The sequence below is a fragment of the Staphylococcus pseudoxylosus genome, assembly GCF_003697915.1.
Taxonomy (GTDB): domain Bacteria; phylum Bacillota; class Bacilli; order Staphylococcales; family Staphylococcaceae; genus Staphylococcus; species Staphylococcus pseudoxylosus.
Window position 1 is genome coordinate 173,015 of record NZ_RCVN01000003.1, and the last position, 56,295, is coordinate 229,309.

The following is a 56,295-nucleotide window of genomic DNA, read 5'->3' on the forward strand; positions in this document are numbered from 1 at the left end:
GTTTAGACTACATTGAAACAGTTTTAACTTAATTTCAATTAATATTTAATAATTAATTTTATCTTTTACATTTATTTTATAACTTTTTGCGTCTGCTAAACTCAAAATACGAAAATAACCAATCCTTAGACTATTTATAAATTAACTGTAAAAATACACTAACTTAAGATTAATTCTTTCTAATTGGGATATAGAAAAGTAAGGGAGGAGGCTGGTTGTGATGAGAAAATTATTTTTAGTTGATTTGTTAAACCTATTTCTTATTGCAGTAGGTTACATGTTACTAATCACATTAGTTTTATTTTCATTTGATTTATTTGAAATCGAAACAACCGGTTCACTATTTTTAAATACACTAAGTAGTGCCACAGTTGTTAGCCTGTTTAACAACGAGATATTTAACGGTTTATTTACCTTGTTTTTCGTTATCTCTGTATTAATATTTCTCTATAAAGCTATAGATCTTTATAAACAAAACAGATAGCTTACTTTGACTAGTACGTCTCTAAATAATAAATTGGTAGTAGTATCTAATTATGTTTAATTATTTTTAACCACTTCCGTCTAAAAGCTATTTAATTTTATATTGCAAGGTTTTGATTTTGTTTATATAATATTAATATAGAATGTCGAATATATATCATAAGGTAGTAACGTGCCATTTATCATCATAGTTATATTCCATTCCCAGAATTAGACTTTATGCACCCATTTTAAGACATGATATATCACAACATTCTAAATCAAGTAGATTATTGCTACTTGAAAAAATAAGATCTAAAGTTACTTTCAGGCAGTAGCTTTAGATCTTATTCATATATAAATATTTTATTCTGGTTTACCATTTGGGTACACTAACACTTTTAGTGATCCACTTTTATTAGTTCTCGCTTGTTCCATAGCAGCTTTAGCTTCTTTTAAATCGTAAGTATCTGTAAACATTGAATTTAAATCTGCCATTGTAGATGATAACATCTCAAGACCCATTTTATAAGTATTGGCATATCTAAAGATACCTACAATATTAATTTCATGATTAGCGATGAAAGGAATATTCAATTCATTATTTTCTTGTTGTGGAAGGCCTACTATCGCTAATGTTCCTCCATTATTTAGAGAGGATAATGCATTTTGAAGTGCAATAGGGTTGCCAGCCGTTTCAAATGCATAGTCTGCCCCTTTTTCTTGAGTGATTTCATTAATCCGCATTGTGACATCTTCATTTTTTATATTAATGGCGTGTGTTGCACCTAATTTTAAGGCTTCATCTAAACGTATTTGTTCAAGATCCGAAACTATAATCTTTGTAGCACCAAATGCTTTTGCTGCTACAACTGCCATTAATCCAACTGGCCCCATACCCATTATTACCACGGTTGATCCTGGTTGAACGTTGGCTCTTTTACAAGCTTGGACGCCCACTGAAAATGGTTCATTTAAAGTGGCTTCTTCATAAGATAAATCTTCTGGTATATGGAATAAGAATCCTTCTGGATGCTTAATATATTGACTAAAAGCACCATCAATAGGAGGTGTTGCTAAAAATTCAACATCTGGACATAAATTATATTTACCAGATTTACAGTATTCACACTCACCACAAGGTACACCAGGCTCAATTGCTACTCTATCACCGACTTTAAATTTAGTTACATCTGAGCCTACATCCGCTACAATTCCAGAACATTCGTGTCCTAAAATCAACGGTTTTTCTACTATAAATTCACCGACTCTACCATGTTCATAATAATGAACATCTGAACCACATACACCGACTGCCATAACTTTCACTAAAACGTCATTTTCTCCTAACTGAGGTACCGTAACTTCTTTAAGTTCCATATCAAATGGTTTATTCAATATTGATATATTCATTGTTTCTGGAATGTTCTTTGTCATATTAAAACTCCTTTACTTTCTATTTTATATTTAACAACTGCTGTGTTAACGTTTCCGTTTGTTGATAGATTTGTTGATAGATTTTAAAATACTGTTCATACTTTTTATGGTTTTCTAGATTAGGTTTGTATGTTTCACCATATGAAATAAATAAGTCAGCACAATCTTTCATCGTGTTAAACCATTTCATACCATATGCAGCTAACATTGCCGCCCCCATTCCCGGACCTTCCTCATATTTTAATGTCATAATATTTGCATTAAAAACATCTGCTTGAAGTTGTAACCAAAATCTACTTTTTGCTCCACCTCCTATAGAGACTATTTGTCTTTCATGACAACCATCTTGTATCATAAATTTATAGGATTCGTAGAGTGAATACGTAATACCTTCAATGACAGCACGTACAAAATCATATTTTTGCGTATTATTATTAATACCTATAAAGCTTCCTCTAATAAAAGCATCACCGTGTGGCGTGCGTTCTCCTTGTAAATATGGTGCAAACAGCAAACCATTAGCACCTATTTGTGATTGATCAGCTTGCTCAACTACATTTTCAAAAGTCTCATCTTTAAAGAAGGTATGCTTTAACCAATTTAAACTAGCACCAGCACTTAATGTTACTCCCATCTCATAGGACATATTGGGTTGCGCATGATTAAAGAAATGAATATTATGACCTGACGACGCACTATCATTATGATTTGTACATGTCAATATCACTCCCGATGTTCCAATACTACATAGTGTTTCGGCATCATTGATAACGCCTGCTCCTAATGCACCACAAGCATTATCAGCTCCTCCTGCAAATATCGCAATATCACTATTCAAATTTAGTTCTTTTTTGATTTCTGATTTAAGATAACCAACAAATTCGTGTGACGCCACGAGACGAGGAAATATGTTTCCCAATTCTAATGTTTCTCCCACTGATTTATCCCAGTCCTGAGTATCAGGATTTAACAATAAGGTACCTGCAGCATCACTGTATTCCATTGCTACATCACCAGTGAGTTCATATCTCACATAATCCTTTGGTAATAAAAACACTTCTAATCGACGCCAATTTTCTGGTTCATTCTCTTTCATCCATAATAATTTAGGTAACGTAAATCCTTCCAGTATAGGATTACCTAATAGTATTCCTCCATATTTTTCTTTGATTTCTCGACATTGTTTAGTTGTTCTAGTGTCATTCCAAAGGATAGCATTTCTTAGTGGTTTCAACTCTTTATCTAAAGCTACCAGACCATGCATTTGACCTGAAAATGACAACCCCTTTATTTCTTTATCATACATAGCTTCCTGTTTAATCAGTATTTTTATACTTTCTTTTACCGACTCAACCCAATTTCTAGGGTCTTGTTCATTAAAGCCTGATTGTAGTTGTATTAATGGTAATGTAACACTTGTTTGACTAATAACTTGTCCTTGTTTATTTACTGCTAGTGTCTTAATTGCGCTTGTACCTAAATCTACACCTAATACAACTTCCTCCATTACAATCATTCCTTTCTTATAATTTTTGAAGTTGACTATTTAATTCAGTTGTTTTTTCTTCATCAATACCGGGTTGATATACTTTTATGAAATAAGTTATTATAGCACCTATGAAATAGCAAATAGCAAATGCCCAAACAACACCTACTTCATTAAATATAGGTAAGAATAAGGTTGCTAAAGCTGGAGCTACAAAGTTACTTAAACCAGCTGCTAAATTATGTGATGAGAGTGTTGCACCAATATGTTCTGGTTCTAAAGCAGTAAAAATAGCGAAAATTGGAACAAAGGCCGATTGAGTTATTCCAAATAATATTGCACATAAAATCGCTATTGCAAATACATCTCCGCTTAATATAGGTAAATAATAGAAAAGGAGTGTCGTTATGCCACATCCAATACAACCAAATAACATGACTTGACGTTTCCAGCCAATTTTATCTGCGATAATACCCCAAACCACATCACCAATAATACAAGTTACATGCATTGCTCCCCATGTCCATAACCATTGTTGCATTGTAAAACCAATCTTATCTGTGAACATAACAGGAAATATAACTACTAAACCAAATAATGACAATTGATTTATTACCCTCACAATGAACACTTTTATAATTTCAGGATTTTTATAAACGATTGCAACTTCCTTTAATACTTTTATATATCTTTCTTTAACTGCTTTTTCAGCATTAGGTTTAACATTTCTCTTACCTACAATATAAAATGCTAATAACCCACCAATAAATATCCATATAACAGATAACCACAATGTTCCCATAAATCCAATCTGTGGAATTGTAAAACTAGGTAAATATGTACCTATAACCCCCATACCTACAGAAAACATTGCCCAGAACCAACCAATAGCTGTTGCTAAACGAGATTTATCAGTAATATATGTTACCCATACTAAAAATCCATATAGGAATAAGGGATAACCTAAACCTCTAATACCATACATTACTAACATCATATTGTAGTTTTCCATTCCCATACCAAAAACTAAAAATAATATATGAAAAACTAACCATATTACAGTCCCTAATAGCATTACTTTTCTTGGTCCATAAACATCAGATAATACAGCAGCTAACCATGATCCTACTACTACCATAACGCCATAAACAGTAAATACCATGGATGCTTGTCCACCAGAAAATCCTAAATCAACGATATTTTTCGATAAAAAAGCTTGTTCAATACCATCTCCAGTCATAAATATAAAAATGGCAATCAACGCTCCAAATATAATTTTAGGTATTCCCATCCATGTCTTTTGATTATTGATATTACTTATTGCAGTATTCAATTTATTTCCCCCTTTAGTTAATAAATTCATAACTTAAACGTTTAAGTTATAGAAAAAACAACTCAAATTGCAGACTTTAAAATTACCTGAACTCGCATGACTCACGAATGACTAATTTCGTAGAAAGTTTTATTGATTCATTTTTTTCTCCTCTAATCATTCTATATATCATCTTACCTGCTTCCTTCCCCATTGTTTTAACTGGTTGAGATACAACTGTTAATTTAGGAGCATAAATCTCATTCCAATAACTATCATCAAAACCAACAATAATCACATCTTTTGTTATTACTTTTCCACCTTCTTTAATAGCTTGTAAAGCTCCAAGTAATAACAAATGATTTGTTGCAACAATTGCCTTTATATTTTCACCTATTAAAGTTTTCGTAGCTTCATAACCACTTTTGATTTGAGCATCTGTCCCTAACTGTTGGTCACTATAGAAAATGAGATTGTGATTAACCTCGATGTGATTGTCCGATAACGCGCGTGCATATCCCTGCCTTCTCTCTGTTGTTGTGCTAATGTTTGGATTGGCAAGTAATAAACCGATGTCTGTAGACTTACTACTTATTAATCTTTGAGTTGCTGTATAAGCCGCTTCTTCATTATTAACTGTTATAGAAGACAATTGCATTGATTCTAACTCTCTGTCTAGTGTCATGATTGGGGTATTCAACCATTCTTTTTTCAATTTGAACTTGGAGTTAACAGGAACTAAAATAATAGCGCTTACATTTTGAGCTATAAAACTTTCAATCAACGCTTTCTGCTTATCCTCATTTTCTTCAGATGAAACCACTGCCACATGTAACTGATGTTTTTGACATTCATCACTTATCTCAGTAAGTAATTCTGTAAAAAAAGGATTTTGATCGGGTACTATAAAAGCAATCATATTAGATTGTCCTGTTTTTAAACTTCTCGCAAATTGATTTGGTTCGTAATTTAGATCATCTATAGCTCCCAATACTTTTTCTTTTGTTTTATCGCTTAACTCAGTACTTTTATAATTTAAAACATTCGATACAGTTGCTATTGACACCCCTGCCCTTTTTGCCACATCATGAAGGGTTGGTTTATTTCTCACCATCTCCACCACCTTAAACGTTTAAGTTTTAACTGAAATAATCCAAGTCAATAAATACATTATAGATTCTCTTTGCATTTTTTGCAAACGCTATCATAACTTCAATTAACTATCTCTATTTTGGGAATTTAGTAAATAAAAAAACAGCTTCATTTATATTTTAATGATCTACATCCAGTTAATTCTATACTTCAACTGCATTTTATTACTTTAACCTATCATTTTATTAATACCTTTTAATCCATGCCCTTTTTATAGCGCAGAGTTGTACAATAGGCATACTACTACAAGGTAAAAGACTCATATCTAGATAAAGGTGATATTTTTGATTAGTACGCTATCTATTAGGAATCATTATACATCTGAATTAACAAGATGCATCAATGAAATTGTTATACTGCTCCCATTAAATAAACCCTGCAAGATCAATTTAAATGGAACAACTATTTCAGTCACTGATGGCATAATTGTTAATAATGCAGATTTATATCAAATGTTAGATGTTCAAGAGCTATTAGAGTTAAAAATCCCTTTACCACTTTTTATTGAAAAAGATACTAATATTTCAAAATCATATTTCGATTTTAACCGTATTCAATTTGTAGAACAATTTAGGAACTTAGTTGTAGAAAGTATACACCAGCCCATCCAAGATGAGTTCAGTATGAATATGTATATATCTAGTATTATTGAATTCTTATTAAGAGAAGCGCGGGTAATGTTAAATAACATCTACATACCTTATTTAAATACTAAACACCCATTAGTAGGTCGTATTACGAAATACATTCACGAAAATATATGCGAGACATTAAACACAAAGCATTTATCTCAAACGTTTTATATTTCACAGTCGTATATATCCATACTATTTTCTAGCAATATCAACATAAATTTTAAACATTATACGACTTCATTAAGAATTGCTTTATCCCTATATGACCTTATTCAAGATAATAAAAGTATCTATGAAGTCGCTATTAAATATCGATTTTTGAATGTAACAACTTATTCTAAACATTTTAAGTATTACATCCATATGCCACCTAAAAAGTATATTTTTTTATTTAAAAAGGGTCATTATAAATCGCCATATAAATTAGTTTCGAATAACGTAACTTCAAAGACTTATTTGAATAAAATCCAACAACCAACTATGCACACAAATAACTCTGATTATTCATTAAACCTTTCAAAACTGTCGTTTAATAATTGCTTCAAACCCATGACTACGCTTATTCAATTAGATGATATATATACCTTGAATCATTTTTATGAATCTCATATAGTGGGCAATGATCCTACGACGATGTTTTCAAAAATAAACTTTTGTGTATTAGATACTCATTTGAAGCAATTAAATGCATTAAGTGCTCAACAAATCATACATACAATTAAACAGTTAATGCTAAAGGGTCATCAGTTGACTATTAAAATAACTAACCTATCTTTACGTCAAACCCAAAAATTTTCAGTGGCTAAATTACTAGCTGAATTAGCCACTGATTCAGCTCAAATAACATTACAATTCGAGTTTTCTTATAATGCCTTTAATGAGCTTTCAAATTTTATTGAAAAAGTCCATCTCAAGTACCCACTTATTAAAATTGGTACGACGATTGATTGCATAATTAAAAGTAAAAATACTTTACCTCAAATGCTACATCATATCACTTCAATTAAATCGGATTTTTACTATATTGATTTAGATTTGAATAGATTTTATAGATTAATGGCACCTAAGGTAGTAAAGTCACAAAAAAACTATAATTTAAAACAAGTACTTTTAATATTTATTAGCCAATTAGGTATTGAGCATGCAAACAAATTAATTTTAACTCATTTGACTCATAAATCCTTACAAGATTACTACAACACATCTAGCCAACAGACACACATTTTATTAACGCGTTTTTTAGTTGAATTAAATCAAAGTATCTGTGGTTTGGGTTACCCTTACTATACCGACGATAATGATAGAATTATGCTGTTTAATAAATTTCATTGTCCGATGCCTATTGTTCATATTTATAGCTTTTTAAAGGTTTTTTTCAAACAACAAGTCGCCTTACTTCCTAGCGCAATTATATGTAAAACAAATTGCCATTATCATATTTTATTATTTAGTAACTTAGAAAAAACATCTTGTATCGTTAAAGTAAATCATCATTTCATCAAATCATTTCCAGTGTTCTCAAGACTTTTAAATAAAGATCATGGAATGATTACAAATTTGATACCTTCAAATATAGATCAGAAACTTTTTGATTTAAGCTGTATAGAACAAATCAATAGCGCTAATTATCCATTATCGAAATTGACTTTACATTACTATAAAGAACCTTTGATTTATAAACTATCTCAATCATCTATTCAATATATTATGATCGCCATGAGTTAATAAATAAAATAAGGCCAAAAACAAATTCACCATTTGTTTTTAGCCTTATTTTTAATTTGAACAATTACTGTAGTATTTAAATTTCAAAAAAGTTCTGTAACTTGTTTAAATATTCATTATCCATTTGATATTGATCTTTAATACATCCCTTTTCAAGATGTAATACTTCATCAGCACATGCCATCAATAATTCATAATCATGTGTAATAACTAATACTGTGTGCCCTTGATTAGCTAAACGATTGAGGATTCCACTTATTTCACGCATACGTTGACCATCTAATCCACTAGAGGGTTCATCAAAAATAAGAACCTCTCGTTTAGTTTCTACAGCACTAGCAATAGCTAAGCGCTGCTTTTCTCCGCCTGAAAGTGACAACGGGTGCCGGTCAACATGGTCTGATATGCCATACTGTTGTAAGCGTGATTGAACTGATGCATCATTTAATTTATTATTACTTAAACGTAGTTCCTCAGCAACACTTTCAGCAAATAATTGATTATTCACATCTTGAAAAACCATATATACATGATCTAACCTTTGATTGCGTTTTAATATCTTATTATTTATATCGATATGTCCTTTAAATTTACGTTCTACACCGGTTAGACATCGAGCAAACGTCGATTTCCCGGAACCGTTAGAGCCTATAATAGCTGTTACTTTGCCTTGTGGTAGTTCGACTTTAGGAATATTAAGTGCATATGGTTCCTTGGCTTTATAATTAAAAATAAAATTATGCAATGTTAATTTTTCTTCACTATTGTTGTAATTTAAATCTTTAGGTTTCATATCATCTAAATGTATCGATCTTAATCCTAAAAGCGTTAAATTGTCATGCGTTAATGCATTGAATGAGCCATTGTCGTAAATTTCGCTAATCTCACCATATTTCATCACTACAAAACGGTCGACGACATCTATCAAGTAATGCAAACGATGTTCAGCAATGATAATTGTTTTACCTTCACTTTTCCACTGCTCCAACAACTGACGTAATTTAGTAATTGTAGTAAAGTCCAAGTTAGATGAAGGCTCATCTAAAATGATAATTTCGTGTCCACTTACTTGTATTGCAGTACAAGCGATAAGTTGTTTCTCTCCACCGGACAGGTTAAATATATCTCTATCTAATAAATGGTTCATCTTCAGTACTTCGGAACTATGGTTAATATTAGCTACGATACGTTGTGGATTAACACCGTAGTTTTCCGGTTCAAATGCTAACTCACTCGTTGTATTTAAGCAAAAAAATTGTGAACGAGGATTTTGAAAAACTGAGCCACTTATCTTGGAAATCTCATAAATCGATTGCTGACGTATATCCTTTCCATTGACTTGAACAGTCCCCTCAATATTACCATGATATAGATGCGGTACAGTACCATTTAGAATGCGTGTCACTGTAGTTTTTCCACATCCTGATGCCCCTGTTAAACAAATAACCTCACCCCTATTAATAGTAAGATTAATATTATTTAGCACCTTTTCTCCGTTTTCATAATTAAACGACATATCCTCAATTCGAATCATATTTTAACCTCACACTATATAATAAGTTACACATAAAATCAGTAACATGCTGATAAATAACCAATCTATCCAACGCATTTTTAGCATTATAATAGATGTTCTTTTATGTGTTAAATTCAAACCACGTGTAATCGATGCAATAGTCAATTCATTCCCAATTTTTACGACGCTATTTAACAACGGAACAACACGGTATTCGAAATACTGCAGTGGTTTTTTAAACGCAAAACGCAATGAAATACCTCTCATCTTCATTGCATCTTTAATCGACGCTGATTCTGACTGAATCGTTGGTAAAAATCTAAACATTACAGCCAGAGGAATCGTAATTTTTCTTGGTATTTTAAGACTTTCTAAACCCTCAATAAGCTCTTCAACTTGAGTTGTCTTAAAAAGGTAATAACCCATTACGAGTGAAGGTAAAAAACGTGTAATCACGCCTGAAGGAACAAAGATGAGTAAAGTAGCTAACTGACTTTGATTAAATGTAACAAACGCTTCGCCATACCATGCGCTAATTGTAACAATGATGCATAGCCATCCAAGCAGATGTTTACCAATGAGTAGAATCAATAAAGATGGTATTAACATTACAAGTAGTCTTAAGAAAATTTCATTTCCCGTTACACCACCAGTTAATGAAATAAGTGAAACAATTATCATGACTCCTAGCTTCACTCTAGGATCTAAATTAAATATATGACTTTGATTTTTTATTTTGTTATTCATACTAAATCATACCTGCACGCTTAAAATGTTTCTTCAATATACCTTTAGCGATATAAGCACCTATCAGCGCTCCAATAATTGTTGTAACAATTATGACAGGAATCATCTCGATTGAAAATAATGCAGCTACCGTAGCTTCGTACCCTGAACCGTATTTCTCTTGTATAAAGGCTAGATATGACTGTCTCATAAAATAAAATGGTAATAAATTGCCTATTGGCCAAAACGAGAAGATAATATAACCCATACCATTTAATTTCCAACTTTTATAATGACCTATCGCCATAATAGCGTCTGCTAATATAACAATGGGTACACTTAAAATTAATGCCATCCAAGGATGACCCATAATTGCTAATATCAAACTTACTACAATGCCACAAATCGATAGTGCGCCAAACTTTTGCGTTTTCGTAATAAGTAACATAATCGGTATGCCACCTATCAAGCCTATCATAGCAGGAAGTAATAACATAAATATTGGGATAATGCCTAAAATACCTGGTGGTGCTATAAATATAAAATATATCGCCGTAAAGATACCTATATTTATTAAATCTTTAATATCTATTTTACTTTTTTTCATCAGTAACTCCCTCTTCACATAAAACTAAAATTGGGATGACTCAGAAAATTATATTTAAATAACCTCTTTTATCATCCCATGCCGTGACTAGAAAAAGAATACAAGAGCTAACTCATTTGCCATATTTCATTATGAAACTAAAATGTTAATATACAACTTAACTTATGCTTTATATCCCTATTAAAAATACATTTATTTCAAAGATACTATAATTGAAAATTATTATCAATGACATCGGTTTATAGGTCTCTAATTGTTTATAAAGTATACAATAGATTATTGAACTTTCTATAACATCACACTTATATGTACAGCAAAATATAGCTCTGACTCTAAGTCATCACTGCTATATTAAAATTAAAGGGCAGGACAGAAACCAAATTTGAAAATTGATTTCGTATTCCCACCCACAAGGTAGCTTACTATAACGATAAACACTTACGATCTTAGCATTTATCGTTATATCGCTTTTTATTAAATTATACTGATTAATATCTTAAATTAAAATATGGTGATTCCAAAGTGACATGCTTTTTAAGATTTTTAGCTTTAATTTTATCGCTGAGTGCTATATTATAAGTCATTTTCTCTTTAGATTCATGAGCAGTCAGATAGCCATACGTAAATGTATCTGACAGTAATACAGTTGTTAAACCTTCAGACAAAATATAGTTAAATTCTAAACTACTAAGTTGAATCGTTTTACTATCTTTTATCGTAACTTCAATCATATCGTCTAATTTATTTTGAGTTACATAAAATGATAGATTGTCAAAATCTTTTGTGAAGTATGGTGTAAAACGATAATAATTGTCATTCAGTGAAGCAATCGTACTCGTCTCTTTTCCATATAGATACTTTAAGCGTTTACCGCCAATGCGTTTTTCAACACTCATATTATCTACGCGCATTTCTAAAAATGCATCCCAAACTTTTTCTTTAATTAAATATGGTATCATGTCCTTCATAGAAGCATTAAATTTAAAACGTGTTTGATCATTGATAGCTAAAGGTATATAAATCAATTCTTTTTTATTACGTGATACTAACTTCAGTTGTATCATAGAAGCTACATGATTTGGGTTGATAATGGAACTTAAAAATTCTAATTCCAATTCAAAGCCTTGTTCATTAAATTTAAACTGTGTCATTCTTATATCCGGTTTCATTAATTTATTGAATATAAAGTATGGTTCTTCACGATCAAACTGAATTTTCAATACACCTTGTTCCGCACTAAAATTATAAAATTGGCCATTATTAAAGCTTTCTTCAACAATTTGATAATGTTTCATATCTTTTTTGCGTGCGTAATATAATAATGGTTTCAACGAATCTCTGACGATATCATCTACTTCGCTTGGTACTTTTTGTATAAAGTCTCCTAATGCATCCATCCAAGCTTCTTTTTTGTCATCTGCTATTTTAAGTGAAAAATTATTTGTTCTTGAAAATGAAAAATGGCGATCTAAAAAACACCCTAATATATCATGTCTATTGTCTAAAGGGCTATTCAGAATTTCTTCTGTAATTAATCCCATAACTTTATAAAAATCTTTAGGCGACACATATGCCGAGCTCATATGTTCCCCTTCTCGCTTAGTCGCGTAATAATATGGTTTATCTGCCAATACGGCGATTTTCTTTGCATTAACGTATGCTTTCATTGTAAACAGTTGATCCTCTGCACTACGTAAATCTTCTGGGAACTCAATATGATTATCACGTAGTAATGACGTACGATAAAACTTAGTGGGACTTAATGTATAAATAATACGTGAATTAGCTAATGTGACATCATCATTAGTTTCTTTAAACATAGATTTAGGAACACCACGACCATTTACACCTTCCATTTTAACAAGCACCACATCAGCCTGATTACCTTCAACAAATTTTGATACATCTTTCAACGTATCTGGATGAATGTAATCATCTGAATCTACAAAGAAGACATACTCCCCTTGAGCTAAGTTCAGAGCTGTATTCCTAGGTTTTCCAGGACCGCCCGAATTGGCTTCAAGTTGTTTTACAGTTAAATTCACTTTGTTTTTATAAGTCGCTACTACTTCCAAAGTATTATCTGTAGAACAATCATCTATCAGTATCACTTCAAAATCTTTCTTATCGTATTTTTGATTCTGCAAACTGTTCAATAGTTCCCCTATATACTTTTCAGAATTGTAACTTGGTACTATAATTGAAAATTTCATTGATATATCCACCTTATAAAAATGAGCTGAAATACTAATAACACATAGTTAGTTTAATGATACCTAATCTATGAATATATTCGTTATCTTACCTTCAATTTATAAGTTATTGTTTCAGCTCATCATAATTTTTTATTTTCAGTTTTTCTTAGCTTCCAAATACGTTTCTTACTAAACGTTCACTCGAACGACCATCTTGATATTTAAAGTGCTTATCTAAGAATGGCTCTACTTTCTCTACTTCAAAGTCTTCGTTATCTAGCGCTGCTATTAAATCATTAAATGACTCTACAATTTTCCCTGGAACAAAGGTTTCATATGGCTCATAAAAATCACGCGATGTAATATAATCTTCAAGGTCAAACGCATAAAAAATCATTGGTCGTTTAAATACTGCAAATTCATAAACAAGTGATGAATAATCACTAATTAGAATATCCGTAACAAATAAAATATCATTAACTTCTCTAAAATCAGAAACATCCACAAAGTATTGCTCATATTCTCTAGGAATATTTAATCTATTCTTCACAAATGGATGCATTTTAAATAAAACTACTGCATTATTTTCACGACAATATCGTGCAAATCTAGCAAAATCAATTTTAAAGAATGGATAATGTGCCGTATGATGTCCATTACCTCTAAATGTAGGCGCAAATAAAATCACTTTCTTATCTTTAATAATCGGTAGTGCCGTCTCCATTTCTGCTGTAACTTGTTGTTCATACGCCTCATCAAATAAGATATCTGTTCTAGGGACACCGGTTGGGATTATATTTTGTTCTTTAATACCAAAGGCTTCACCGTAGAATGGTATATCTGTTTCTGAAGAAACAAAGGCCTTGGTATAATTTCTATGATTTACAGAATTAAAGAATGGTCCGCCTTTTTTTCCAGCTCGACTGTAACCAACCGTTTTGAAAGCACCAACCGCATGCCATACTTGAATGATTTCCTGGCTTTTTCTGAATTTTACTGTGTAGAGTAATGGGTGAAAATCATCCACAAATATATAATCTGCTTTACCTAATAAATACGGGAATTTAAATTTGTCGATAAAGTTACGACGTGCCGAAATATTAGATTTAAACAATGCATGTATCTTATATTTGTCGTCTAAATTTTGGCGTAACATTTCATTATAAACATATTCAAAGTTCCCTGACATTTCTGCTCTTGAATCAGATGTGAACAATACCGTATTACCCTTTTTCAAATGGAAAAATTTTGTCGTATTAAATATCATTTGGAAGACAAAATTACGCACATTATACGAATAACGATTATACTTTAACTTCAAATCTGCAATCTTTTGTTTAAGAGGATTTGACTTAGGTGTTGGAGCTTTAAACAAGATATCTAGTACAAACTCATTAACTTCACTGGATATCATTGGTCTCACAATATACTCTGTTTTATTAGAGTTGCCACCCTTTTTAAATGTATACATAAAATGTTCTAATAGAAAATTATTCTTACCATTTTGAGTAGCTATCTCATGATACTGTTCTAACTCATCTTCCTCTAACGTATATTGATTAGGTTCTAATAATGATGAATTAATATTAGCTATATAATCAAAATCACCTTTATATACAATTAAATATTCACCTGAAGGTAGATAATTTCCGTCATCTAATATAGCCACATTAAAGCGTGCTACGAATTGATTTCCGTTAATTTTTACATCATTTGCTTTCAATTCTTTGGTCTCAGTTAAATTACGTAGAACAAAACGTTTCTTGTCCAATTCGATATCCTCAACATGACCTGAAATAAATAATTGAATACGTTCCCAATAAATATTATCAATTATTATTTTAGATTTACTCAATTTAAAAAACCTCTCTCTATCCTATTCATAATATGCTTTCAAAATATTATGACTGATTGCTTATTTTTAAAAGTTTACATCGTCCATTTAATGACAGTCTTGCCCCACGAAGTGGATAAATCTGTTTCAAATGCATTGACTGCATCATTAATAGTTTTAACATCAAATTCGTTACCTTTAAGTAGCGCTAATTTTTCCACAACATCTGGATGATCTTTATAGAATTTCGCAATATCTTTAAAGTCTTGCGCACCACTTCTACTACTGCCAAACATTGTTAATCCTTTCTCTAACACTAATCTTGTGTTAACTTCAACAGGATATTCGCTTACACCTAATAAACTAACTGTGCCTTCAGGTGAAATTAAATCAATGATTTGATTCACTGCAGACTGGCTACCTTTCCCACCTACACACTCAAATGCATGATCAAAAGTAACTCCTTCAGGTACTTCATGTATGTGGTATATTTCATCTGCGAAAGAGAAATGACTTAATTTATAATCAGTTTTTCCAAAGATATAAATTGCTGCATTAGGATATAGTTTATTTAATAAAATTGCAGTAATATACCCTAAATTGCCATCTCCCCAAATACCAAAACTATTTTTATTGGCATTAGATTTACGTTCAAACCTTTGAAGCGCATGCCAACTCACACTTACCAATTCAGAATATGCAATTGTACTTAAATCTTCGATACTATCGTCAATTTCTACGACACGGTCATGATCCATAAAAACATAATCTTGCATAAAACCATCATAACCACTAGATCTAAATTTACTACTAGGTAAATAGTTTTCTGCTATGACTTCATCTGACTCAACAGGTGTATTAGGTACCATAATAACTCTTGTACCCGTATTAAATATGCCTTTGTTATCATAAACAACTTCACCGACACCTTCATGAACTAAAGACATCGGTAATTTTTTCTCCAATACTTGTTCATTTCTACTACCAGTATAATATCTTTGGTCTGCTGCACAAATTGATAAATATAATGGTCTTACAACAACTTTATCACTTTTAATATTTTCATTATTGTATGTTACTTCGAATTGTCTAGGTGCTACCAGTTGATAAACTTGGTTAATCACTCAACACCCCACCTTTGATGATGGAATTCGCCACTTTTAAATCATAAGGCGTCGTAATTTTAATGTTATATAGTTCTCCCATCACTAATTTTACTTTTTTATTAGCTACCACAAGAATTTTACAGGCATCTGTCATTATTTCTTTCTCTTCTTGTGATAATGCATTATAGCTATTTCTCAATAAATTCACATTAAATGATTGTGGTGTTTGGCCTTGATACATTTCACTTCTAACTGGGATAGACTGTATTTGCTCTCCATCACTTGAAGTGATAATAGTGTCAGTTGCAGGTATTACAGTATCGACAGCACCATGTGCTAATACACTTTCAATATTTTCTTTGATGATTCGGTGCGTTAAAAATGGTCTAACCGCATCATGTGTAACGATTACATCCTCATCAGTAATTGAGTGTGCTTTTTCAGCTTCATTTATAATATTCATAATCGTTTCATTGCGATCTGAACCACCTTGTACCACTTCAATTCTATCATCATTAATTTGATGTTTACGCAACGTATCCTTCGTATGCGAAATCCACTTTTGTGGTGTCGCAATAAATATTTTGTCAAATTCATTTGTAAGCAAGAATTTTTCAACCGTATGAACTAATATAGGTTTACCATCTAAATCTAAAAATTGTTTTGGCAGTGGCACGTTTCCCATTCTAGAACCGATGCCCCCTGCTAATATACCAGCATATATCATGTGTTTTTCCTCCTGTATACCTTTAAATCTTATAATTTACTTTTTAATTTTAACTTTTAATATTTTTAGCTTTTCACCATTCGATAAATATTTTAAAGGTTAACCTTTTTATGTTATAGATATAAACATTATTTCTTAAGCACAATATACCAATTTTTATCGTTCATTTCTACTTATAACTGTTTTTATATTTTTAATAGCATCATATTACCTAGTTTAATATATATTATTATAAAATTTAACTTACAATTAATTAAAATTGAGTACCTCCATATAATATAATAGTTATTTTACACTAAAAAGGCGTTATTCAACTTTAATTTTTCAGAATATATTTACAATTCTAAATTTTCTTAGTATATTCGACTTATTAGCTATTGCTTAACGTGATTTTTCACCATGAATATAAACACTACTTTTACAATTTTTAGGGTGTGTATACACAGACGATACATAGCTCACATTGACTTTATACATATCGACACATCCTACGCAAAATTAAGGGAGGCGCATCAATTATGAACAAATCAGAACAGCTTATTAACGAAGATAGTAAATACTTTGCTAAGCCAGGAAGAATTAAATATTATCCATTAGCTATCTCACATGGCTATGGCGCAACGCTAGTAGACGTTGAAGGTAAAACATATATTGACCTGCTATCTAGTGCAAGTTCTCAAAATGTTGGTCATGCACCTAAACAGGTTACGGATGCTATCAAAGCACAAGTTGATCAATTCATACATTACACGCCTGCATACATGTATCATGAGCCTTTAGTCAAATTAGCTAAAAAAATATGTGAAATTGCACCAGGTTCATATGAGAAACGTGCACTTTTCGGACTTTCAGGATCAGATGCAAATGACGGTATCGTTAAATTAGCTCGCGCATATACTGGAAGACCTTATATTATTAGTTTTATCAATGCTTATCATGGATCTACATATGGATCACTTTCTATGTCTGCAATTAGTTTAAATATGCGGAAACATTACGGTCCAATGCTCCCAGGTTTCTATCACATTCCTTTTCCAGATAATTATCGAGGTATGTTTGAGCATCAAAGTCCAAATACAGTTGAAGAATATCTTGCTCCTCTTAAAGAAATGTTCGAAAAGTACGTACCAGCCGACGAAGTAGCTTGTATCATGATTGAAACTATCCAAGGTGATGGCGGCTTACTTGAACCCGTAGACGGTTACTTTGAAGCCTTACAAGACTTATGCCAAACACACGGTATATTATTAGCTGTGGACGATATCCAACAAGGCTTAGGACGAACAGGTTGTTGGAGCTCCGTATCACATTATAATATCGAACCTGACCTTATTACATTTGGTAAATCATTGGCAGGCGGTCTACCAATGTCTGCCATTGTTGGGCGGTCAGAAATCATGGACTATTTAGACGCCCCTGCTCATTTATTTACTACGGGGGCTAATCCAGTAAGTTGTGAAGCTGCATTAGCTACAATTGCTATGATTAAAGATCAAGGACTATTACAGGCTAGTACTGATAAAGGAAATTACGTTCGTGAACGTCTAAATCAATGGCCTGAAAAATATAAATCTGTCGGAAATGTCAGAGGTAAAGGTCTCTCTATTGGTATCGATATCGTGTCAGATAAAATTAAAAAAATACGCGATCCCGAAGCAGCTTTAAAGATTTGTAATCGTTGTTTTGACAATGGTGTCGTTATCATTGCTGTTGCTGGAAATGTACTGCGTTTCCAACCACCATTAGTCATAACTTATGATCAGTTAGACACTGCTTTAAATGTGTTAGAAGCTGCAATTCAAGACTTTGAAACAGGACAATTAGCAAACTATGATATAGCAGGCCAAGGTTGGTAATACAACTTACCTAAGCATTTAGTAAAAAAACGGGTAGATATCTCAAACTGATATCTATCCGTTTTCTTTTGTTGTTGATGGTATATAAGCTTTCTACCTTACCCCTTTATTTACTATCTATTACCGACGTCGTGTCCAATTTCAACAGTTTTATTATTTTTGTTGTAAAGTGCAGCTTGGACACTACCAAAGTTAGGATCGTTACGTTTTTCTTCAATCTGAAAACCTAAACTTTTGAATATATCTATATCTTGTTTACTTGTAGCATTTTCATAAAAAATTTGTCCCCCATCATTATAAAAACGTGGCTTATCTATAGATTCTTGTAGGGTGCCATCACCTCTTAAATAATCTACCAACACTTCATTCAATGTGGTTGGTATCTTGTTACCACCTGGTGTTCCTATACCCATGTAATAATCAGGTCCTACTACAATACTTGGTGCTGTAAATGATCTTGGCTCTTTATGCTTACCTCCATAGTTCGGACTTGCCGGATTTGATGAAAAGTTGTTTAGTGAGTTATTCATATAGAATCCCTCTTTCATAAATTTACCGGAACCAAAGAAACTTGCTAAAGTATTGGTAGTGCTTGTTAACTTACCGTCTTTATCTATAACTACAAAATGTGTAGTACTCGTATTGTCCACATTATTTGTATTGAAATTACTATTAAAATTAACCTCGTTTAGTTTTCCTAATATATAATCTTGAGATAAGTATTCATCGTAGTCTTCATCTTGGCCATTAATAATATCTCTATTTCTATACATCAATGCCCTAGACTTTAACATACCCGTAATATAATCTAATCGGTTATCAGGAGTTGCATCGTTTCCAGTTGCTTCATCAATTTCTAAACCTTGAAGCATTAACGTTCCACCTAACGGATTAGATGCAGAATATACTTTATTATTTAGGTAATCTGTACTTACCGGTTCTTTTTTCTCTGTTTTGTAACTTGCAAAATCTTTTTCATTAACTTCTTCATCTACTTGCTTAGAAACACTTTTACCTACTTTCTCATAAAAGTATTCCGGACCATGGTCTCTAATACCTTTAATCGTTTTAGCTAAAGCTGGTTGTTTTACAACGTCACCTTCTCTTTTCGTTTGGCCACTATCAAAAAATGGGGAATCCCGGTCAATATCTGAACCATAAAGTTTTAAACTACGTTCCAGTTCTGAATCAACTTCAAAACCATCCTCAGCTAAAGGTATAACGTAGTCTAGTATTTTTCGTTCTTCCATTTTGCCCCCTTCGTTATGTGCATCATGTAAACCACGTACAAAGCCAGGTGTACCTATCTCGTCTTTTTGTTTAAAGTCAAAAGATGAGATGTCTTTGTATTGCCATTGCTTTGGTGCAACATTTTCTTGACCATCATAAGCTAACATTGCGCCACCACCACCTAAACCAGATGAATGAGGCTCTGTTATTGCAAGTGCATAAGAAACACCTACAGATGCATCTATCGCGTTACCGCCGTCTTGCAATATTTTTTCCCCAACCCGTGTTGCGATTGGATTGTTTGAAGCAACACCGTAATTTTTGTCGGAAAGATCCTGGGCATGATCTGCTATTTTATTCTCATATAATTCATCTTTATTATAATTATCTTTTTTAGTTATCATAAAAAAGCCAAAAGATATGATAATTGTAAGGAGTAATATTACGATGAGCGTTTTTTTATTATAAATACTCATACTTAAGCTCCTTTAGAAAGATATTGGTGATGAGAAGTTTTCAATTCATTTAGTTCATATTGATCTAATCCTTCGTTCGCTCTCGCGAAAACAATTAATAGTAAAACAACCAATACAACTGAAACAACTGTTATACTTACCCAATGTTCTTTAATGTTCATAAACGTAACCTCCATTCTCTTTTTTGAAATTGATGTCTTTACCTTCAATATTATTAAGTAACTTGATTTCTTCTACTTTACTTGGGTTAGATTTAGTGATTTGTCCACCTTGTGACTTAATTGGCGTCACCGTAAATTGAGACTGGTCACCGTTCCAATTTTGTTGCACTGCCAAACCTTGTTTGTTTTTAGATAAAAAATCTTCTGATGTTACATTGCCTAAACTGTAAAAGATACTGGTGTCTTTGTATTTTTCTATTTCTTGTACTACCGAGTTATGACCAATTATCACATCAGCACCCGCATCAGCTAATGAATGCGCGTATTCTCTTTGCCTAGTAGTAACTGATCGTTCATCTGTGATACCCCAATCAACGTTAACAACCACATAATCATTGTTTTCTTTCAGTTTTTTGATTAATGGGACATAAATGCTTGGCTCTAAACTAACTGATGTCGTATTTTTTAATGTGTCTGTATAGTCTGATTCAACATCAGTAAAAGATACATTAGCTATTTTTTTATTTTTAACCGTTTGTTGTACAGTTTTACTATTGATAGCATTGGAGCCGTTGCCAGTTAAATAGTTATAGCCTGACTGAGCTTCTACTGATTTCATTAAGTCTCTCGCAGTTACATTGTCTGTAACTTGGTTGATAAGATTTAAGCTTTTTATATTCAAATCTCTTAAAAACATTACATTTTCTAAGTTTTTATTGATATTTGTTTTTCTATCATCTGAGAATTTCGATACTTGTAAACTTGCCGTAGAATAATCACTCCCTTTTAAAATTGGCTTAATAGCACTAAAAGCTTCGCTAATATTATTCTTCCTGATGTGGTTATTTAATTCGACATTTCCTAAATATGTCATTCTTATATCACCTTGACCTTTATCCATAGCTTTAACGGGTTCAATTTTTTGTGATGTCATGACAAATACTAAAAGTACAATAGCGATAATTAAAATAATGCTAGTGTAAATTGTATTTCTTTTCTTATGTCGTTTAGTCCACTTGAGTATGCGTTCTTCTATTGAAAATCTTTTAGAATTCTTCATATATATGCTCCTTACTAGTTGATAAAGCTATAAAAGAATAAAATGACATAAGTGATACATGTTAAAAGCATACAAGTTGATAAAGTAATAATGACACCTTGCTTTTGAATCGTGTTTGCTATAATGCCTGGTATAACGACACCTATGCCCGACATTTCGACCATCTCAAATGGTGTCACTGGATATATTAAGTCAAAAACAAATTTCAAAACCATTCCGGTCAAGATCATGGCTGCAAATTTCCTTCGACCATATAATATAACAATCCGGCTTATACCATGATTTACAATAAAGTATGTAATACAGCTAATGATGAGTACAGATAATAGCATAATCGGTTGATCAAAAATTAAAGCTAAATACCCAGGTACTACTAATCCAGCTGGACTAATACCAAATTTTTCAGCGAAGATTAAACTTAATACAATGCCCACAAATAATGAAAAATATAATTCTGAACCTATCATATTATTTGATCCCTTCTATATACTGCGCTATTTGTTTACCTGGTCCATGGATGTTACCCACACAAAATATCAATGCATTTTGAGACTCTTGGTATAACGCTTGCTCTACTTCTTTTATATCTCTGCCTTCAAAATTCAAATACTTTTTATCAGGTTGCCCTTTCATTACGTCAGTAACCATTTGCGTACTTTTACCAGTACAAATCAATGTGTCAAAATCTACTTCAGTAATAAAATCTTCAGCAAACTGCCTTGTTCTGTCGACTCTATCAGAACGGCAATTCAAGATAATAACAATTTTCTTATATGGATAGTTATAGCTTTCTACCTTATTTAATATAGCCTTAGTTGATTTCGGTTCATTAGCAGCGAATGCATTGACATAAACATTAGTTGATTGATTAGCATCAAAGTATTTAACTTCAACGGCTCCAACATCTGGTGGTGCATTCAGCATACCTTGTAATGCGATTTGTCTATCAATACCAAGTGCTTCTGCAACACCCATTGCAATGGCTACATTATCAGGGAACACAATATAACCAAATTTCCTTAAATACGATTCCGGCACTTCTTCCTTATCTACAACGATAAGCTTAGTCTTACGCCTTTTTGCCACCTTAGCAAAAAAGTCTGTATAATCATCTTTCATAACAACAAGATGTCCTCTATAAGGAATAGTTGCTGTAAAAGCTTCCGCCACTTCATCTAACGTTGGCCCAAGAACATCCATATGATCTTCCATGACGTTAACGATGACGCCTATATTGGCTTTAACAAGATCTTTTTGGAACGTAATTTGATAATCGGGATTCACAGCCATACATTCATTAACTAAAGCATTGGCTTTTTGTTTAACAACTTTCCTGATAATATCGCGTTGTTCTCCAATATTAGCGCCTTGTGGTTTTCTATAAACTGGATATTCTCTAGGAGTAAACCAATACATCATACGCGCATCTGTACCTGTTGTTTTACCAATAACGCGATAGTTATCCTCACGTAAAGTACTGTAAATCAATCTAGTTATAGTAGATTTACCTCTAATACCATTTATATTGATACGTATAGGAATCTTTTCTAATCTGTTAGAATGTCTTTTCTTTTCAACAATACCTAACCAAAGAATAACCCCGATACAAATTATGATTAGTAGCAAATTTTATCCCTCTTTTCAACAACCTATTTAATTTTATGTATTCAAAATAGCGTAGAATTCCAATATTATTAAATGACCTGTCTAATCTACTGCTATCTTTGGATAATGACATGCTATCATGCAGTTATTGATTTAGTTTAAATAGTTTGAATTATCTATTAATAATTTGTAAATCTGAGTTTACAATTCATCTGTAAAAAAATTAAATACACTTAAAAATCCTTGTATGAAAGCGATTTGTTAATTTTTGAAGATGTTTTATTTTTATAAGAAGAATTTTAATAATTTTTATTTAGCTAAGAATTTATAACAAAAACAAATAAATATATTATTTACCTCAATTTTACATAGCATTAAAATTTACATGTTATCTTATATGTGTAAGGGACAACTGATACAAATTTTAGGAGGTAGTTTATGAGTAAATCAGTCAAATTGGTGGTTTCAATATATCTTGCTGTTGTAGCAATTATTTGTTGCGCTTATCTGGTTATGCTTTTGGTAGGAAGTTTTCAAGGTAATGATATGAGAGGCGCTGTATTAGATTCTGATAACACTAAAAATATTGAAAACGTAGACTATATCAACAACAGTTCCCAATCTTCTGAGTTAAAAACTACTGAATCTAGTGATATACCTCAAGGTTCACAATCTAGTAACGATTACAAATTAAATAATGTATCTTCATTAAAAGATAATGAGCATCATACATGGACTTTAGAACAAAGTTGATAAAAAATCATGTATGATTTTTTATATTTAATAAGCTCTATCACTTTATTAATATATGTTACAAACCATTGTCATCTAAATTTTCTTTACATTAAATTCAACCCTTTTAGTTACAATTCTTCAATTTTATTAGCTATACTTAAATTGTCTGAATTTTATATTTATTGAAAAGGGGTTTTTAATTATGAGTAAATTTACAGATAGTGAAAAGGTTCAAATTTTGGAAGATCTAGTGACAATCCAATCCGTAAATGACCATGAAATCCAAGTTTGTGAATACTTAAAAGATTTATTATCACAACACAGCATCGAATCAAAAATAATTAAAATCAGTGATACGAGAGCCAACTTAGTTGCTGATATTGGAAACGAAGGGCCTGTTTTAGGTATTTCTGGTCATATGGATGTCGTATCTGCAGGCGATATTAATAAATGGACATTTGAGCCATTTAAATTGACTGAAGTAGATGGCAAACTATATGGTCGTGGATCAGCCGATATGAAATCTGGATTAGCTGCTTTAGTAATAAGTATGATTGATATCCATGACCAAAACTTATTAGAATATGGTCGGATCAGACTATTAGCCACTGCAGGAGAAGAAATTGTTGGTGAAGGGGCTAAAACTTTCCAACAAGAAGGTTACATGAAAGATGTAGAGGCACTAGTTATTGCAGAGCCTTCGCAGGATAGAATCATCTATGCACATAAGGGTTCTATGGACATTCGCGTGATTTCAAGAGGAAAGGCTGCCCACAGCTCTATGCCACAATTAGGATTTAATGCCATTTCACCTTTAGTTAAATTTGTATATAAAGCAGATGAAGGATTCACGAAATTTGATAAAAATAATGATTTATTAGGCAATCCAATCATGAACGCTACAATTTTCAATGGTGGCAATCAAGTAAACTCTATACCAGAACATGCTGAATCTGAGTTTAACATTCGAACTATTCCAGAACATGACAATGACCAATTCATAACTTATTTCGACGAAATTTTAAAACAAGTTGAAAACGATAATACAGACATAGAAATTGATACGTATATGTCTAGACCTCCTGTTTATACTACTGGTAAAAATAGACTAGCAACACTAGCTCACGATTTAGGGTTAAAACATTTAAATACAGATTTACCTTTCGAAGCATCGCCAGGAGTTACAGATGCTTCTGACTTATTAGTTGATAAAGATGAGGATTTTTCATTTATCATGTACGGTCCTGACTTAGTAAGTCAGGCACATCAAGTAGATGAATATGTTGAGAAAGAGAGTTACTTCAAATTCATTGATTTATACACAGAATTTTTCCCTACTTACTTAAAAAATCTAAAATAAAAATTAATGGTGCTAGTGGTCACGATAGAACATTTTAATATAAAAAATAATTACTCTAATTGTTAGCTGAAATAACCATTTATATAGTCGTCAATTAACTTTAGTAAGGACAACAAGGGTGAGATAGAATTCAATAGTTGAGTTCTATCTCACCCTTGCTTACGTTGTTTTATCCTATGACTGTAGTTGGAACCTTTGATATTGTTTCGGAGTCATACCATATGTAGCCTTAAATAATTTTATAAAATAACTCGTGGTAGAGAATCCACATTGCATGGCAATATCTGTAATTGTATATTTTGCTTTGTTATTTAACTGGTAGATGCTAGCCTCTAGTCTTGTTTTTTGTAAATATTCAAATGGCGTTTGCTTAGTTGCCCTTTTAAATAACTTTATCGTTTCCGCTTCACTCATATGAATAACACCACTAAGTTGTTGTAACGTTATTTTGTTTGAGTAATACTCGTGTATATATTCAATTATTTGTTTAACGCGACTATCAAAATTGTAAGTTAAATCATCTATATAACCTGGCACGTGGTGTAACAACCATTTTATAGCACTATAAAATTGTATCGTGATGTCAAGCTGATACAAGTCTTCATGCTTTTCATATATCATACCGGTATATTCAATTATTTCTAAAAGTGCTCGTTGTTGCTTATGATCAAATGATAAATAAATATATGGCACTTGCTTTGTTAAGTCAATAATATAATTCACATATTTATACTCAATAAAATTTGTAATGCTAGGTTGCTCAATATTCCAGCAATAAAACGTACTACCTTCAACAATATCGTGAATCTCATGCACAATATTAGCATTTATAAATATACCATCTCTTTCTTTTAATATGATGGTATGCTCAGCAATATTGATTTTTATTGTGCCGTTAATTACATAGACGAATTGTAAAGCATGATGCCAATGTAAAGGTATATGACCTAATAGTGTTTCGTTTAAAGTAGTACGTAGAATAACATGCTTCCATTGATAGTCTGGATATTGTATATACTCTTCTTTATTATTTCCTATGACCATTTTATTATCCATGTAACATCACCTCAATATATTGATACTTTTAATACATTTTAATGTATTATATCAAATTATTTTCGTTTATAGTTTAATATATTAATAATTATTAGGTGATAAAATGAAGACAAAAAAACGTATGATAGGTATTATTTTAGCGGTTGTGGGTGCATCCTTTTGGGGGCTTGGCGGAACAGTATCAGATTATTTATTTAGATTTAGGCATATCGATGTTAACTGGTATGTTACCGCTAGACTACTATTTAGTGGTGTAATACTTATGATTATTTTCAAAATATTAAATCCCAAACATTCCATATTTACTATCTTCTCTAACTTTACAAGTACGATACAGGTGTTGATATTCTCTATTTTTGGTATGTTACTCGTGCAATACTCCTATATGGCTTCTATCGATGAAGGTAATGCTGCAATAGCTACGTTACTGCAATATATTGCTCCTGTTTATATTATTTTCTGGTTTATTATACGTGGCCAAACAACCTTAAAGATTTTCGATTTACTAGCTATTACGCTGACACTTACTGGTACATTTCTACTCTTAACAAACGGTTCCCTAAGTCGTCTCGTAGTACCAACTTCAAGCATCACTTGGGGAGTAATTTCTGGTATCGCGCTTGCCTTTTATACTATATATGCAACGAAACTATTAGTTAATTTTTCTTCAATCTTAGTGGTAGGATGGGCGATGCTAATTTCAGGAATATTGATGAATTTCAAAGCACCATTATGGCAACTTGATGTTTCACAAATAACGTTCAGTACATTAAGTTATTTAGGTTTCGGTATTATAGGAGGAACTGCAATTGCTTTCTTTTTCTTTATAAAAAGTTTGCAGTATTTATCAGCAAAGGAAACAACTTTATTCGGTACAATAGAACCTGTAATGGCTATTGTGGCTAGCGCTGTTTGGTTAAAAGTAACATTCCTACCATTCCAACTATTAGGCATCGTATTAATTATGTTATTAATCTTAATGCTTTCTTTAAAAAAGAATCATACAAGTTAAAATTAATACGCTATTAATTAAACGTTTACAACTATATGATTTATTCTAATAAATCATTAAAAAGAAGTGAGTTAACTGGTCTAAATTATATATTAGACTGCTAACTCACTTCTTTATTATATTTTAGTTCAGTTTTATCATTCCGTTATTCAACAACTTTACTTCATACTAAGGCTAATATTTTTTAATAATTTGCTTTAACTTTGTTATTACTTGTGCTCTTTCAGGAATTGGAAATACTGGATAAATATGAAACAAGTTATACCCTGGTAAAAATTCATGACTTATATTCTTTTTATTCAACATATTCGAAAGTTTAAGTGCATCTGGATATAATGTTTCCTTTGTACCAATGATTAACGTAATATGTCCAAGTCCTTCTAAATCTCCAAACATAGGGGAGATACGCCAATCTGTTAATGGTAAATCTCCGGACCATAATTCTAAGAAAAACTTACTTCCTTCTCTAGCTAACATCGGATCAATTTTTTCATAAACCGCTGACTCAGGATTAGATAATGTTGCATCTAATACAGGAGAAATCATGATAATGTTACTTGGCTGAGGTAGTGATTGCATTTTAATATACTGAGCAAACGATAACGCGATTTGCCCACCAGCTGAATCTCCCATCACTATAATTTGATGTGGATCTTCTACCTGTCTCACAATACTTTCATATATTTCTTTTAATAATGTAAATGTCTCTTTATAAGTCGCATGTGGCACTTTTGGATAAATAGGTAAGACAATTTTAGCGTTCAATTCACTTGCAAGTGTATCGATATAATCAAAATGATATTTCAATGGATCTTGAAACCAAGCACCACCGTGTATATATAACACGACTTGTTGTTGTCTATCAGCTTGATCATTGACCGTATAAACCGTAGACTGTTGGACAGTTGTCGCTTGCACCCTATGTTTAAAACGATACGCTGTACCATCGTATAGACCCTTTGTTGCTTCTTTCACAGCATCTAAACTTTTTTGCGCATTTTCAACATTTTCAAATGAACTTTTCGCATTAGTGATTTTTAACATTAATTCATATAAAAAGCTTTTATAACTTCGTTTTTCTCTTACTTTTACGTACAGATATGAAGCAGCAATTGTCACACTGGATAATGCAGCTATTTTCTTTATCACAATTTTTCCTCCCTGCCTATTACATTAATATTGCTATTACATATAGTTTATAACAAACTCAGCAATAATTTTAACAAAAGGAACTATATTATTAATTAACTGTGACATTTTTGAAATTCATGAAGACCCTACCATATATTGTCAGATTCAGTATGATAAACTTCATTCAACATCATAGACATATACAATTCATCAAAAAAATGACCATCCATATAAACAGAACTATGTTTAATCCCTTCAATCTTAAAACCTATCTTTTCATAAAAATTTACAGCGGGTTTATTAGTAGTAATCACTGTTAATTCCAACCTTCTGAGGCCTTTGCGTTTAGCCCATTTAAAAGTTTCATCAAACATTTGCGTTGCTAAACCTTGTTGTTGCAAATCACTGATTAATCCAGTAACAATGTAACCAATATGTCTTACCTTTGCTAACGTACTAATATGTACTGATAAATAACCTAAGATTTGGTTATTTTCCGACTTAACACCAATATAAAAATTGCGTTTTATGTCATCTATAAAACGTGCTTTATCGAAATTTCTTTCTTCTGGTAAATAGAGCATATATTGGGACTCTTCATCAATTTTTCTCATACAATCATAAAGCGCTTCCGCTTCATTTGGACAAATTCTTTCAATTCGCATAAACATCCCCCTTAGCACTATGAATTTTACTTATCATACATTATTTAATATAATTATGACAGTTTTTATAAAATTTCCCACTCTTTTATGACGAACAATTTAATTTCTAGAAAAGCACAAAAAAACTGAGACATAATGAATGTCCCAGCTCTTTTATAATTTTTGCTTAATCGATTTCAAACATAGTAGAAGACTCCATAGTAGTTCATATTTTATGAATATAAGCTTCTATGGAAAAGTGCTTATCAAATTTTAGTTATCTAAACTTTGAAACATTAAGTTCAATTGATGTTCAAATTGTTGCATATCAATGAAACGACCTTGACGATGCATCTCTTTCCCATCTAGATATATCAAATCTACTGGTACAGTAAAGATAGATAATTCACCTGCTATCTCTTCTAACTCGCTTTGATTAACAATCCCCAACGGTACGTTAGGAAAGTCCTTTACTATGTCAGCTATCTGTGGCAATACTGCATGACACACACTACAATTGTCCCTCATAATGTGTATGACAGCCAATGGATGTCGAGCTATAAAGTCATGAAATGACTCTATCGTTGTCAATGTTTGTTGCACGATTGAACACCACCTTTATTTTAATAAATTGAATATCATTATGCCGTGTTTCTCTATAATGTAGCAAACTTTTTGCTTACCTATCGTACCATTCATGTGCTCATTCAAATGTCTCACTAAGCTAATACTATTCTCGCAATATACTTTGAAAAACTTCTGGTACCTTTGTCACCTTTTGCTTTTGTAGATCAAAAAAAGTACCATTTTGATGGCCTAAACAATGTACTTTGTCCTCGGACACAATCTCAAACTCAAATTCCCAACGCAATTTGCTCGCTTTTACAATGTAGCAACGTCCTATTGGTTTATCATGTATCGTTATAGGTGTTTTGTATTCTGCCTCTGTTTTCATTAATATTGGTGAAATATGTTGATTCATCATATCAGAATAAGGCATATATTGATTTATAAAATCCGTACGTAAATCTTCAAACCACCTGATATATACTATGTTACTTACGATACCCATCGCATCTATATCGTAACCATTCACTTCTATCGCTTTTTCTGACACTAATTTTCTAATGGTCATGATTCATTACGCTCCTTATATAATTACGTAGAATGCTACAACTCAATATTATAAATATATTAATACGCAATTTCATCAATATAAACTTCATCTGTAATACATTACTTCAATGCCAATCTAATCATAATGCTTAGGTTATTTCTATTTATCCTGTATCATTTCAGGAAGCAATTGTTGCATACGCGTTCTTGTTGCCTGTGTGTAGCCTTGTAATCCACCTGTATGAATAAATAAAATATTATTTTGATTATCGTAGCTACCAGCTTTAATTTCTTCTACTAAACCTCTAAAAGCTTTTCCTGTGTAGGTTGGATCTAAAATAATCCCTTCTTGTTGGGCAATATCTATATAAAATTGCAATTCTTCATCTGTTGCTTGTCCATAACCAAGACCAATATAATCATCATTGATAGTTATCGTATCAAATGACGCTATACTATCATCTAAATGAGTTAATATATCAATTATTTTTGTTTTAAATTCATGCGCACTTTGAGTGACTGTGTATCCTGTAATGTTTTTATTTAAACCGCGGCTTTTATTACCGTACCAAAGACCAGCATAAGTTCCTCCAGAACCGACGGCTAAATTAATTGAATCGAATTGGACGTCCATATCTGTTTCTTGTTCAACAATCTCATTAAAAGCGTTGATATAACCATGTGATCCTATCCAATCAGAAGCGCCTGACGGTATAGCAAATGCCCGTTCCCCTTGTGTTTCTAATTCAGTTTGTAATGCTTGCATTGCTTCTTCTCTTGAGGCTGATGGCTCAATGATGTGAATATGTGCCCCCAACATAGCATCTAAAAATAGATTTCCTTCAAACTCTGCCAAGTTACCTCGAAGTACTAAATGACATGTTATGTTGAATTGTGCACATAATGCAGCGGTCGCTCTTGCGTGATTTGATGTTATGGCTCCCGTTGTGATTACTGTATCATAGCCATTATCCAAGACATATTGCAAGGTATATTCTAATTTACGCACTTTGTTACCAGAAATCTCAGTTCCAGTATAGTCATCTCTTTTAATATAAATATTTTTACCTAAAGTCTCACTTAACCGTTCTAATTTATGAATAGGTGTTTTCAAATTAGCTACATTTAATTTGTTTTGTAACATTTTTCTTTCCTCCCTTTAGTCATATTTGCTTATGGCTCTGGTATAAAAACAGTTGCTTCGCTATTTTCCGGGTAATAAAAACCATTAGGTACTGTTTGTAACTCAATTAAACTCCCCCATGGTGTTTTAATATATACTGTCTGATTACCTGCTGTATCTTCATATCTTGTATTAGCATGTGGCTCAGATACCGGTATACCTCCAGCTTGCTTAACTTGCGCTAGTGCATGATCAAAGTTATCTACATAAAATGAAATATGTGTAAATCCTATATCCTGTAAAAACGTCGGATTGTTTTGTGTAGCATGTTTAAATTCAAACATCTCTATATTAGGGCCATTATGAAATACCATCATTCTTTTTTTTATAATTACTGCCCCTTCTTCAATATTTAACACTTGTTCAACATGTTTCCCCCCTCGCGGCTCGTCTGCTTTAGTCTGGCTATCATACGCAATTTTACCGTTTAAAGCTTCTTTAAAAAACTGAGTAGCACGTTCAATGTCAGGAACTGTTAATCCGATATGGTTAATGCCTCTAGTAAGTTTCATATACTCCCTCCTGAGAACAAATTATCTTTGTTGTTGTTCAAATTGCTTTTTAAGTAGGACATATCTGTTCATATCTCTATAATTTTCACCATCAAAGATGTCTTCTACATCTGTTGCTAGAAAAGTAAATCCTGCTTTTTCAGCCACTTTATTACTGGCTATATTTCTAACATCAGCTTTAATTATGAGTTTGTTAAGAGATAACGTTTCAAACGCAAAGTGACATAAATGATTAACACAATTTGTTACTATGTTTTTACCCGTATATCCTTCAGCTATCCAATAACCTACTTCAGCTTTATGATTATTATTATCTATTTTATGTAAATCAACAGTACCTATAAGTGTTGTTTCATAGTAAATTAAAAACAATCTCGCTTTATTGTCCGCATGTTGTTGAATCATCATTTTTAAATATGCACGTTCATCTTCAACCGTCACATCGTCTGTTATAAAATCTAAAAATGGCGCCAAGTGTGTAAAGTTATTTTTTATGGTGCTATATAGTGGTTCCGCCATACTTAATTCTGGTGGTACTAATGATACTTTCGGCATTACATTCATCGTTGGTTTATATTTCATTTTTATCACCCGTTTCTTTCTCTTTTCTTAATTCTAATGATATTTACAATTTCAGAATATTTCAACACTTTTATTTTTATGTAAATTCCTGACATGATAAAAAAGCCCAAGACATAATACGATATGTCTCGAGCTCTCCTTGCTTTGATTTTATATTTTATTATTTTTGACTAATTTTCATAATTACTTCATCAATAGATACATTTTTTGCATCGGCTGTTTCAATGGTACGATCTTCTAAATTTGTTACGATTAAAGGTGTTACGATACTTGGCGCATTAGACTTAATATAGTCTAAATCAACCTTCATAAGTGGTTGACCTTTCTTAATCGTATCTCCAGTATTCACAAGACTTTCAAAGCCTTCACCATTTAACTTAACTGTATCGATGCCGATATGAATCAATAATTCTATGCCTTGTTCAGATTCTAAGCCAATAGCATGTTTTGTCGGGAAGATTGTTTTAACGGTTCCATCAAATGGTGCTACAATTTCTCCATCTTCTGGAATAAAACCTACACCATCCCCCATCATTTTTTGAGCAAATACTTGATCAGGCACTTCTGATAAAGGAATAAGTTGCCCTTTACCCGGAGCATAGATCTCTGTATCTGAGACTTTATTTAATTGAACCGTATTTTCCTCATCTTCTTCAGTGATTGTAGTCTCACTAGGTTTTGTGATTTCACCTTTCATAATTAAGGACATATCATGTTTGATTTGATCAGATTTAGGTCCAAAGATTGCTTGCATATTATTACCTACTTCAAGTACACCTGAAGCACCTAATGCTTTTAATTCTGCAGTATCCACTTTACTTTTATCTGCTACTTCAACACGCAATCTCGTAATACATGCATCAAGGTGTTTGATATTTTCTTCTCCACCCATTGCGTTTAAAACATTAAACGGTAATTCGCTTGCAGATGAATTCGAAGCTTGCGCTTGTTTATCTTCACGACCTGGTGTTTTGTATTTAAATTTAAGGATAAAGTATCGGAATACAAAGTAGTAGATCACTGCGTAGACAAGCCCCACAGGAATGACTAACCACCATTGCGTTTTATTAGGTAAGACGCCCAACAAGACATAATCGATAAATCCGCCTGAGAAAGTATAGCCTAAATGTACATCTAGTAAATATAAAGTTAAGAAAGATAGACCATCAAGTATTGCATGAATTAAAAATAGTAATGGTGCTACAAATAAGAATGAAAATTCTAATGGTTCTGTAATACCTGTTAAGAAAGAAGTTAAAGCTGCTGATCCCATTAACCCAGCTACTACTTTTTTATTTTCAGGCTTTGCTGTATGATAAATTGCTAAAGCTGCTGCTGGGAGACCAAACATCATAACTGGAAATTCTCCTTGCATAAATTTACCAGCAGTTAAATTACTACCTTCTTTAATTTGTTCAATAAAGATACGTTGGTCACCGTGAATTATTTCGCCAGCTGCATTTTTCCAAGCGCCAAATTCAAACCAAAACGGTGCATGGAAAATATGATGCAAACCAAATGGAATCAACAAACGTTTAATAAATCCAAATAAGAAAACTGCGACCCCTGTATTTGAATCTAACAAACCTTCACTAAATGCGTTTAAGCCAGATTGAATACTTGGCCATATTAATGCCATTGGGAACGCTAATACAAATGAAGTGGTTGCCATCATAATAGGTACAAAACGTTTACCGGCAAAGAAACCTAAATATGACGGTAGCGAAATGTTATAGAACTTGTTATAACACCATGCTGCTAATGCCCCAATAATAATACCGCCAAACACGCCTGTTTGTAATGTAGGAATTCCTAAGACACTTGCATAACCACTTGCTGCGTCGTTAACGTTGTCTGGCGTCACATGTAAAAACGCCCCCATCGTTTTGTTCATAATAACATAGCCGACAAATGCTGCAATTGCTGCAACACCATCTCCACCAGCTAAACCTATCGCAACACCCAAAGCAAATATCATTGGTAAATTATCAAATATACTACTTCCGGCACCTGCCATCATTTCGGCTACACTTTGCACACCTGCATTTTGAATAAATGGCAGGTAGTGTTGTAGTTCCTCACCCTGTATAGCTGTACCTATTGCCAGTAATAGCCCGGCAGCAGGTAAAATAGCGACTGGTAACATTAAAGCTTTACCTATACGCTGAAGCTGTCCGAATAGCTTTTTAAACATATAAAAACATCCCTTCCAAAAATATAATTTGATCGCTATTAATGCGCAAAAATAGGCATGAGCAAACAGACTATTCCCTATAGTCTTTCTGTTTGCTCATGCCTGCTTAACCAGTAACACGCAAAGTAACGATGTGTTTTTTTACATTATATAACGCTTTCATAAAATATACAATATAAACTTTAAATTTTAATTTATATAAGCATATACAATTGCACTAAATAACTCACGTTAATAGCCAACTATAAGTGCAATGGACATACCAATACAACAGATAATAACCCAAGCTAAAATAATCTTCCAAGCAAACTTCAACCATTGGGTATAAGTTATTTTACCTACGGCTAAGGCTCCCATCAAAATAGCTGAAGTTGGAAATAATACATTACTAATTGCGTCACCGTATTGGAATGCTAACACGGTAATTTGTCTATTAATATCTAACAAATCAGAAATAGGTACCATTAAAGGCATTGTAGTCAAGGCTTGACCAGATCCTGAGGGTATAAAGAAATTAAGCATAAACTGTAATATAAACATAGCAATAATGACTAAAGAAGATGGTACATCTGCAAGTAACGTTGTCATCCCATGCACAATACTATCAATAACTTGACCATTTTCTAGAATAACAATAATGCCTTTTGCAAATCCAACTATCATAGCACCAAACAGTATATCTTTCATTCCATCAATCATTGCATCAAATGTGCCATTTAATCCCAGGCCACCGATGAAACCAGCAAGTAAACCCGCAAGTATAAAGTTAGCACTCATTTCATTAAATGACCAACCATACGTAAATATGCCATATACATTTAATATGATGACCATGACTATTAACCCTAAACCAACTGCTTGTCGTTTTGTAAAACGTTCTGCTTCTATTACACCATTTTCATGACTTTCAACTTGTTCTAATTCGTATACTAAAGATTTAGACATATCGCGTTTTACAGCACGCGCATATAACATAACTGAAGTAATTGCAGCAATTAGAATAAATATATAAATCATAGTACGTAGTCCCCACCCCGAAAACATTGGTAATTCTGCCACTGATTGTGCTACTCCTACAGTAAAAGGGTTTAACATGCCGCCTATAAAACCACTTGCCGCTCCTAAAATAACCATTGCTGCACCGGTCAGCGCATCATAACCTAGTGTGCGGGCGATAATAATACCAATAGGAACAAAGATAATCGTTTCTTCTGCTAACCCTATTGAGAAACCTAATATCGAAAAAATAGTCATAGTTAAAGGGATCATTAGCACTTTGTATGAACCTAGTGTTTGCATCGCTTTATTTACACCATTTTCAAATGCACCAGTTTTATGTACAATCCCAAACGCGCCACCCACAAGAAAAATATAAAACACAATTTCTCCACCACTAATAAGCCCTTCTGGTATAGCTCTAAAAATATCAAAGAATGATACACCTTGTTGCTGAACTTGTTCATATGAACCTGATATAACTAAAGTCTGTCCATCTTTCTTCTCTCTTGCATACTCACCAGCAGGAATTAAATATGTCAGTATACTAGAAAAGATGATAATAAAGAGTAACAGTGCATACGTATGCGGTGTTTTAAATTGATTATTTTTAAATATTTTTTTAATCATTTTTCATCCTCTCCATTTTAACTACACTATGCTATAAAATAATCAATGCACTATAAGTCCCAAGTGTTATTGATGCATAATGCATGCTTTTCTTATTTTGTCTGAAAATTTAGTTAACTCTATTATTCCATAGTCTGGGTTTTTATCAATATCTTAATACATAAAAAAAGAGCGAGACACAAACCAAAAGTTACTTTGATTTCGTGTGCTCGCTCTGTAAAGATACTTATTTCGTTAATCTTTGCCGACTATCTTTTAATAAAATATCTCATCAACTTATATTATTAAGAAATATTTTAAAGCTCTATCTATAGAGACTAACGCCTCATCGTTATTTTAAAAGAAACGTTTTACTGCTGTTGACATTGGTGGCAATTCATCCAAGTCTAATTTTTTATCTTCAGTAATAGATCTAAACGCCCATTTACCATAGTTAATCGCCTCTTCATTTACAATTTTACCTGGTAATGGTGCTGCATTTTCATCTACATAAACATTAACAATCGTTGGTTTATTTTCAGCCATAGCAGCTTCAACGACTTCATCAATTCTGTTTGGATCTTTAAGTGTATAACCAACTCCGCCACAACTTTCGGCAAATTTTTCTAAGTCAATATCAGTGAAGTTAATCGCATATTCTAACTCACCAGCAGCTTGTTGTTCATATTTAATAAATGAAAGTTGTTCATTATTCAATACAAATAATGTCATTGGTAAGTCATACTGCACTGCCGTTGCAAAATCTTGCATGACCATGTCAAACGCACCATCGCCAATAATACCAACTACTTGACGATTTGGATACTCACGTTTGGCAGCTATTGCAGTAGGTAACGCACAACCCATCGTACCTAACCAGCTAGAAATAATAAATTTATTATTCACTGTTAAGTTTAAATAACGCGTAGACCAAACAGTTGCCGTACCGACATCTATAGAGAAGATGGCATCGTCTGTTCTAACTTTATTTATAGCATCCATTAAACGTTCTGGTCTAATAGGTTTACTATCATTAGCCATATCTTCAGCCATCCAAGCATCCCATGTGGCCTTTCTTTCTAACGTTTTATTTAAGAAGTCGCGATCCGTAACATGCTTAGCCATATCAGTTAATTGTAGTAATGCTAGTTTACTATCGCCAAGAATACCCACGTTAACATCAAAACGGTGTCCAATGTTTTCTGGATTTGTATCAATTTGTATTGCTTTGATATTTTTCTTTGGTAAATAATCTACATAAGGATAATTAGTACCAACCATAATTAATAAATCCGCATCTTGCATCGTTTGATATGCTGTTTTAGTACCTATTTTACCAAGGTTACCTATATTATAAGGATGTGCGTCAGGCAGAACTGTTTTTGCTGGTAATGTTACAATCGTTGGTATCTTAAACGCTTCTATAAATTCACGGACTTCATCTTTTGCATGCTGTGCACCTGTACCAAGTAATACTACTGGCTTTTTACTTTTATTAATGAGTTTAGTCGCTTTCTTTATAGTATTTGGTTTTGGTGCTACACGAGCTGGTGGCGCAGTATCTACTTTTTGATTAGTCGTGTCTTTAACTTTGCGCGTCAATAAGTTATTAGGCAAGATTAAGACAGATACACCTTTTTTCTCGTAAGCTGTACGTATTGCTTCATTTACAATTCCAAAGATATCTTTATCATTTTCAGTTACTTGATGTTTGTATACTGCGACATCATCAACCATTTTACTAACATCTGTTTCTTGGAAAGCTTTTGTTCCTAAAGCCGTACTATCTGTTTGACCTGCTAAGATTAATTGTGGCACATTATCCATTTTTGCATCATACATTCCATTTAGTAAGTGAATAACACCTGGGCCACCGATACTTAATGCGACACCAATTTTACCTGTTAATTTTGTATAGCCAGCAGCAGCTAAACTTGCAACTTCTTCATGACGAACATGAACAAACTCAATATTATCTCTTTCCGTTCTTAAACTATCAACTACTGCATCAATTGAATCACCAGGAATACCATATAAGTGATCAATATCCCATGCTTGTAATGCTTTCACTAATGCTTCATTCGCTTTAATTTTTGCCATTATCAAAATAGCTCCTTTCAATATTCAAGTTGATTTCCCATATTTTTAATTAACTTCGCAATCTATTATCACTAAACAGGATTCATTTAGTATAAGAAAAGGATCAGAATAGGCAAGATGATTGAACTTAGAACTGCTGTTAGTATCATTCCTATAGAACTAAATGCACCAGATTCTAAATCAATTTCTAATGCTTGCGCAGTACCAAAAGCATGTGAAGCATTTCCGTAAGTTAAACCTTTCGCAATTGAGGTTTTAAATTTACCTAATCTCAATAAATAAGAACCTAAAATACTACCAATCAATCCAGTAGTTACAATAAACATAACTGTAATAGTATCGATACCACCAAGTTGATGTGACACTTCTATGCCTACCGCAGCCGTCATCGACCTTGGTAACATTGTCACGATCACTTCTTTTGAGTATCCTAAGATTTTTAATACACTATATACGAATATGAAATTTAACATCACTGCTGTCAGTACGCTACTAAAAATAATACTCGCATTTTGTAGTATTTTATGGCGATTTTGATAAAGTGGAAATGCTAAACAAACAACCGTGCAATTCAATAAATAATGAATCCATTTTCCGCCAGTCATATAATCTTGATAATCTTCATTCAATAATAGAAGTACAATAATAATTCCTATAGACGATATTAATGCTGGGTTTAAAAATGGCGTTTTATATTTTACCTGTAATTTTTTGGCACCTATAAACATAGCTAGTGTTAAAACAATCATTAAAAAGCCTTTTAAAAATATCATCTAATTTTGTCCATTCCCGTATCGCGCAGTTTTAACCATTTTCTCAGCTATAAAACCAGAAATTAATGCGACACAACATGTTCCTAAAATAATCATTGAAAAGAATAGGATAAAATTCAAGTTAATATCAGACACGACATCCATGACACCAACTACTGACGGTACAAAGAAAAACACCATTGTCGTAAGGAAAAAGTTAGAGCCTTCACTGACCCATTTTGACGGAATTATTTTAAATTGTAATAACAGGAAAAATACAAGTAATCCTACAATGCTACCTGCAATTGGTATATGCAATACACTCTGAATTACATTGCCAATATAAGTAATCCCCATAATTAATAATACTTGCAGTAAAACTTTTGATACCTTCTTTGATATTTGCAATATTCATCATCCTTTATTGCATTATTATTTTAAACTTTATTGATTACATCTCTTAGTATAAGACCCCTAATCATATAATAAAAATATTGATTTTTAATATTACTTATTACTTTTATGAATGGAAGCGATTTATTTAATTATATTTATCTATGAATATTCCAAATTAATTAATTTTATCAGAAACTGGAAATATGGTTATAAGCACTTATTTTTTTATTTGATAAAGTATTCTTTTTAAATAAAAAAGAGCGAGACAACGAAAACACAATGTACAAAATTGTTTTCGTCGCCCCGCTGCTATGAACAATGTCTTTTAAAATGACACAATGCTTTATAAACGTTCTTTCATAAATTCAATCCATTTTCTTGTTGCGTGACTAAGATATTTATCTCTCTTCCAAATAACACCCAATTCCCAACGCATACCTGGATCATCAATTGTAATATTTTTAAAGCTACCGTCTAATAAATTCACAATATTTTCTGGTAATATGCTCACGCCTAAATGTGCACTTAATAAATTCTCTATAAAATTCCACTGCGAAATTTTAGATATTGTTTTCGGTACATAACCAGCGTTTTTTGCCGCTTCAATAATTTTATCATTTAGATAAAAGTCCTCATTAAATAGGATAAAATCTTCATCCTTCAACATAGCCATATTAATCTGTTCTCTATTCGCTAGTCTATGTTCTTTATTTACTACTAATTTTAAGTCTTCTTGATAAAGTGGTATAGAGTGAAAAATATCTTGGTCTACGGGTATCGTTGTAATACCAATATCAATTTCGTCATTGATTAATTGTGTCTCAATCATTTTGCCCCCTTTTTCGACAAGATTGTAGGTCACGTTCGGGTATTCTTGATGAAACTCACCTAAAATATGTATAAACTTATTCATGTTCATGACTGCTGATAATCCAATACTTATATGACCTGTTTCTAATCCCAACAAGCTATTAATTTCTTTTGGTAAGTCTTTATATAACGTCAAAATTTCTTTGCATTTTTTGTAAAATACTTTTCCAGCATCAGTTAATACGAGTTGTCTCTTACTACGATCGAAAAAAGTCATATCAAGTTCTTTTTCTAAGTCTTTTATTGCTTTGCTAATCGTAGGCTGAGCAATATATAGTGATTTTGAAGCGTTAGTCATTCCTTTTTGATCTACGACTTCGACAAAATATTTCATATGTTTAATATCCATATGTTTACACCTCTACTTGAAACATAATTAATACTGTACAGTATACGTAGAATTTCTAATAATTCAATCACATACTCTATATAGTCATTCACAAACTTACAGTATAAAATCAGAGTGGAACACCTATGATGTCCCACCCCTTCAAAAAATTTACAGCTATTGTACTATTCTATTTATGCTAAATTTGTATCATTTGATTGAGTGTGTTCCGATTGTTCACCCTCTGATTCATCTAAACCGATAATTTTAAAGCCGATATAACCAAATATAATCGAAATGATTGGTACAGTATAATTTAAAATGGCAAACGGCGCATATTCTACCACTGAAACGCCTAAAGTTGATACAATAAAGACGCCACATGTATTCCAAGGTACGAACACAGATGTCAATGTACCACCATCTTCTAGGGCTCTAGATAGATTTTTCGGATGCAATTTCTTATCTTTAAACGTATTTATGTACATGCGCGATGGCACGATAATTGATATATATTGTTCAGAACAAGTAAAGTTTGTTCCAATACACGATACAATAACGGACGCAATCAATGATCCCGTAGATTTAGCCACTTTTAAAATAACAGCAATTAACGCTGTGAGCATACCAGAATATTCTAGGACACCCCCAAAGGTCATTGCGACAAGTGTCAGTGATATCGTATAGAACATTGATTCCAATCCACCACGATTGAACAATTCATCTACTAGTTTATTTCCTGAATCAATGGTATAACCCGTTTGTAGCGCTGTAAGTGCTTCTGTAATAGAACCACCTTGTAAAAATATCTGTGCAAAGAAACCTAATATAATCCCTACACAAATTGCTGGTATCGCAGGCACTTTTACTACAACGAGTGCAATTACAATAATTGGTATAAGTAATAGCCATGGTGTAATTAAAAAATTATCTTGCATCGTCGCAAGAATGTCTTTTATGTTTTTAGCGTCAAAATTTCTTCCACCAAAGCGTTGTCCTATAAAGAAAAAAGCAATTAATGAAATAACTAATGCTGGAATCGTCGTATAAAACATATGCTTTATATGTGCAAACAAGTCAACACCAGTTAATCCAGAAGCTAAGTTCGTAGTGTCTGATAGTGGGCTCATCTTATCACCAAAGTATGACCCACAAATCACTGCACCAGCAACCATACCGGGCGATATACCCATACTTATGCCAATGCCCATCGAGGCGACCCCCACAGTCGCCATTGTTGACCAACTACTACCTATAGCTAAGGCTACAATGCCACATAAGATAATAACTACTGCTAAAAAGTATCTTGGGTCTATCAGTTGTAATCCATAGTAAATCATTGTAGCGACTACACCACTACCTATCCACGATCCTATTACTAATCCTACAAGTATGATGATTACGATTGCTGGTAAAGCATGACGAATCCCCTTATACATCATTTCTTCAACTTCACTAAATTCGTAACCATGTAACATTGTAATTAGTATCGCTACAGCTGTTCCTATTAATAAAGGAATATGTGGTTCCTTTTCTAATACTGCAACTGTAAAAAGCATTGCTGCAATCATCGTCACTAACGTAACGATTGCCGAAACAAAACCTAACGGCTTTTTCACCTTGTGCTTACTACTATTGTCTTTAGTGTTTCTACTAAAAATAATAGCCACCTCCTTTGTTAGTTAAATCATACTCAAGTTGAGAAACACTTTCAATACTTCCTTTATCATTTAAATTTATATTTAATTTTAAATTTTATATTCGATGAATTACATTTATTAAAATTAAAAAATATATACTACATTTTTTCTTTAAGTATTTGTTGAGATAAATTACAGTTGCGCGGCATATATTTCAAACATATTAAAGTTATTTGTAATAATAGTTTATCTTATTGTACTTTTTACCCTAGCTCCTTATGATAAATATATAATTTTAAAAATGTCTGGAGTAATGTATGAATGTTAAAAAAACAATAGCAAACACATTTATTGCGACTACGATTCTTATAACTGGAGTAACAACTTTCCAAACAACATATGAAAATCAAACTGCTAATGCAGCAGTTAATTATTATAGTAAAAATCAATGTACATGGTATGTATTTAATAAAAGAGCGAGCGTGGGTAAACCTGTACACAATAGTTGGGGCAATGCTAAAAATTGGTATTACAAAGCAAAAAATAGTGGCTATCGTGTAGGTAGAGTGCCCGCGAAGCGAGCAGTAATGCAATCAACTGTTGGTACATATGGACATGTTGCTTATGTAGAAACTGTTTATAAAAATGGCAGTATTAAAGTATCCGAATATAATTACAATCGTCCTCTAGCTTATGGCACAAGAATATTAAGTAAATCAGCAGCTGCCAAATATAACTATATCTATTAAGCACTGCGCAAGATCATTTTCTAAACAATTAACTGTTTGCTTCTAAAAAAAACGTTAATTTGCAGCTTTTTGTTGCAAATCAACGTTTTTTTATTTTATTGAAATTGGTAACTTTGGTGTCCTTTAGCAAATCCTTTAACTGTATAAATCCAAGAACCACCCTCATTTTCAATATCATTTGAACAAATAATCAATTGATCTGTTCCCGGTATAAACGCTGGGTGGGTCGATCTCAACATATGGCCCGAATCACGACCAGGAATCAATATTTGACCTATTGGATATCCTCTCTTGTTAAATACTAGAACTCTTCCTTGACCGTACATAGCAACATATAAATTATCATCACTATCTATACAACATGAGTCCGGACCTTCATGCCCTGTGAAATAATAAGGAATAGAAGCACCAAAGGGAGCAATCGTAACACCGTCTTCTAATAACTCTATACGATGCAATCGATTTGCATTCGTTTCAGTCACCCAAAGTGTTTTTTCATCAGTGCTAAGCGCAACACCATTCGCAACTGCAAGGTTTTGTAGCACAGGCGTGATTGACTTAAAGTCAGGTGAGACATAATACACGCCCCCCTTAGGATTTGTCGAATAACCTCTAAAATCCGTAAAATAAAATCCACCCTTACTATCAAATACTAAATCATCTACACAATATTCTGTTTCAATATCTGATACAATTTCCTGAATTTTATTGCCGCTTCCATCAACAGCATAAATACCACCTGAACTATCAAAATCACCTAAATAACATACAAATAAACGTCCGTCTTTATGTATTTTGACGGCTGCTGGGTTATCCTTATGTGATTTTAATAATGGTGTAATTTTTTTGTCGGGTAAGGTTACATGAAAAATAGTTCCTCCAAAGACTTCACAAAGTACTAAGTCTCCATTTCTATCGAAGCAAAGCCCTTCAAGTTGTAATCCTCTATCAGAAATCTCTAACCATGGTTCAGCCGTAATGGTTTGTATACCTTGTTCATGAGCAAGAATAGGCGCCTCACTTTTAGCATTTCCCGTATATGATAATCTAGGTAATTCTTTATTTTCCATTAATCATTTCCCCTTTCTTCACTTTCTTTATATTTTAATTATATGGGCATCATTGTTTCAAATAAATCAATCATTTTAAAAACCGCTATCTCATTATTTATATAAAAACCTCTAAATGCATTAAAAAATGCTTTTAGAGGTTAGTTCATCTTATTGTTTTTGTAATCTTAATTCTTCTAAGAGTTGTTGAGCAACTGCTGTATTAGCACGATCTTGTGTTTTTAAGCGTTGTGCTACTTGAGCAATTTCTTCACCTTGTGCGCCTACTACAATTGCTAGCGATTTATATTGTAAACTCATATGACCTTGTTGGATACCTTCAGAAACCAAGGCACGACATGCAGCAAAATTTTGAGCTAACCCTACAGCAGCAACCACGTGCCCCAATTCTTGTGCAGAATCAACGTTCATTAATTCTAACGAGGCTTTTGCGATTGGTAAAACTTTTGTACCGCCACCTACAGTAGCCAATGTCATAGGCACCTCAATTGTCCCTACAAGCACTTGTTTTTCTTCATTATAATACCACGTAGCTAGACCACGATATTGACCATCTTTACTTGCATATGCATGTGCTGTCGCTTCAGCACCACGAGTATCATTACCTGTCGCTAGCACTACAGCGTGAATACCATTCATCACACCTTTATTATGTGTTGCGGCACGATGTATATCAACTTGAGCTAATACAGATGCTCGTTCCATTCTTTTGGCAACCTCTTGACCATCACGATCACCTTTTGATAACGCATCAATTGTGATTTCTCCTTGTACTTTAACGACAGATGCAGTGGCATGATTAGATAAAATACTCATCAATATATCAACATGCTCTACTTCATTTTTTAAATAAGCTGTTATACCCTCTAAGATGGTATTTAACATATTGGCGCCCATTGCATCTTTAGTATCTACGTAGACTTTTAATGACAATAAACCTTCATTAGGAAATGTATCTATTTCAGTTTTACGAAAACCACCGCCACGCTCAATGATTGAAGGATATACTTCATCCGCAATACGTTTCATTTGCGGTTCAAGTTGTTGAAGACGTTGCTCTAAAACTGTTGTATCTGTCACGCCATCAAACACAATTTGACCAATCATTAAACGTTCACTAGATATAACTTTAAATCCTCCAGTTTGATTTACAAGCTTTGCCCCGTAACTAGCTGCTGCAACTACTGAAGGTTCTTCTACCATCATTGGAACAACATATGATTTATCATCTACGTTGATTTCAGGTAATAAACCTACAGGTAAGGTCCCTTGTCCAATGACATTTTCAATAAGACTATTCGCAATCTCTTCTGAAATCAAAGGATGATTGAGTAGCACATTTTTATTTTCTTCAGATAACCAACCTTTAATTACTAACTCCTCTAACTTTTCTCTTCTAGACAAATGACGAAATGCCTTACCTAATGGTTCCATTAGTTATTCTCCTTTTCAATTTGGATTGCAATTCCTAAACCGCCGCCGATACAAGCAGTTGCTATGCCTGATTGTTTCTCTTCTTGAGCTAAAATATTAACTAAAGTTGTAACCAAGCGTGTCCCACTCGCACCAATAGGATGACCTAATGCAATCGCACCGCCATAGAGATTCAACTTATCTTCAGATATACTTAAATTATCTCTCACAGGAATACTTTGTGACGCAAATGCTTCTGTCATTTCTATTACGTCATAGTCATCGATAACTTTATCAGTCTTATCTAATAATTTTGTTACTGCATGATATGGTGCATAACCCATATACTCAGGATCACAACCAATTTCGGCATGCTCTCCTACTATAGCTAAAATGTCATAGCCTGCTTGTTTCGCATATTCAGCATCCATTAAAATGATTGTAGATGCACCGTCATTAATACTAGATGCATTCCCGCCTGTTACGGTACCATCTTCTTTAAATATTGTTTTTAACGTACTTAATTTCTCAACACTACTATTTCCACGAATACCTTCATCTGTAGTCATCATTTCTCCATTTACATCTTCTAATGGAACGATTTCATTATTAAATTTACCTGCTTCTGTCGCTTGTTGTGCTTTTTGTTGAGATTCGTTAGCAAAATAATCCTGGGCTTCACGTGATACGTTATACTTTTCAGCAATTTTTTCAGCTGTAATACCCATAGGTACGTTTAAAAATGCATCAGTAAGACCATCGTGCATAAAGCTATCTACAGGCGCTTCATCTTCATTAAGCACTAACTTAGGAGCGTTTGTCATGCTTTCTACACCACCTACAGCTACTACTTTAGCTTCACCTAATTGGATTAATTGTTTCCCTAAAATAATAGACTTTAAGCCAGAGCCACACACTTCATTTATGGTCATAGCTGGTGTTGTATTTGGAACACCAGCATGGATTGCTATTTGACGAGCAGGATTTTGACCACTGCCGCTTTGTAATACATTACCGTAGATAACTTGTTCTACTTTCTGTGGATCTATGCTAATTGCCTTCATCGCAGCTTCTAATGTCTTTGTTCCAAGTTCAACTGCTGAATATTTACTTAATTTCCCTCTGAATCTTCCTATTGGTGTACGTTTTGCACTTACGATTGCTACTTTATTCATTATTAGTCTCCTTTATAGCTCTTTTCAAATAATTGTATTTTATGCGTATGATTTGGTATGATACAGTTGCTTATTTATATATAGAAAGGTGTCGATACGCTTTATGACAGTCGGTATTGATCAAATTAATTTTTATGTTCCAAGATTTTATGTAGATATGGCTAAACTTGCCGAATCACGTCAAGTGGACCCAAACAAGTTCTTATTAGGCATCGGCCAAACTGAGATGTCAGTAAGTCCTATGAGTCAAGATATTGTTTCGATGGGTGCTAATGCTGCAAAAGCCATCGTGACAGAAGAAGATAAAAAACAAATCAGTATGGTTATTGTTGCAACTGAATCTGCAATAGATTCAGCAAAAGCTTCAGCAGTGCAAATACATAACTTGTTAGGTATTCAACCATTTGCTCGTTGTATTGAAATGAAAGAAGCATGTTATGCTGCAACACCAGCTATCCAATTAGCTAAAGATTATTTAGCGCAACGCCCAGATGAAAAAGTACTTGTCATTGCAAGTGATACTGCGCGTTATGGTTTAAATTCTGGTGGCGAACCTACACAAGGTGCAGGTGCAGTTGCTATGATGATATCACAAAACCCACGTATTCTTGAACTAAATGATGATGCAGTTGCTTTCACTGAAGACGTATATGATTTTTGGCGTCCAAGCGGACAACCTTATCCACTTGTAGATGGTGCATTATCAAAAGATGCATATATTCATTCATTCCAAGAAAGTTGGCAAGAATATGCACGTCGTTACAATAAATCACTAGCTGATTTCAGCTCTTTATGCTTCCATGTGCCATTTACTAAAATGGGTAAAAAAGCACTTGATTCAATTTTAACAGATGACATAGATGAAGAAACTAAAACACGCTTAACTTCTGGTTATGATGCAGCTACTTATTATAATCGTTATGTAGGTAACATCTATACAGGTTCACTATACTTGAGTTTAATCTCATTATTAGAAACGCATGATTTAGCTGCTAATGACACAATTGGTTTATTCAGTTATGGTTCTGGATCTGTTGGTGAATTCTTTAGTGGTAAAGTTGTTGAAGGCTACCAAGATGCACTTGATATCCAAGGACATAAAGATTTACTAAACAACCGTACAGAAATTTCAGTTGAAACATATGAAACTTTCTTCAACCGTTTTGATAATTTAGAATTTGATCACGAAACTGAATTAGAAAATGAAGAAAATGCAATTTTCTATCTTGAAAGCATTAACGATCATATCCGTAATTATAATACCTTAAATTAAGTTTTAAATCACTTATTCTTATCTCTTTATAAATTAATGTGAGGCTGGGACAAAATTTTATTTGTCCCAGCCTTAATCGTTTGTTATATCTGTATAAAATAAATACATAGATAATCATAGTGTCGAATTCAACTTTTATCAAAGTAAGTACATTGTGTTGCTCTTAAGCTGATATCATTCAAAGTATTGGAAGTGAATCTGCTTTTACATTCACAGGTGTATCATAATAGCGGCGCCTATCTCTCAGGCGTCAATTTGACGTAGAGAAAAGGTGTATAAAGTGATGTTTATTTCGTTCACTTGTTTCTCCCTTTTCTATAAAGGAACGGCGAAAAATTAATTATTAGTTCTACTCATAATGTCATTTGCGTATAGTATTGCTATCACTACTTCCCTTGTTTTCTCCTTGATATATCAATACTAAAAAAGGTGCTTAATCATAGGAATGCTTTAAAACACACCCATGATTTAAACACCTCATTCTTATAATGGTTTATTTCTTGTCATTTGCTTCTACTTGTTTTTTATAAATTTCATACTGCTTTTCGTTTGGTTGTAACGATAAACCTAATTGTTTTCTTTCTTCATTACCATCTTTATATAATGAAATCATCATTAATATCACAACAACACTAAACGGTAACGCCGAGATAATCGCTGCTGATTGCAAAGCGTCTAATCCCGTATCTCCACCAGCAAGTAATAATACATAAGCAATAGCAGCCAACGCTAATCCCCAAATGATTTTGATAAAACCTGAAGGATTTAATGTGCCATAAGCTGTTTGCATTCCTAATACAAATGTTGCTGAATCCGCTGAAGTAATAAAGAATGAAGCAATCAATGCTAACGCAATAATTGATAAGATGAAGCCAAATGGTAGTTCATTAAATATACCAAATAATTGCGTCTCAGGAGGTAATTTGAAAATCTCACCATGTGTTTGTCCTACATCAATTCCTGTAGCACCAAAAGCACTAAACCATATGATACTAATTACTACTGGCACACCTAATACTGCTATAACAAATTCACGTATACTACGCCCTTTTGAAATTCTAGCTATAAAAATACCTACAAATGGACTCCAGCTCATCCACCATCCCCAGTAGTAGATTGTCCAACTTTGAAGCCATTCAGCTTTTTGTTCATTTAGCGGAGCTACATCTAGACTATTAAAGATTAATGTATTTAAATAGTCTCCTGTACCACTTGTCATCATATTAACGATTAACAACGTAGGACCCACTATAAAAATAACTACTAATAATAAGCCAGCTAAAAACATATTTAAATTACTTAAATATTGAATCCCTTTACTCAAACCACTCCAGGCACTATATAAAAATAAGACGGTAACCACTGCAATAATGATACCTTGAATAAGCGCATTGTTAGGGATACCAAATAAGTAATTTAAGCCTCCATTAATTTGAATTGCACCAACACCAAGTGACACTGCCACCCCAATAATTGTTGCAAACACACTTAATACATCCACTATAGCACCAATCGGACCATCAACCTTATCGCCTAATACAGGTCGTAATGTTCTAGAAATCAATCCATTTTCACCTTTACGGAATTGCGAGTATGCTAATCCTAATGCCACTACACCATATACAGCCCATGGATGAAATCCATAATCAAGAAATGATGATCTAAATGCTTCTGACATTGCCGCTTTTGTTTCCGGATCGGCAGTAGGTGGTGCTAGATAATGCGATATAGGTTCAGAAGCCCCATAGAATACGAGACCAATTCCCATACCTGCACTAAATAGCATTGCCAACCACGATACCGTATGAAACTCCGGTTTATCAGACGGTTTTCCTAGTTTTAACTTTCCAATCGGACTGAATACTAAAAATACACAAAAGCCTAAAACAACTGTGTAAAGTAGCATGTAATACCAGCCAAATGTTTTTGTTACCCACGTCGATATGTATCCTGTTATTTCTCCAAATTGGGTTGGAAAAATTGCACCAATAAGTACTAACAAACCCACAATTGTTGCTGAAAAAACAAATACACTTGAAAATCGCTTTTCATCGTCACCCAAAATTTGCACCACCTAAATAAATTATTATTATGTTGTACAGAATAACACACTGAAGATAGTAATCAACTTTCCATAAAATCCAGTATATTTATTTATACATATTTTATTTTTTGAAAATGCAAAATAAACAGCACCAAACTCACGGCTTGGTACTGTTTTTAGGTTTGTAAAACTGAGTCATATCTAATTGTTCTAATTTTAATAATTCAATTTTAGTGTCAATGCCACCACCATAACCTGTTAAACTTCCATCTTTCCCCACAACTCTATGACATGGGATGATAATAGAAATTGGATTACTTCCAACTGCTCCCCCTACAGCTTGGGAAGACATTTTCTCTTTACCTCTTTCTAGCGCTACTTTTTGGGCAATATCACTATAAGTTACCGTTTCTCCATGTGGTATTTCTAACAATATTTTCCAAACTGTTTCTCTAAAGGGAGTCCCTATCGCCTTCAAAGGAAAATCTATTTTAGGTTTATTTCCTGAGAAATAGCTATCTAACCAACGTGTAGCTTGTTCAAATACTGGTTGATCTTTTTCAATTAATTTATCATCATAATGTGATTCAATGTCTTGATGGTTTGGTAACCACAAACCTGTAATACTTTCTCCGTCAGAGGTTAAGGTGATTTGGCCAATCGGTGATTGATAAGTTGTTTTATAATACATAATATCCCTCTTTCCACCCTTTTAATTTGTTATCATCATAAAACTTTATTTGTTTTATGTAAATACTTGAGGGTATGTACAACTCATATAGCATTTAACTCTAGGAGGTTCTATGTGAGTCACTTCAAACAAAATAACAAAAGTATCGGCCTAAATTTCCATAAAAATCCAACATCCGACCGTATTACATTAATTTATAAAGCGCTCTACCAATTAAATGATATTATCTTAGGTTTAATATTCCTATGTGGTAGCTTTTTATTTTTCAACAGTTCAACTGTAACAACTGGTACTGTATTATTCGTTATAGGCAGTATTCAAATGACTATAAGACCTTTGATTGCATTTACTCACGATTTACATTTAGCTTTTAAACATAAATTATAACTTAAGGTAAAGAGGCGTAGCGAAACTAAGTCTTTGACTTTTACGCCTCTACTCCTAATGATTAACATCTTAACCTGAAACCATTTACGCATAATTTAACAAATTAACTTGTTTTCAGTCTAGTTTTAATCTTCCTAGTTGGAATAATCAGCGCACTCGCTAACACGCCACAAACAACTAAACATGTCCCTACGATAAAACCTATACTCGCCGCTACTTCCATGCTATGGCCACTTTGTATTACAGCTGTATAAATGGAGGTCATAATTGCGATACCAAATGCACCGCCTAGTGTAGATCCCATTTTAAAAATACCTGATGCTACTCCTACTTTTTCAGCTGGTGTAGTTGATACAGCCGTACTTAGAGCTGGCGTTGCAAACAAGCCTGTTCCTCCTCCAAAACATACTGCCCCTATTAACGCGACAATTATATATAGCGGTTTATCAAAGAAAGTTAAACTAAATAGTAATATGCCTAAAGCTGTAAAAATCGGCCCGATAACCATTGCACGTTTCGCTCCAAAACGTTTAATACTTTTCTCACCTAAACGAACAACAAGTAATAATGTAATTAAATAAGGTAGCGTGAGCATACCAGCCTGGAACGCATTCAATTTCAATCCACCTTGTGCATGCATGTTAAACAAAGCGATAACACCTACACCTGTATTCAATAAAAAGTTTGCCAACACTGCGCCTATATATGGTCTATTTTTAAATAACTCTAAATCAATAAAAGGTGTTTGTTTGGACTTTTCAAATTTATAAAACACAAAAATACACACGAAAAATAGTAAACTTAAGACTAATGTAGGTGTACTTAACCATCCAATTTTATAGCCTTGTGTAATCACGAAACTAATACTTGCAATCATAATTACAAATATAGTAAGTCCTACATAATCAAACTGATTAGATGTTGATTTAACTAATTTACTTTCAGGTAAATTGTTCAACAAGAATAACGCCAAAAGAGATAATATAATAGATAATACAAAAATCGATTGCCACGATATAAATGTCGCCATTGCACCTGCAAAAAAAGAAGATAAACCAGTACCACCAAATGCGCCTATAGACCAATAACTTAACGCTTTTTGTCTCTCATCACCTTCAAAAAAGTCATTTACTATTGAAATTGTAGCCGGCATTATAATAGCTGCTGATAGTCCTTGTACTACTCTCCCCATGAGTAATAAAACAACATTTCCAGAAACGATTAGCATAAGTGAACCTATAATACTAAGTATCAATGCGATTCTAGTCATTTTCACCTTACCAAGTTTATCTGAAAAATTACCCGCTACAACCATAAATACGCCAGTAACAAATGAAGTTAAGCTAATTGAAATATTAACTATATTTGGACTAGTACCAAATGCTGATTGTATCTTTGGCCCTATATTTAAAAAAGACTGCGCAAACAGCCAATAAGTTAATATAGATAATACAATGCCGGTCAATAACTTACTTCCCGAAAAAATTTTAGTGTTTTCTGTCATAAAAGCATCCCCTATATTTAAATATAAATTCAATCCATATTTATAAAAATTCAAAACATTAATCAACGCTACATGTTCGAAGTGTTGTATTTTACTATTAGACACATGTTTCTCTCTTTTATAAATACTTACACTATAAATGTTATCACTTTTCTAACATAAAAGTGCTGAATTTAGTTTAATTTAAAGAATTTTCAGATAATATAGGTGAAAAACTTTTTCATTTAGTCAAAATAGTTTCTTAATTGCATGTTTGAAATATTTTTAAAGTAATATTTACGATGTATACCTTTTCTATTCGTTACAAAATGAAATATTGATTGCTCAGATATTAAGAGTTCATTTAAAATATCGACGCCTTGTTCTGTTTGTGAAATCATATTTTGAGTTAAAAGTTTATTATGCTTTCCTTCTAACTCTCCTACATACCAGTACACATGGAGTGGCTGTTTAAGAATTTCATGCTCTCTCATATATTTTAAAAACCCAGGATACCATATTGATGGCGATATTAATATAAAACTACCAAAAGCATTCTTCTCTGTTAAAAGTCCATACAACGATACTAGTCCACCTAACGATGCACCTGCGATAGCTATATCTTTATGTTCCTTAGAAATACTGAAACATTTTTTCAAATACGGTAATAATTCACTAGCTATCCATACTAAATAGTCGTCTGCCTTACCATCATATTCAATTCCATTTATGTTTGTGTACCAAGGTGTGTAGTCTTGCTTTCTGTCTTTAGGAACAACCCCTGCAAACACTACGTCTTCCTTTAGATCTTTAAATAAATAGTCGCCATCTTGTACTATAACTAATGGATAAGACTTCCCTTCAGTCTTAAAATAGTTTTTTGGTAGTTTTATTTTTATCTCATGATGCTGAAAATAAATACTTACTGTGTTTAAATTCATTTCACATCACCTCACTTTAAGCATTAAAATTGAGAACAACCTATATTAAATTATAAAAAGTTATACAGTTCAATTTCATTGTCTTTTGCGTATTCTAAAGCCAGTAATTCTAATATATTGATCATTGCTGGATTCTCTTTTACTTTAATATATTGGAATTTTAAATTATAAGTTTCGGCCTTAATATTTTGTTGTTCCATTTCATCTAAGTTTTGTTGCGCACTAAACACTCTTCTAAATTTTGCTGTACCTGCATCAGATTTGGAATTAAATTGACCTAATTTATCATTCAGATCTTTTTGTGTTAATTTATACCCCGTCATAAAGCCACCTGCTTGTCCAACAAATATAGGTTTTTTGTTATTAAATATGACAAAGACACCCTTTTCATTTTCAACTACATTTCTACTTTCATTATCAAATGTTAAGGCTTTTGATTTATCATACTTAAAAAGTTTTTTTAATGGTTTTTTATAACTATCTAGTAATTCACTTATTTTCTTGTCGCCATTCATCATAATCATCCTTCATCTTTTTATTGTCATTCTATATATACACTCAATAGTTAGTTCATAAACTTTTATGACAATATTAAAGTGATGTATTTAAATAATAGTTTAATCATCATTATTACAACATAATTTAAGACACCTTGATGCTATAAAGTGGATAGTCATCGAGGTGTCTTAAATATGGGTTTATTTTAAATAGTTTAATACAGTAATGCCTACCGCTTCCGCAGAAACTCGCATTGCTTTTTCACTAATTGTGAATTTAGGATGATGATGAGGATGAATCTCCCCATTTTCTGGTGCTGCACCTGCATATATAAATGTACTTGGTAGCACTTTAGCATAATATGCAAAATCTTCAGATGGTGGTTGTGGTTCACATCTTTCTACTTTTTTAATTGCATCTGTTTCTGCATTTTCAATAGCATCCACTACAAAACGTGTGAATGCTTGATCGTTGTATAGCGCAGGATAATCGTCATGATATTCTAACTCACAAGTTACACCAAACATTGATTCTAAACCCTCTGATAAGCGTGTAACTTCATTTTTAATAGTACGTTTTGTATCGTCTGTTAATGCTCGAACATCTCCCTCAATAACGATGCTATCTTTGATGACATTAAATTGACCCTTACCATCAAATGAACCAATCGTTACGACGCCCGTTTCAAATGGGTTCAATCGTCTTGATACAATCGTTTGAGCAGCATTAACAAAATACGCACCAGCAACTATAGCATCGTTTGCTGTATGTGGTGATGAACCATGACCACCTTGGCCTTTTACTGTAAGTTTAAAAAAGTCTCTTCCAGTTTGTACGTTACCTTCACGATAAAAAACCGTTCCAGTAGGCATATGGCTCATGACATGAACACCTAACACATGATCTACACCATCTAACACGCCATCTTTAATCATTGCTTGCGCGCCTCCTGGTGGCACTTCTTCTGCAGGTTGGTGAATAACTACTACTTTGCCATTAAATTGTTCTTTTAATTCTATTAATGTTTCTGCAAGTATTAACATGTATGCTGTATGAGCATCGTGACCACATGCATGCATCACACCTTTATTTTTTGAAGCAAAGGATAAACCTGTATCTTCTTGAATTGGTAACGCATCAAAATCAGCCCGAATAGCAATTGTTTTGCCAGGTTTCCCACTATCAATTGTCACTTTTAATCCGTTAGGCCCTATGTTAGTTTCTACATCACAATCTTTATTTCTATAAAACTCTTCAATATATTTTGGCGTTTGCTCTTCATGAAACGATAGTTCAGGATATTGATGTAGAAATCGACGAATTTCAATCATTCGTTCTTCTTTATCTTTCAATAATTCTATTAATTCTTTCACCATAATAGTTCCCCCTATAACGTGATAATTACATTATACACTTTTTGTTTTCAAAATATTTGTCAGCCCTATTGAGATTTTATTTTCTAATTTGTTTTTTGTAGGCACCATAATCATAATAATGAATAAGGATAACAATACCATAACAACGTTTAACCATAAGCCCGCTAACGCACCAATTTGTACATTAGTTAAATTTGTTACAATACCATATAATGCGCCAGATAAAGCAATACCGAACGCACCACCTAATGATGAAGCCATTTTGTAAATACCTGAGGCAACACCAACTTTATCTTCTGGTGAATTAGAAATAGCCATATCTGTCGAAGGTGCAGCATAAAATCCTAATCCTAAGCCATAAAGTAAATAGCCAAAAATACAGACAACTACATAAATCATACTAGGTAAAAAAGTAAGCGAAATTAAAATGATACCAACCATATTAAAAGAAGTTCCTAAAACCATTGGTTTCTTAGCACCAACTTTTTGTAGCACTTTTTCTCCAACACGAATCATTAATAATACGGTTACTAAATATGTGATTGATAGCAATCCTGTTTGAAATGCACTAAATCCTAATCCTTGCTGTACAAATGTATTAGCAACTAGTAAAGCCCCTGCCACACCATTCAATAAGAAATTAGATAATGTTGCGCCTGTATATGCCTTAT

The 56,295-nt window shown here is 32.8% G+C and carries 50 protein-coding genes; 9 read left to right on the forward strand and 41 right to left on the reverse strand.

The genetic code is table 11. From position 1 onward, the window contains the following. The first annotated feature begins 220 nt into the window (after positions 1-220). Positions 221-484 carry a hypothetical protein gene (locus D9V42_RS03895; RefSeq protein WP_107555232.1) on the forward strand — a complete coding sequence of 88 codons (264 nt, stop codon included), beginning with the start codon at positions 221-223 and terminating at the stop codon, positions 482-484. Between the two features lie 344 nt (positions 485-828). On the opposite strand, the gene D9V42_RS03900 is transcribed toward D9V42_RS03895, so the two are convergent. The 4 genes from D9V42_RS03900 to D9V42_RS03915 all read right to left on the reverse strand — a co-directional run bounded on the left by D9V42_RS03900 (position 829) and on the right by D9V42_RS03915 (position 5,811). After that, positions 829-1,899, reverse strand: a complete 1,071-nt coding sequence (locus D9V42_RS03900; RefSeq protein ID WP_119615573.1) for an NAD(P)-dependent alcohol dehydrogenase — start codon at positions 1,897-1,899, stop codon at positions 829-831. Positions 1,900-1,918: 19 nt separating this feature from the next. Further along, a complete protein-coding gene (xylB, locus tag D9V42_RS03905) occupies positions 1,919-3,406 on the reverse strand; it encodes a xylulokinase (protein WP_122063227.1) in 1,488 nt (495 codons plus the stop codon). Positions 3,407-3,422: 16 nt separating this feature from the next. Continuing rightward, the gene (locus D9V42_RS03910; RefSeq protein WP_233665126.1) at positions 3,423-4,718 is read right to left on the reverse strand and encodes an MFS transporter; all 1,296 of its coding nucleotides are present in this window, start codon (positions 4,716-4,718) and stop codon (positions 3,423-3,425) included. A gap of 82 nt (positions 4,719-4,800) precedes the next feature. Next, positions 4,801-5,811, reverse strand: coding sequence for a LacI family DNA-binding transcriptional regulator (locus D9V42_RS03915; RefSeq protein WP_122063229.1), 1,011 nt, complete (start codon positions 5,809-5,811; stop codon positions 4,801-4,803). Between the two features lie 313 nt (positions 5,812-6,124). On the opposite strand from D9V42_RS03915, the gene D9V42_RS03920 reads away from it, so the two are divergent. After that, complete coding sequence (locus D9V42_RS03920) at positions 6,125-8,209, forward strand: helix-turn-helix domain-containing protein (protein WP_233665125.1); 2,085 nt, start codon at positions 6,125-6,127, stop codon at positions 8,207-8,209. Positions 8,210-8,285: 76 nt separating this feature from the next. Here the strand turns inward: D9V42_RS03920 and D9V42_RS03925 are convergent, their stop codons facing one another. The 7 genes from D9V42_RS03925 to D9V42_RS03955 form a co-directional block, all read right to left on the reverse strand. Continuing rightward, a complete protein-coding gene (locus D9V42_RS03925; protein WP_122063233.1) occupies positions 8,286-9,743 on the reverse strand; it encodes an ABC transporter ATP-binding protein in 1,458 nt (485 codons plus the stop codon). Between the two features lie 9 nt (positions 9,744-9,752). Further along, positions 9,753-10,472 carry an energy-coupling factor transporter transmembrane component T gene (locus D9V42_RS03930; RefSeq protein ID WP_107555227.1) on the reverse strand — a complete coding sequence of 240 codons (720 nt, stop codon included), beginning with the start codon at positions 10,470-10,472 and terminating at the stop codon, positions 9,753-9,755. A 1-nt stretch (position 10,473) separates the two neighbouring features. Next, the gene (locus D9V42_RS03935) at positions 10,474-11,058 is read right to left on the reverse strand and encodes an MptD family putative ECF transporter S component (RefSeq protein WP_042362018.1); all 585 of its coding nucleotides are present in this window, start codon (positions 11,056-11,058) and stop codon (positions 10,474-10,476) included. 488 nt (positions 11,059-11,546) lie between these two features. Next, complete coding sequence (locus tag D9V42_RS03940) at positions 11,547-13,271, reverse strand: glycosyltransferase family 2 protein (RefSeq protein WP_122063235.1); 1,725 nt, start codon at positions 13,269-13,271, stop codon at positions 11,547-11,549. Between the two features lie 148 nt (positions 13,272-13,419). Next, complete coding sequence (gene tarL / locus D9V42_RS03945) at positions 13,420-15,108, reverse strand: teichoic acid ribitol-phosphate polymerase TarL (protein ID WP_122063237.1); 1,689 nt, start codon at positions 15,106-15,108, stop codon at positions 13,420-13,422. Between the two features lie 74 nt (positions 15,109-15,182). After that, complete coding sequence (locus tag D9V42_RS03950; protein WP_069795854.1) at positions 15,183-16,211, reverse strand: alcohol dehydrogenase catalytic domain-containing protein; 1,029 nt, start codon at positions 16,209-16,211, stop codon at positions 15,183-15,185. After that, a complete protein-coding gene (locus tag D9V42_RS03955; protein WP_122063239.1) occupies positions 16,204-16,920 on the reverse strand; it encodes a D-ribitol-5-phosphate cytidylyltransferase in 717 nt (238 codons plus the stop codon). Before D9V42_RS03955 ends, D9V42_RS03950 begins: the two co-directional genes overlap by 8 nt. Positions 16,921-17,438: 518 nt before the next feature. On the opposite strand from D9V42_RS03955, the gene D9V42_RS03960 reads away from it, so the two are divergent. Next, positions 17,439-18,776 (forward strand): aspartate aminotransferase family protein, encoded by a 1,338-nt coding sequence (locus D9V42_RS03960; RefSeq protein WP_122063241.1) that lies wholly within the window; start codon positions 17,439-17,441, stop codon positions 18,774-18,776. 113 nt (positions 18,777-18,889) lie between these two features. On the opposite strand, the gene D9V42_RS03965 is transcribed toward D9V42_RS03960, so the two are convergent. From D9V42_RS03965 to pgsB, 5 genes are read right to left on the reverse strand one after another with little or no spacing between them, the layout of a single operon-like run. Next, positions 18,890-20,482: a gamma-glutamyltransferase gene (locus D9V42_RS03965; protein ID WP_122063243.1), complete on the reverse strand. Its 1,593-nt coding sequence runs from the start codon at positions 20,480-20,482 to the stop codon at positions 18,890-18,892. Between the two features lie 2 nt (positions 20,483-20,484). Then, complete coding sequence (locus tag D9V42_RS15240; RefSeq protein ID WP_167456080.1) at positions 20,485-20,643, reverse strand: hypothetical protein; 159 nt, start codon at positions 20,641-20,643, stop codon at positions 20,485-20,487. Beyond that, positions 20,633-21,703 carry a CapA family protein gene (locus D9V42_RS03970; protein WP_122063245.1) on the reverse strand — a complete coding sequence of 357 codons (1,071 nt, stop codon included), beginning with the start codon at positions 21,701-21,703 and terminating at the stop codon, positions 20,633-20,635. Before D9V42_RS03970 ends, D9V42_RS15240 begins: the two co-directional genes overlap by 11 nt. A 14-nt stretch (positions 21,704-21,717) precedes the next feature. After that, a complete protein-coding gene (gene pgsC, locus D9V42_RS03975; protein ID WP_017723743.1) occupies positions 21,718-22,170 on the reverse strand; it encodes a poly-gamma-glutamate biosynthesis protein PgsC in 453 nt (150 codons plus the stop codon). 1 nt (position 22,171) lies between these two features. Continuing rightward, positions 22,172-23,329, reverse strand: a complete 1,158-nt coding sequence (pgsB, locus tag D9V42_RS03980) for a poly-gamma-glutamate synthase PgsB (RefSeq protein ID WP_122063247.1) — start codon at positions 23,327-23,329, stop codon at positions 22,172-22,174. Positions 23,330-23,746: 417 nt separating this feature from the next. On the opposite strand from pgsB, the gene D9V42_RS03985 reads away from it, so the two are divergent. Continuing rightward, positions 23,747-24,061, forward strand: a complete 315-nt coding sequence (locus D9V42_RS03985; RefSeq protein ID WP_107555008.1) for a hypothetical protein — start codon at positions 23,747-23,749, stop codon at positions 24,059-24,061. Between the two features lie 184 nt (positions 24,062-24,245). After that, entirely contained in the window at positions 24,246-25,403 is a 1,158-nt protein-coding gene (locus D9V42_RS03990; protein WP_122063249.1) for an ArgE/DapE family deacylase, read from the forward strand. 174 nt (positions 25,404-25,577) lie between these two features. Here D9V42_RS03990 and D9V42_RS03995 read toward each other — a convergent pair whose 3' ends face one another. Continuing rightward, positions 25,578-26,459, reverse strand: coding sequence for an AraC family transcriptional regulator (locus tag D9V42_RS03995; RefSeq protein ID WP_122063251.1), 882 nt, complete (start codon positions 26,457-26,459; stop codon positions 25,578-25,580). Between the two features lie 103 nt (positions 26,460-26,562). On the opposite strand from D9V42_RS03995, the gene D9V42_RS04000 reads away from it, so the two are divergent. Further along, positions 26,563-27,471 carry a DMT family transporter gene (locus D9V42_RS04000; RefSeq protein WP_107555005.1) on the forward strand — a complete coding sequence of 303 codons (909 nt, stop codon included), beginning with the start codon at positions 26,563-26,565 and terminating at the stop codon, positions 27,469-27,471. Between the two features lie 174 nt (positions 27,472-27,645). Here the strand turns inward: D9V42_RS04000 and D9V42_RS04005 are convergent, their stop codons facing one another. The 14 genes from D9V42_RS04005 to nhaC form a co-directional block, all read right to left on the reverse strand. Beyond that, the gene (locus D9V42_RS04005; RefSeq protein WP_122063253.1) at positions 27,646-28,620 is read right to left on the reverse strand and encodes an alpha/beta hydrolase fold domain-containing protein; all 975 of its coding nucleotides are present in this window, start codon (positions 28,618-28,620) and stop codon (positions 27,646-27,648) included. Between the two features lie 128 nt (positions 28,621-28,748). After that, positions 28,749-29,267 (reverse strand): GNAT family N-acetyltransferase, encoded by a 519-nt coding sequence (locus tag D9V42_RS04010; RefSeq protein WP_107555003.1) that lies wholly within the window; start codon positions 29,265-29,267, stop codon positions 28,749-28,751. A 252-nt stretch (positions 29,268-29,519) separates the two neighbouring features. Next, on the reverse strand, positions 29,520-29,849 hold the full coding sequence (locus tag D9V42_RS04015) for a thioredoxin family protein (RefSeq protein ID WP_107555002.1): 330 nt from the start codon (positions 29,847-29,849) through the stop codon (positions 29,520-29,522). Positions 29,850-29,976: 127 nt separating this feature from the next. Next, positions 29,977-30,381 (reverse strand): acyl-CoA thioesterase, encoded by a 405-nt coding sequence (locus D9V42_RS04020; protein ID WP_107555001.1) that lies wholly within the window; start codon positions 30,379-30,381, stop codon positions 29,977-29,979. Positions 30,382-30,522: 141 nt separating this feature from the next. Then, positions 30,523-31,506: a D-cysteine desulfhydrase family protein gene (locus D9V42_RS04025; RefSeq protein WP_122063255.1), complete on the reverse strand. Its 984-nt coding sequence runs from the start codon at positions 31,504-31,506 to the stop codon at positions 30,523-30,525. 29 nt (positions 31,507-31,535) lie between these two features. Continuing rightward, complete coding sequence (locus D9V42_RS04030) at positions 31,536-32,057, reverse strand: VOC family protein (protein ID WP_107554999.1); 522 nt, start codon at positions 32,055-32,057, stop codon at positions 31,536-31,538. Between the two features lie 21 nt (positions 32,058-32,078). After that, positions 32,079-32,639: a GNAT family N-acetyltransferase gene (locus D9V42_RS04035; RefSeq protein WP_122063257.1), complete on the reverse strand. Its 561-nt coding sequence runs from the start codon at positions 32,637-32,639 to the stop codon at positions 32,079-32,081. A 160-nt stretch (positions 32,640-32,799) separates the two neighbouring features. After that, the gene (ptsG, locus tag D9V42_RS04040) at positions 32,800-34,833 is read right to left on the reverse strand and encodes a glucose-specific PTS transporter subunit IIBC (protein WP_122063259.1); all 2,034 of its coding nucleotides are present in this window, start codon (positions 34,831-34,833) and stop codon (positions 32,800-32,802) included. Positions 34,834-35,064: 231 nt separating this feature from the next. Further along, complete coding sequence (locus D9V42_RS04045; protein ID WP_122063261.1) at positions 35,065-36,459, reverse strand: YfcC family protein; 1,395 nt, start codon at positions 36,457-36,459, stop codon at positions 35,065-35,067. Between the two features lie 336 nt (positions 36,460-36,795). Continuing rightward, positions 36,796-38,538, reverse strand: a complete 1,743-nt coding sequence (locus D9V42_RS04050; protein WP_122063263.1) for a pyruvate oxidase — start codon at positions 38,536-38,538, stop codon at positions 36,796-36,798. 86 nt (positions 38,539-38,624) lie between these two features. Continuing rightward, positions 38,625-39,311: an LrgB family protein gene (locus tag D9V42_RS04055; RefSeq protein ID WP_107554994.1), complete on the reverse strand. Its 687-nt coding sequence runs from the start codon at positions 39,309-39,311 to the stop codon at positions 38,625-38,627. Beyond that, positions 39,312-39,698, reverse strand: a complete 387-nt coding sequence (locus tag D9V42_RS04060; protein WP_017723760.1) for a CidA/LrgA family protein — start codon at positions 39,696-39,698, stop codon at positions 39,312-39,314. A 331-nt stretch (positions 39,699-40,029) separates the two neighbouring features. Continuing rightward, the gene (gene cidR, locus D9V42_RS04065; protein ID WP_107529686.1) at positions 40,030-40,905 is read right to left on the reverse strand and encodes a cidABC operon transcriptional activator CidR; all 876 of its coding nucleotides are present in this window, start codon (positions 40,903-40,905) and stop codon (positions 40,030-40,032) included. A 173-nt stretch (positions 40,906-41,078) separates the two neighbouring features. Further along, positions 41,079-42,455 (reverse strand): Na+/H+ antiporter NhaC, encoded by a 1,377-nt coding sequence (nhaC, locus tag D9V42_RS04070; RefSeq protein ID WP_244204773.1) that lies wholly within the window; start codon positions 42,453-42,455, stop codon positions 41,079-41,081. A gap of 386 nt (positions 42,456-42,841) precedes the next feature. Between nhaC and D9V42_RS04075 the strand changes: the two genes are divergently transcribed. Then, positions 42,842-43,273, forward strand: a complete 432-nt coding sequence (locus D9V42_RS04075) for a CHAP domain-containing protein (protein ID WP_122063267.1) — start codon at positions 42,842-42,844, stop codon at positions 43,271-43,273. A 95-nt stretch (positions 43,274-43,368) separates the two neighbouring features. On the opposite strand, the gene D9V42_RS04080 is transcribed toward D9V42_RS04075, so the two are convergent. From D9V42_RS04080 to D9V42_RS04090, 3 genes are all read right to left on the reverse strand, one after another. Then, positions 43,369-44,343, reverse strand: coding sequence for an SMP-30/gluconolactonase/LRE family protein (locus D9V42_RS04080; protein ID WP_122063269.1), 975 nt, complete (start codon positions 44,341-44,343; stop codon positions 43,369-43,371). A gap of 150 nt (positions 44,344-44,493) precedes the next feature. Next, positions 44,494-45,777 (reverse strand): hydroxymethylglutaryl-CoA reductase, degradative, encoded by a 1,284-nt coding sequence (locus D9V42_RS04085; protein ID WP_122063271.1) that lies wholly within the window; start codon positions 45,775-45,777, stop codon positions 44,494-44,496. Next, positions 45,777-46,931, reverse strand: coding sequence for a thiolase family protein (locus tag D9V42_RS04090; RefSeq protein WP_122063273.1), 1,155 nt, complete (start codon positions 46,929-46,931; stop codon positions 45,777-45,779). The genes D9V42_RS04085 and D9V42_RS04090 overlap by 1 nt, the downstream gene beginning before the upstream one ends. A 103-nt stretch (positions 46,932-47,034) precedes the next feature. On the opposite strand from D9V42_RS04090, the gene D9V42_RS04095 reads away from it, so the two are divergent. Beyond that, the gene (locus D9V42_RS04095) at positions 47,035-48,204 is read left to right on the forward strand and encodes a hydroxymethylglutaryl-CoA synthase (protein WP_122063275.1); all 1,170 of its coding nucleotides are present in this window, start codon (positions 47,035-47,037) and stop codon (positions 48,202-48,204) included. A 493-nt stretch (positions 48,205-48,697) separates the two neighbouring features. Here the strand turns inward: D9V42_RS04095 and D9V42_RS04100 are convergent, their stop codons facing one another. Further along, positions 48,698-50,266 (reverse strand): BCCT family transporter, encoded by a 1,569-nt coding sequence (locus D9V42_RS04100; RefSeq protein WP_107554987.1) that lies wholly within the window; start codon positions 50,264-50,266, stop codon positions 48,698-48,700. Between the two features lie 139 nt (positions 50,267-50,405). Then, a complete protein-coding gene (locus tag D9V42_RS04105) occupies positions 50,406-50,939 on the reverse strand; it encodes a methylated-DNA--[protein]-cysteine S-methyltransferase (protein ID WP_122063277.1) in 534 nt (177 codons plus the stop codon). 114 nt (positions 50,940-51,053) lie between these two features. Between D9V42_RS04105 and D9V42_RS04110 the strand changes: the two genes are divergently transcribed. Then, on the forward strand, positions 51,054-51,326 hold the full coding sequence (locus tag D9V42_RS04110; RefSeq protein ID WP_122063279.1) for a YrhK family protein: 273 nt from the start codon (positions 51,054-51,056) through the stop codon (positions 51,324-51,326). 103 nt (positions 51,327-51,429) lie between these two features. Here D9V42_RS04110 and D9V42_RS04115 read toward each other — a convergent pair whose 3' ends face one another. The 5 genes from D9V42_RS04115 to D9V42_RS04135 all read right to left on the reverse strand — a co-directional run. After that, complete coding sequence (locus tag D9V42_RS04115) at positions 51,430-52,830, reverse strand: MFS transporter (protein WP_122063296.1); 1,401 nt, start codon at positions 52,828-52,830, stop codon at positions 51,430-51,432. A 224-nt stretch (positions 52,831-53,054) separates the two neighbouring features. Further along, a complete protein-coding gene (locus D9V42_RS04120) occupies positions 53,055-53,750 on the reverse strand; it encodes an alpha/beta hydrolase (RefSeq protein ID WP_122063281.1) in 696 nt (231 codons plus the stop codon). Positions 53,751-53,800: 50 nt separating this feature from the next. Then, on the reverse strand, positions 53,801-54,265 hold the full coding sequence (locus D9V42_RS04125) for a hypothetical protein (RefSeq protein WP_122063283.1): 465 nt from the start codon (positions 54,263-54,265) through the stop codon (positions 53,801-53,803). Between the two features lie 183 nt (positions 54,266-54,448). Continuing rightward, positions 54,449-55,624 (reverse strand): M20 family metallopeptidase, encoded by a 1,176-nt coding sequence (locus tag D9V42_RS04130; RefSeq protein ID WP_122063285.1) that lies wholly within the window; start codon positions 55,622-55,624, stop codon positions 54,449-54,451. A 30-nt stretch (positions 55,625-55,654) separates the two neighbouring features. Next, a partial coding sequence (locus D9V42_RS04135; protein ID WP_122063287.1) for an MFS transporter occupies positions 55,655-56,295 on the reverse strand: 641 nt, incomplete at its 5' end.

Coding starts and splice junctions, on each gene's coding strand:
- D9V42_RS04115 (WP_122063296.1), bottom strand. CDS start 52,830: ATGACAGAAAACACTAAAATTTTTTCGGGAAGTAAGTTATTGACCGGC.
- D9V42_RS03965 (WP_122063243.1), bottom strand. CDS start 20,482: ATGAGTATTTATAATAAAAAAACGCTCATCGTAATATTACTCCTTACA.
- D9V42_RS04030 (WP_107554999.1), bottom strand. CDS start 32,057: ATGAAACTTACTAGAGGCATTAACCATATCGGATTAACAGTTCCTGAC.
- xylB (WP_122063227.1), bottom strand. CDS start 3,406: ATGGAGGAAGTTGTATTAGGTGTAGATTTAGGTACAAGCGCAATTAAG.
- D9V42_RS03930 (WP_107555227.1), bottom strand. CDS start 10,472: ATGAATAACAAAATAAAAAATCAAAGTCATATATTTAATTTAGATCCT.
- D9V42_RS03925 (WP_122063233.1), bottom strand. CDS start 9,743: ATGATTCGAATTGAGGATATGTCGTTTAATTATGAAAACGGAGAAAAG.
- ptsG (WP_122063259.1), bottom strand. CDS start 34,833: ATGTTTAAAAAGCTATTCGGACAGCTTCAGCGTATAGGTAAAGCTTTA.
- D9V42_RS04025 (WP_122063255.1), bottom strand. CDS start 31,506: ATGTTACAAAACAAATTAAATGTAGCTAATTTGAAAACACCTATTCAT.
- nhaC (WP_244204773.1), bottom strand. CDS start 42,455: ATGATTGCAGCAATGCTTTTTACAGTTGCAGTATTAGAAAAGGAACCA.
- D9V42_RS03940 (WP_122063235.1), bottom strand. CDS start 13,271: ATGAAATTTTCAATTATAGTACCAAGTTACAATTCTGAAAAGTATATA.
- D9V42_RS04010 (WP_107555003.1), bottom strand. CDS start 29,267: ATGCGAATTGAAAGAATTTGTCCAAATGAAGCGGAAGCGCTTTATGAT.
- D9V42_RS04050 (WP_122063263.1), bottom strand. CDS start 38,538: ATGGCAAAAATTAAAGCGAATGAAGCATTAGTGAAAGCATTACAAGCA.
- D9V42_RS04045 (WP_122063261.1), bottom strand. CDS start 36,459: ATGATTAAAAAAATATTTAAAAATAATCAATTTAAAACACCGCATACG.
- D9V42_RS03995 (WP_122063251.1), bottom strand. CDS start 26,459: ATGGATAATAAAATGGTCATAGGAAATAATAAAGAAGAGTATATACAA.
- D9V42_RS04085 (WP_122063271.1), bottom strand. CDS start 45,777: ATGGAACCATTAGGTAAGGCATTTCGTCATTTGTCTAGAAGAGAAAAG.
- D9V42_RS03970 (WP_122063245.1), bottom strand. CDS start 21,703: ATGAAGAATTCTAAAAGATTTTCAATAGAAGAACGCATACTCAAGTGG.
- D9V42_RS04105 (WP_122063277.1), bottom strand. CDS start 50,939: ATGTATTATAAAACAACTTATCAATCACCGATTGGCCAAATCACCTTA.
- cidR (WP_107529686.1), bottom strand. CDS start 40,905: ATGGATATTAAACATATGAAATATTTTGTCGAAGTCGTAGATCAAAAA.
- D9V42_RS04125 (WP_122063283.1), bottom strand. CDS start 54,265: ATGAATGGCGACAAGAAAATAAGTGAATTACTAGATAGTTATAAAAAA.
- D9V42_RS04055 (WP_107554994.1), bottom strand. CDS start 39,311: ATGATATTTTTAAAAGGCTTTTTAATGATTGTTTTAACACTAGCTATG.
- D9V42_RS03895 (WP_107555232.1), top strand. CDS start 221: ATGAGAAAATTATTTTTAGTTGATTTGTTAAACCTATTTCTTATTGCA.
- D9V42_RS04090 (WP_122063273.1), bottom strand. CDS start 46,931: ATGAATAAAGTAGCAATCGTAAGTGCAAAACGTACACCAATAGGAAGA.
- D9V42_RS03985 (WP_107555008.1), top strand. CDS start 23,747: ATGAGTAAATCAGTCAAATTGGTGGTTTCAATATATCTTGCTGTTGTA.
- D9V42_RS04080 (WP_122063269.1), bottom strand. CDS start 44,343: ATGGAAAATAAAGAATTACCTAGATTATCATATACGGGAAATGCTAAA.
- D9V42_RS04020 (WP_107555001.1), bottom strand. CDS start 30,381: ATGACCATTAGAAAATTAGTGTCAGAAAAAGCGATAGAAGTGAATGGT.
- D9V42_RS04095 (WP_122063275.1), top strand. CDS start 47,035: ATGACAGTCGGTATTGATCAAATTAATTTTTATGTTCCAAGATTTTAT.
- D9V42_RS03935 (WP_042362018.1), bottom strand. CDS start 11,058: ATGAAAAAAAGTAAAATAGATATTAAAGATTTAATAAATATAGGTATC.
- D9V42_RS04130 (WP_122063285.1), bottom strand. CDS start 55,624: ATGGTGAAAGAATTAATAGAATTATTGAAAGATAAAGAAGAACGAATG.
- D9V42_RS04075 (WP_122063267.1), top strand. CDS start 42,842: ATGAATGTTAAAAAAACAATAGCAAACACATTTATTGCGACTACGATT.
- D9V42_RS03960 (WP_122063241.1), top strand. CDS start 17,439: ATGAACAAATCAGAACAGCTTATTAACGAAGATAGTAAATACTTTGCT.
- D9V42_RS03955 (WP_122063239.1), bottom strand. CDS start 16,920: ATGATATATGCTGGTATATTAGCAGGGGGCATCGGTTCTAGAATGGGA.
- D9V42_RS04000 (WP_107555005.1), top strand. CDS start 26,563: ATGAAGACAAAAAAACGTATGATAGGTATTATTTTAGCGGTTGTGGGT.
- D9V42_RS03990 (WP_122063249.1), top strand. CDS start 24,246: ATGAGTAAATTTACAGATAGTGAAAAGGTTCAAATTTTGGAAGATCTA.
- D9V42_RS15240 (WP_167456080.1), bottom strand. CDS start 20,643: ATGAACATTAAAGAACATTGGGTAAGTATAACAGTTGTTTCAGTTGTA.
- D9V42_RS03900 (WP_119615573.1), bottom strand. CDS start 1,899: ATGACAAAGAACATTCCAGAAACAATGAATATATCAATATTGAATAAA.
- pgsC (WP_017723743.1), bottom strand. CDS start 22,170: ATGATAGGTTCAGAATTATATTTTTCATTATTTGTGGGCATTGTATTA.
- D9V42_RS04120 (WP_122063281.1), bottom strand. CDS start 53,750: ATGAATTTAAACACAGTAAGTATTTATTTTCAGCATCATGAGATAAAA.
- D9V42_RS03915 (WP_122063229.1), bottom strand. CDS start 5,811: ATGGTGAGAAATAAACCAACCCTTCATGATGTGGCAAAAAGGGCAGGG.
- D9V42_RS04035 (WP_122063257.1), bottom strand. CDS start 32,639: ATGAAATATAAACCAACGATGAATGTAATGCCGAAAGTATCATTAGTA.